39 protein-coding genes and 1 tRNA gene (2 of these 40 running past the window's edge) are annotated in these 57,671 nt (G+C 63.3%); 14 read left to right on the forward strand and 26 right to left on the reverse strand.

Annotated elements, in window-relative coordinates:
• The 5 genes from SMD31_RS21215 to SMD31_RS21235 all read left to right on the forward strand — a co-directional run.
• Window positions 1–1,106: the 3' portion of an OmpA family protein gene (locus tag SMD31_RS21215; protein ID WP_320502942.1), read on the forward strand. It extends 262 nt beyond the left edge of the window; the window shows 1,106 of its 1,368 coding nt (coding positions 263–1,368); its start codon lies off the left edge, out of view; it ends in the stop codon at window positions 1,104–1,106.
• Between the two features lie 66 nt (window positions 1,107–1,172).
• On the forward strand, window positions 1,173–2,477 hold the full coding sequence (locus SMD31_RS21220; RefSeq protein ID WP_320502943.1) for a homoserine dehydrogenase: 1,305 nt from the start codon (window positions 1,173–1,175) through the stop codon (window positions 2,475–2,477).
• 13 nt (window positions 2,478–2,490) lie between these two features.
• Entirely contained in the window at window positions 2,491–3,450 is a 960-nt protein-coding gene (gene glpX / locus SMD31_RS21225; RefSeq protein WP_320502944.1) for a class II fructose-bisphosphatase, read from the forward strand.
• Between the two features lie 138 nt (window positions 3,451–3,588).
• Complete coding sequence (recJ, locus tag SMD31_RS21230) at window positions 3,589–5,370, forward strand: single-stranded-DNA-specific exonuclease RecJ (RefSeq protein ID WP_320502945.1); 1,782 nt, start codon at window positions 3,589–3,591, stop codon at window positions 5,368–5,370.
• A gap of 73 nt (window positions 5,371–5,443) precedes the next feature.
• Window positions 5,444–6,298 carry a hypothetical protein gene (locus SMD31_RS21235; RefSeq protein WP_320502946.1) on the forward strand — a complete coding sequence of 285 codons (855 nt, stop codon included), beginning with the start codon at window positions 5,444–5,446 and terminating at the stop codon, window positions 6,296–6,298.
• A 21-nt stretch (window positions 6,299–6,319) separates the two neighbouring features.
• On the opposite strand, the gene SMD31_RS21240 is transcribed toward SMD31_RS21235, so the two are convergent.
• The 7 genes from SMD31_RS21240 to SMD31_RS21270 form a co-directional block, all read right to left on the reverse strand.
• Window positions 6,320–6,895, reverse strand: coding sequence for a DUF2062 domain-containing protein (locus SMD31_RS21240; protein WP_320502947.1), 576 nt, complete (start codon window positions 6,893–6,895; stop codon window positions 6,320–6,322).
• 10 nt (window positions 6,896–6,905) lie between these two features.
• Complete coding sequence (locus SMD31_RS21245) at window positions 6,906–8,333, reverse strand: glutamine synthetase family protein (protein ID WP_320502948.1); 1,428 nt, start codon at window positions 8,331–8,333, stop codon at window positions 6,906–6,908.
• A 74-nt stretch (window positions 8,334–8,407) separates the two neighbouring features.
• Window positions 8,408–9,013: a DUF2062 domain-containing protein gene (locus SMD31_RS21250; protein WP_320502949.1), complete on the reverse strand. Its 606-nt coding sequence runs from the start codon at window positions 9,011–9,013 to the stop codon at window positions 8,408–8,410.
• An 8-nt stretch (window positions 9,014–9,021) separates the two neighbouring features.
• The gene (locus tag SMD31_RS21255) at window positions 9,022–9,576 is read right to left on the reverse strand and encodes a DUF2062 domain-containing protein (protein WP_320502950.1); all 555 of its coding nucleotides are present in this window, start codon (window positions 9,574–9,576) and stop codon (window positions 9,022–9,024) included.
• 104 nt (window positions 9,577–9,680) lie between these two features.
• Window positions 9,681–10,343: a GntR family transcriptional regulator gene (locus SMD31_RS21260; RefSeq protein WP_320502951.1), complete on the reverse strand. Its 663-nt coding sequence runs from the start codon at window positions 10,341–10,343 to the stop codon at window positions 9,681–9,683.
• A gap of 161 nt (window positions 10,344–10,504) precedes the next feature.
• A complete protein-coding gene (locus tag SMD31_RS21265; protein WP_320502952.1) occupies window positions 10,505–12,076 on the reverse strand; it encodes an adenylate/guanylate cyclase domain-containing protein in 1,572 nt (523 codons plus the stop codon).
• Between the two features lie 251 nt (window positions 12,077–12,327).
• The gene (locus tag SMD31_RS21270) at window positions 12,328–12,801 is read right to left on the reverse strand and encodes a hypothetical protein (protein ID WP_320502953.1); all 474 of its coding nucleotides are present in this window, start codon (window positions 12,799–12,801) and stop codon (window positions 12,328–12,330) included.
• 150 nt (window positions 12,802–12,951) lie between these two features.
• Here SMD31_RS21270 and SMD31_RS21275 point away from each other — a divergent pair, with 150 nt between their 5' ends.
• The 4 genes from SMD31_RS21275 (at window position 12,952) to SMD31_RS21290 (ending at window position 22,097) form a co-directional block, all read left to right on the forward strand.
• Entirely contained in the window at window positions 12,952–13,644 is a 693-nt protein-coding gene (locus SMD31_RS21275) for a hypothetical protein (RefSeq protein WP_320502954.1), read from the forward strand.
• A 12-nt stretch (window positions 13,645–13,656) separates the two neighbouring features.
• Window positions 13,657–14,313, forward strand: coding sequence for a response regulator transcription factor (locus SMD31_RS21280; RefSeq protein ID WP_320502955.1), 657 nt, complete (start codon window positions 13,657–13,659; stop codon window positions 14,311–14,313).
• Window positions 14,310–15,659, forward strand: a complete 1,350-nt coding sequence (locus SMD31_RS21285) for an ATP-binding protein (protein ID WP_320502956.1) — start codon at window positions 14,310–14,312, stop codon at window positions 15,657–15,659. The genes SMD31_RS21280 and SMD31_RS21285 overlap by 4 nt, the downstream gene beginning before the upstream one ends.
• Before the next feature lie 366 nt (window positions 15,660–16,025).
• Window positions 16,026–22,097 carry a calcium-binding protein gene (locus SMD31_RS21290; RefSeq protein WP_320502957.1) on the forward strand — a complete coding sequence of 2,024 codons (6,072 nt, stop codon included), beginning with the start codon at window positions 16,026–16,028 and terminating at the stop codon, window positions 22,095–22,097.
• Window positions 22,098–22,136: 39 nt separating this feature from the next.
• Here the strand turns inward: SMD31_RS21290 and SMD31_RS21295 are convergent, their stop codons facing one another.
• From SMD31_RS21295 to SMD31_RS21315, 5 genes are all read right to left on the reverse strand, one after another.
• The gene (locus tag SMD31_RS21295; protein WP_320502958.1) at window positions 22,137–23,288 is read right to left on the reverse strand and encodes a trans-sulfuration enzyme family protein; all 1,152 of its coding nucleotides are present in this window, start codon (window positions 23,286–23,288) and stop codon (window positions 22,137–22,139) included.
• A 167-nt stretch (window positions 23,289–23,455) separates the two neighbouring features.
• Window positions 23,456–25,957, reverse strand: coding sequence for a methyl-accepting chemotaxis protein (locus tag SMD31_RS21300; protein ID WP_320502959.1), 2,502 nt, complete (start codon window positions 25,955–25,957; stop codon window positions 23,456–23,458).
• A 344-nt stretch (window positions 25,958–26,301) separates the two neighbouring features.
• On the reverse strand, window positions 26,302–28,377 hold the full coding sequence (locus tag SMD31_RS21305; RefSeq protein WP_320502960.1) for a 2Fe-2S iron-sulfur cluster-binding protein: 2,076 nt from the start codon (window positions 28,375–28,377) through the stop codon (window positions 26,302–26,304).
• 43 nt (window positions 28,378–28,420) lie between these two features.
• Entirely contained in the window at window positions 28,421–29,032 is a 612-nt protein-coding gene (locus SMD31_RS21310) for a glutathione S-transferase family protein (protein ID WP_320502961.1), read from the reverse strand.
• Window positions 29,033–29,069: 37 nt separating this feature from the next.
• Window positions 29,070–29,621, reverse strand: a complete 552-nt coding sequence (locus SMD31_RS21315) for a carboxymuconolactone decarboxylase family protein (RefSeq protein WP_320502962.1) — start codon at window positions 29,619–29,621, stop codon at window positions 29,070–29,072.
• Between the two features lie 145 nt (window positions 29,622–29,766).
• On the opposite strand from SMD31_RS21315, the gene SMD31_RS21320 reads away from it, so the two are divergent.
• Window positions 29,767–30,660: a LysR family transcriptional regulator gene (locus SMD31_RS21320; RefSeq protein WP_320502963.1), complete on the forward strand. Its 894-nt coding sequence runs from the start codon at window positions 29,767–29,769 to the stop codon at window positions 30,658–30,660.
• A 234-nt stretch (window positions 30,661–30,894) separates the two neighbouring features.
• Window positions 30,895–35,700 (forward strand): cadherin domain-containing protein, encoded by a 4,806-nt coding sequence (locus SMD31_RS21325; RefSeq protein ID WP_320502964.1) that lies wholly within the window; start codon window positions 30,895–30,897, stop codon window positions 35,698–35,700.
• Window positions 35,701–35,777: 77 nt separating this feature from the next.
• Here the strand turns inward: SMD31_RS21325 and SMD31_RS21330 are convergent.
• Window positions 35,778–35,863: transfer RNA gene (locus tag SMD31_RS21330), tRNA-Leu, on the reverse strand.
• A gap of 531 nt (window positions 35,864–36,394) precedes the next feature.
• On the opposite strand from SMD31_RS21330, the gene SMD31_RS21335 reads away from it, so the two are divergent.
• Window positions 36,395–37,525, forward strand: coding sequence for a DUF2336 domain-containing protein (locus tag SMD31_RS21335; protein ID WP_320502965.1), 1,131 nt, complete (start codon window positions 36,395–36,397; stop codon window positions 37,523–37,525).
• A 144-nt stretch (window positions 37,526–37,669) separates the two neighbouring features.
• Complete coding sequence (locus SMD31_RS21340) at window positions 37,670–39,742, forward strand: transglycosylase domain-containing protein (RefSeq protein WP_320502966.1); 2,073 nt, start codon at window positions 37,670–37,672, stop codon at window positions 39,740–39,742.
• A gap of 9 nt (window positions 39,743–39,751) precedes the next feature.
• Here SMD31_RS21340 and SMD31_RS21345 read toward each other — a convergent pair whose 3' ends face one another.
• From SMD31_RS21345 to SMD31_RS21380, 8 genes are all read right to left on the reverse strand, one after another.
• Window positions 39,752–40,948, reverse strand: coding sequence for a multidrug effflux MFS transporter (locus tag SMD31_RS21345; RefSeq protein ID WP_320502967.1), 1,197 nt, complete (start codon window positions 40,946–40,948; stop codon window positions 39,752–39,754).
• A 138-nt stretch (window positions 40,949–41,086) separates the two neighbouring features.
• Window positions 41,087–42,418 (reverse strand): M16 family metallopeptidase, encoded by a 1,332-nt coding sequence (locus SMD31_RS21350; RefSeq protein WP_320502968.1) that lies wholly within the window; start codon window positions 42,416–42,418, stop codon window positions 41,087–41,089.
• On the reverse strand, window positions 42,415–43,848 hold the full coding sequence (locus tag SMD31_RS21355; RefSeq protein WP_320502969.1) for a M16 family metallopeptidase: 1,434 nt from the start codon (window positions 43,846–43,848) through the stop codon (window positions 42,415–42,417). Before SMD31_RS21355 ends, SMD31_RS21350 begins: the two co-directional genes overlap by 4 nt.
• 19 nt (window positions 43,849–43,867) lie before the next feature.
• A complete protein-coding gene (locus SMD31_RS21360) occupies window positions 43,868–44,464 on the reverse strand; it encodes a DUF3035 domain-containing protein (RefSeq protein WP_320502970.1) in 597 nt (198 codons plus the stop codon).
• 3 nt (window positions 44,465–44,467) lie between these two features.
• The gene (lspA, locus tag SMD31_RS21365) at window positions 44,468–44,986 is read right to left on the reverse strand and encodes a signal peptidase II (protein ID WP_320502971.1); all 519 of its coding nucleotides are present in this window, start codon (window positions 44,984–44,986) and stop codon (window positions 44,468–44,470) included.
• 176 nt (window positions 44,987–45,162) lie between these two features.
• Window positions 45,163–48,036 carry an isoleucine--tRNA ligase gene (gene ileS, locus SMD31_RS21370; RefSeq protein WP_320502972.1) on the reverse strand — a complete coding sequence of 958 codons (2,874 nt, stop codon included), beginning with the start codon at window positions 48,034–48,036 and terminating at the stop codon, window positions 45,163–45,165.
• 30 nt (window positions 48,037–48,066) lie between these two features.
• Window positions 48,067–49,053 (reverse strand): bifunctional riboflavin kinase/FAD synthetase, encoded by a 987-nt coding sequence (locus SMD31_RS21375; RefSeq protein WP_320502973.1) that lies wholly within the window; start codon window positions 49,051–49,053, stop codon window positions 48,067–48,069.
• A 154-nt stretch (window positions 49,054–49,207) separates the two neighbouring features.
• Window positions 49,208–49,654 (reverse strand): MaoC family dehydratase, encoded by a 447-nt coding sequence (locus tag SMD31_RS21380; RefSeq protein ID WP_320502974.1) that lies wholly within the window; start codon window positions 49,652–49,654, stop codon window positions 49,208–49,210.
• Between the two features lie 195 nt (window positions 49,655–49,849).
• On the opposite strand from SMD31_RS21380, the gene SMD31_RS21385 reads away from it, so the two are divergent.
• On the forward strand, window positions 49,850–50,368 hold the full coding sequence (locus tag SMD31_RS21385) for a winged helix-turn-helix transcriptional regulator (RefSeq protein ID WP_320502975.1): 519 nt from the start codon (window positions 49,850–49,852) through the stop codon (window positions 50,366–50,368).
• 123 nt (window positions 50,369–50,491) lie between these two features.
• On the opposite strand, the gene SMD31_RS21390 is transcribed toward SMD31_RS21385, so the two are convergent.
• From SMD31_RS21390 to SMD31_RS21410, 5 genes are all read right to left on the reverse strand, one after another.
• Window positions 50,492–51,901 carry an amidase gene (locus tag SMD31_RS21390; protein ID WP_320502976.1) on the reverse strand — a complete coding sequence of 470 codons (1,410 nt, stop codon included), beginning with the start codon at window positions 51,899–51,901 and terminating at the stop codon, window positions 50,492–50,494.
• 142 nt (window positions 51,902–52,043) lie between these two features.
• Window positions 52,044–53,819, reverse strand: a complete 1,776-nt coding sequence (locus SMD31_RS21395; protein ID WP_320502977.1) for an ABC transporter ATP-binding protein — start codon at window positions 53,817–53,819, stop codon at window positions 52,044–52,046.
• A 154-nt stretch (window positions 53,820–53,973) separates the two neighbouring features.
• Window positions 53,974–54,927 (reverse strand): acetamidase/formamidase family protein, encoded by a 954-nt coding sequence (locus tag SMD31_RS21400; RefSeq protein WP_320502978.1) that lies wholly within the window; start codon window positions 54,925–54,927, stop codon window positions 53,974–53,976.
• A 15-nt stretch (window positions 54,928–54,942) separates the two neighbouring features.
• Window positions 54,943–56,646, reverse strand: a complete 1,704-nt coding sequence (locus SMD31_RS21405) for an ABC transporter substrate-binding protein (protein WP_320502979.1) — start codon at window positions 56,644–56,646, stop codon at window positions 54,943–54,945.
• Between the two features lie 94 nt (window positions 56,647–56,740).
• A protein-coding gene (locus SMD31_RS21410) for an ABC transporter substrate-binding protein (RefSeq protein WP_320502980.1) crosses the window boundary here: on the reverse strand, window positions 56,741–57,671 show its 3' portion. It continues 803 nt past the right edge of the window; 931 of the gene's 1,734 nt are visible here — the last part of the coding sequence; the start codon falls outside the window, past its right edge; the stop codon is at window positions 56,741–56,743.

Raw genomic sequence — 57,671 nt, forward strand, 5'->3', positions numbered from 1 at the left:
AGGCCAGCGGTGAAGCCGCTGCCACGCAAAGCGCCAGTGCCGCCGCCTCTTCCGGTGCTGCTACTGCGGGCGTTCCCGACATCAACAGCGTGCCAAAGAGCGCGCCGGTCCCAGCCGATCTCGATGCCGGCGTGCAGCCTGGCCTCTCCGCCGACCGCACCAATGCCCAATATACCGATGAATCGCTGACGGCCCCCGGTGAAGCCGTGGCACGTCCGGCGGCTCCGGTCGCCGCGACACCGCCGGCACCCACCCCGGCACCGCTGCCGGCCGCCGCCACAGCCCCTGCCGGCACCCCGGCGCCGCAGATCGCCGGTGTCACCCAGCAGCCGCTGACCCCGCCGGTCGTCGGCCAGTATCCGGCCCCGCAGATGACGCAGGTTGGCACTGTGTCGCAAGGTTATGTCGGCACGCCCCAGCCCGGCTCGAAGCCCTTGGGCGGCGGCACCGTCGGCAACGGCTATATCGTTCAGCCTGGCGCCGTGCCGCAGGCCTCCGCCCCCACCGTGGTGGCGACGCCGGTCATGGTCGATTACTCGTCGGTCGCTGCCGGTGGCACCTATGGTTATGCCTCCTACAGCCCCTATCAGCGCAACAACCCGGCGCAGGCCTATTACCGCTCGCCCTATGGCGTGACCCAGCCGGTCGCCTATGGCGGTGCCGCGTTGCAGCCGGGTGGTTTCCAGCCCTATGCGCAGCCGGGCTACCAATCTTACGCGCCGGCCGCCGTGCCGCCGCTCCCCGCCGCCGGTCAGCCGGTCGGCGTGGTGTTCTTCAACAACGGCTCGGCAAAGCTCGGCCGCGATGACCAGCGCGTGGTGAAGCAGATTGCCGAGATGCACCGCTATTACGGTGGTGTCGTGCGCATCGTCGGCCATGCCAGCCAGCGTACCGGCAACATGAACCCCTACGCCCAAGACCAGGTGAATTACGCGGTCTCGATGAAGCGCGCCAACGCCATCGCTCGGGCGCTGACCCGTCGCGGCGTGCCGGCTGGCCTCATCCAGGTGGCGGCCGCCGGTTCGGCCAACCCGGTCGCAGTGGAAACCATGCCGGTGGGCGAGGCGAACAACCGCCGCGTCGAGATCTACCTGTCGGCCTATTAATTCCGGTTCTGAAAAAGTCGATCATGATCAATCTAGCGGGCTCGGCGCTGCCGAGAGGCGGCGCTTGTGGCCGCTGATCGAAAACCTCTTCGTATTGCTATCGCCGGCCTCGGCACGGTCGGGGCCGGCGTCATCGACGTCCTCCAGCAAAACGCCGAGATTCTTGCCAAGCATTGCCCGCGCCCGATCGTCGTCACCGCTGTTTCCGCGCGCGACAAATCAAAGGATCGCGGCCTCAATTTGAGCGGCGTCGATTGGGTCGATGACGCGGCCAAGCTCGCCGAGCATCCGAATGTCGATGTCGTCGTCGAGGTGATCGGCGGGTCCGAGGGCAAGGCCAAGGAACTGGTCGAAAAAGCCATCGCCAATAAAAAACATGTGGTGACCGCCAACAAGGCGCTGCTCGCCCATCACGGCACGGCGCTCGCTTTGGCCGCCGAACGCGCCGGCGTGGGCCTCGCTTACGAAGCGGCCGTGGCCGGCGGCATTCCGGTGATCAAGGCGATGCGCGAAGGCCTTGCCGCCAACCGCATCACCCAGGTCTACGGCATCCTCAACGGCACCTGTAACTATATCCTCACGCAAATGCGCGAGACGGGGCGTGAGTTCGCCGATGTGCTGGCCGAGGCGCAGAAGCTGGGCTATGCCGAGGCGGATCCCAGTTTCGATGTCGACGGCGTCGATGCCGCGCACAAGCTCTCCATCCTCACCTCGGTCGCCTTTGGGGTTGCGGTCAATTTCGCCGGCGTGCGCATTTCCGGCATCCGCAATGTCTCGGCCATGGACATCGCCTATGCCGACGAGCTCGGCTATCGCATCAAGTTGCTGGGGATCGGCCGCCAGACGCCGCATGGCATTGAGCAGCGGGTCCATGCCTGCATGGTGCCGGCCGCCAGCACCATCGCCAAGGTGGACGGGGTCTATAACGCCGTCGTCACCAGCGGCAATTTTGTGGGCGAGAACATCGCCATCGGCCGCGGTGCCGGTCGGGGACCCACTGCCTCGGCCATCGTCGCCGACCTCATGGACATCGCCCGCGGATTTATTTTGCCGGCTTTCTCCGCTCCGGCGGAAAGCCTGGAACCGGCAGCCCAGGCGCCTGTTGGGCTTCACGCCGGATCCTATTATCTGAGGTTGATGGTCGTTGATAAGCCGGGTGTCGTCGCCGACATCGCTGGTGTCATGCGCGACGAAAACGTCTCGCTGGAATCGATGATCCAGCGCGGTCGTTCGCCCAATGACCCGGTGCCGTTGGTCTTTACCACCCATGAAACCACCGAAGCGGCCGTCGGCCGCGTCGTAAAACGGCTTTCTGACATCAAATCGGTGCTGGAACCGGCGCATGTTCTGCCGATCGAGCCACTGAGTTAAGGAGACTAGTCTGATGGATCGCAATTTGGCCCTCGAGGCCGTCCGCGTCACCGAAGCAGCGGCCCTGGCCGCCTCCCGCCTGATGGGACGGGGTGACGAGAAGGCCGCCGACCAGGCCGCGGTCGACGCTATGCGTCGCGCCCTCAACGATCTGGATATCGACGGCACGGTCGTCATCGGCGAGGGCGAACGCGACGAGGCGCCGATGCTCTATATCGGCGAGAAGGTCGGCGCCGGCGGACCGAAGATCGACATCGCCCTCGACCCGCTCGAAGGCACCACGATTACGGCGAAGGGCGGCACCAACGCGCTGGCCGTGATCGCCATGGCGGAAGCCGGCGGGTTCTTGAATGCGCCCGACACCTATATGGAAAAGATCAGCGTCGGCCCCGGCCTCCCCGACAACCTCGTCGATCTCGATGCGTCGCCGGCCGAAAACCTCAAGGCGCTGGCCCAAGCCAAGAAGATGGAAATCAGCGACATCGTCGCCTGCATCCTCGACCGGCCGCGCCATGCCGACCTCATCGCCAAGGTACGCGCCACGGGTGCGCGCATCATGCTGATCTCGGACGGCGACGTGGCGGGCGTCATCGCCACCGCCAAGCCCGGCACCGGCGTCGACATTTACATGGGCCAGGGTGGCGCGCCTGAAGGCGTGCTGGCAGCTGCCGCCTTGCGTTGCATCGGCGGCCAGATGCAGGGCCGGCTCGTCTTCAGGAATGAAGACGAAAAGGCCCGTGCCGCGCGCTGGGGTGTCAAAGACCTCAACCGCAAATACGGCCTGATGGATCTCGCCAAGGGCGACGTGATGTTTGCGGCCACGGGTGTGACGGACGGCCCGATGCTCAAAGGCGTCCGCCGCGGCGGCACCTGGGCCACCACGCAATCCATGATCATGCGCTCCAAATCCGGCACCGTGCGCATCGTCGAGGCCCAGCACAACTGGACCATCAAGAAGCCGCAAGGCCTCTGATGTGTCGGGTGCGATAGCTAGCACCCCTCACCCCGACCCTCTCCCCACTTCGTGGGGCGAGGGAGTTCCGATCGAGCCCGCCCTAAAAGCCCCTCGCCCCTTTGGGGAGAGGGGTTGGGGTGAGGGGTTCTTGAGCCAATGACCACAACCGAAGCCTTCCTCGGCGTCGCGCGCTCGGCCTGCGGGCGGCTCTGGCGGCAACGCCCTTATGACGATCGCTTGGGCCTCGCCATCGCCCAGCGCGAGGGCGTGCCTGAGCTCATTGGCCAGCTGCTGGCCTCGCGCGGCCAGACGATCGACAGTGCCGCCGCCTATCTCACCCCGCGGCTTCGTGACCAGATGCCGGATCCGTCGCTGTTCCGCGACATGGACAAGGCGGCGACGCGCATTGCCGATGCCATCGCCGGCAATGAGCAGATGGCGATCTTCGGCGATTACGACGTCGACGGCGCCACCTCATCCGCCTTGCTGCTGCGTTTCTTCGCGGCGGTGGGCGCCAAGGCGCCAATCCTTTATGTCCCGGACCGCCTCACCGAAGGCTACGGCCCCAACGCGCCGGCGATGCGTAAGCTCAGCGATGCTGGCGCGAAGCTCGTCATCACGGTGGATTGCGGCATCACCGCCTTCGAACCCTTGGCGGCGGCCAAGGATGCCGGCCTCGATGTCGTCGTGGTCGATCATCACGTCGCAGAACCCCGCCTTCCCGTGGCGCATGCCGTGGTCAATCCCAATCGCCTCGATGAGGCGCCGGGCTATGGCCAGCTGGCCGCCGTCGGTGTCGCCTTCCTCGTGGTGGTCGCCACCAACCGCGTGTTGCGCACACGCGGCTATTACACCGACAGCCGCATTGAGCCCGACCTCATGCAATGGCTCGACATCGTGGCCTTAGGGACAGTGGCCGACGTGGTGCCCTTGACCGGCATCAACCGCGCGCTGGTGGCGCAAGGGTTGAAGGTCATGGGCGGGCGCCAGAATATCGGCCTCAATGCCTTGTCGGATGTGGCGCGCATCAATGAACGGCCCAGCGCCTATCATGCGGGTTTCCTGCTGGGGCCGCGCGTCAATGCCGGCGGCCGCGTCGGGCGCTCCGATCTCGGTGCCCGCCTCCTCTCCAGCAACGACGCCGAATTCGCACGCGAAATCGCCGCCGAACTTGATGCCCTCAACACCGAGCGCCGCGACATCGAAACCCGCGTGCTCGATGCCGCCATCATGACGGCCGAAGCTCATGCCGCGGAAAGCCCCTATCTCATCTTCGCCTGCGGCGAAAACTGGCATCCCGGCGTCATCGGCATCGTCGCCGGCAGGCTGAAGGAACGCTACCAGCGCCCCGCTTGCGTGGTGGCGGTCGAGAACGGCATCGGCAAGGGCTCCGGCCGGTCGGTCGGCAATCTGCATCTCGGCAACGCCATCATCGCCGCACGCGAGGCCGGTATCCTCACCAAGGGCGGCGGCCACGCCATGGCGGCGGGCTTCGAGGTCGACCAGGCGCGTCTGCGCGATCTGCAGACCTTCCTGCAGCAGCGCTTCGACACCGACATGAAAGGCGAAGCCCTGATGCCGGTGCTCGATATCGACGCGGCACTCCAGCCCCGGGGTGCTACCACCGATCTCCTCAACATGCTGGAACGCATGGGCCCGTTCGGCGCCGGCAACGCGGAACCACGCTTCGTCTTCCCCAATGTGCGCCTCGCCTTCGCCGATGTGGTGGGCGGCGCGCATCTCCGCCTCCAGCTCGAAGGCGCCGACGGCGCCAGGTTGAAGGCCATCGCCTTCCGCTGCCTCGACACGGAACTAGGTGCACGCCTCACCAGCGCCCGCGGCATGCGCCTCCACCTCGCCGGCCACCTCCGCCGCGACACCTGGCAAGGCCGCGACAACGTCCAACTCATCGTCGAAGACGCGGCGCTGGCAGGGTAGGCGCGGCGGACATCGCGGAAATGGCACACGGTTTGCGTGTACGGCGTCATGTCGCCAAACCGGAGGCCGTTTCATGTACGTGTCCAACTCCAGTGCCTATCATCTCATTTCTGGCCGGAATGGCGCAGTCGGAGCCACGGATAGTGGCTTTGCCGACCATTTGGCGTCAGCATACGCCGCCGCAAACGACCACGGCGTTGCTGATCCCGACCCGGTCAATGCGGCAGCTCTTGTGGCGGCAAGGCAGGCGGTGGCGGAACAGAAGTCCTGGATAGAGGGCAATTTTCGCCGCTCGAGCCGTGACCTCGCGGCGTCATTACCCGATGCCGATCGTGAAAAGCTGCAGATACTCGTGGATGAGGGCAAAATCAGCTGGGCCGAAATCGACGCCGGGTTCGACACCTGGATCAAGCAGGTGACGGCCTACCAGCTTGCGACGGACGGTGCGTCACTCGACAAGATGCCGGCCGATTGGAAGGCGCGGAAAGATGCCTGGGATGTCTACCAGAATTGGGATATGGCCCGGCGCGAAGGTCGAGCGGCAATCTCGGTTCGATACGGCGAAAAAGTTGCCGAACTGATGGCGGCCGATCCGGGCCCGACGGAAGGCACCGATACCGACCCACAGGCGACGGCAAAGCTCCTCGCCCGCCAGGGCGTCCTCGACAGATATCGACAGATCATGGACCAGGAACTCGCCAGCCTCGACGAACGCCTTGGCGCACAGCCACCTCGACCTAACGCTTTGCCTGTCGGTTTCAATCCCTACGAAATGGCGCAGTTCGAAGCGCGCCTCTCACCTGCTGACAAGATCGCTGCGGCCAAACTTGAAGGCATGGACTTCAATCTTTCCGACGCCCTCAAGGATGCCATCGACCACCTCGCCAGCGAGATCGTCGCTAATGTTGCTAGGCTGGCGGGAGACTGATATCGGCCGATTGGTGCGGAGTTACTGTCGGCGTGCCCTTCGCGCCGCCTTCTCCCGCCGATACGCCTCGACGAACTTGAGACTCCCCCAATAGCCCAGGCCGCCCACCAGTGCCGCCCACGGAATGCTGCCCACCAGCATGGTGAGGCCCCAGTCTTCGAGGAGGATCTTGGCGAGCAGTTCGGCGTTTTGCAGCAGGGTGCGGTCACCTTCGTGGAGGTCGCGGGCGAGGAGGGCGAAATCGGCGTAGCCGGAGAGATGGCCCCAATGGCCGAACATCATCTGCCCGGTGACATAGAGCAGGTAATAGATCGGCACGGCGGTGAGCGGGTTCGAGGCCCAGGTCCAGGCCAAGGCGAGGATCAGGCTGAAATGGAGTTTAGGCGCCCGCGCCGTCGCCGCCCACAAGGCGCCGGCAATGAGCGTGTGGAGGCCAATGGTCGGCGTGAAGGCGAGGATGAGGCCCAAAGCCGTGCCGCGGGCGGCGAATTGCGGCGGGTGGTTTGAGCGCAACAGCGGCAGCACCAGCTTGTGACGCAGCAGGCGATAGAGCCCGTTGCGGTTCCGGCTGCTGTGGTTGTGCTTGCGCCGGCTCACAGAGGGCTGCTCACAGATACCAGTCGTATTCCCGCGGGCTGATCGCGTCGTAGAATTTTTCGAGCTCCGCCAGGCGCGCATCGACATAGAGGTCGAGGCATTCCTTCTCGATATACTGGGGCAGGATCTTCGCCTTCGCGAGATGGGCGAGGGCGGGGGCAAATTTGAAGGGAATGCGCGGATCGGCCGGGCGCTTGAAATCGCCGGTCTCGGCGGGCTTGCCCGGATCGATCTCGTTCTCGATCCCGTAGGCGATGCCGGCCAGAATCGCCGCCATGGCGAGATAGGGGTTGGCATCGGCGCCGGCAACGCGGTGCTCGATACGCCGCGCCTTGTTGCCGCCGGCGGGAATCCGGAACGCGACGGTGCGGTTGTTATGGCCCCATTCCGGGCTCATCGGCACGTTGTTGCCGGCCACGTAACGGCGGCTGGCATTGGGGTTGGCGCCGAAGATCGCCATGCTTTCCGCCATCGTCGCCTGTAGCCCGCCGATGGCATGACGCAGCAGGGCCTCGCCCTTCGCCCCCGTCTCACCGAAGAGGTTCTTCCCGGCCTTGTCGATCAGGCTCACATGCACATGCATGCCGCTGCCGGCGGCGTGGAGGAAGGGCTTCGACATGAAGGTGGCGTTGTAGCCGAGCTCGCGCGCCGTCCCCTTGATGCAGCGCTTCAAAAGCACCGCGTTGTCGCAGGCGGCGACCGCGTCCGGCTGGTGCTTCAAATTGATCTCGAATTGTCCGGGCGAATATTCGGTGATCGCGGCCGAGGCCGGAATCCCTTGCGCCTCGGCATGGTGGGCAGCGCGCCGGATGAAGGTCGCATAGGCGTCGAGATCGTCCATGCTATAGGGCTGCTTCGATGTCTCGACCAGGCCCGTCACCGGATTCTTCGGCGGCATCGGCGTGCCACCCGCATCGCGGGCGGGATCGAGCAGATAGAATTCCAGCTCCACCGCCACCATCGGGATGACGCCCAGTTTTTCCAGCCGCGCCAGCGTGCCTTGAAGGGCCGCGCGCGGGCAGTATTTCGACGGGTTGCCGGCGTTGCTTTCGCCCTTGATGAAGGGGTCATGCATCTGGAGGAGGACCTGCGCCGTCGGATGATCGGCCCAGGGCACGGGGGCGAGGCGCCCGGGAATCGGCCGCGCCGTGCCGTCGGGATCGCCCATCGCTTCCGAGCGTCCGCCGGGATCGAGATCGTCGCCGGTCGGGTCGAGGAAGAGGAGGCAGCGCGGCATCTCGACGCCGCTCTCCCAGATCTTGCGCGCTTCGCCCACGGGGAAACGTTTGCCGCGCAGGAAACCGTTCATGTCATGGACGAAAACATCGACTTCCGACGTCTTGGGATAGCGTTTCAAGAAAGCATCGAACTCAGCCGTGCTGGTTGTCGTCGCATTCTTCTTCGCTGCCGCAAGCTTCGTTGCCGGTGTCCTGGCCATGATGGTTAATACCCGCAAGTTGAATCCGGGGCGACCCTAGCCACAGCAAGGTGATGAATCAAGCCAAGCCAGCTTTACGCCAGATCGGGGTGGGTGCGGCGATGGCGCTTCTTCATCCGTTCGGCACGGGCATGGCGATAGGCGCGCACGAATTTGAGGGTATAGCGATAGCTGAGCCAGCCGAGGCCGAACGCCCAAGGGAGCGACCCCACCAGCATGGTGACGCCCCAATCGAGGATCAGCACCCGTGCCAGCGCTTGCATCTGCTGGAGCGCCGAAAGCTCGGCGGTGAAGATGCCGTCCCACATCGCCCGAAAATCGGCAAAGCCGGAGAGGCGGTTCCATTGCCCGAACATGACCTGCCCGGTCAGATAGAAGACGTAATAGCAGGGGATGGCGGTGAAGGCATTGGTGACCCAGGTCCAGGCGATGGCGAGGAGCACGTTGAAATCAAGCCGCGGCGTACGGCGCAGCAGAAACCAGGTGATCAGCACCAACGGCGTCTGGATCCCGACCGAGGGGGTAAAGGCCCAGAACACGCCGACGAAGGAACCCCTGGCCGCATGCTGGGGCGAATGGCGGCTGCGCATCATCGGGATGGCGAGGCGATAGCGCAGCATGCGCGCAAGACGCTGCCACAGGGTCCGGGGGGATTGGAGGCGGGTTTTTACCTCCGGCATTGCAGAAGTCATCGCCCCAATTTGGGCTGCAGCCCGGCCGGGCGCAAGGGCCGGCGATGCCGCAGATAGGCGCTGGCCGTGACATATCCGATACCTGCCATGACCAGCGCCCAGGGAAGCGCGCCCAGCCACAAGGTGAGGCCCCAATCACCAAGGACCCGCGTCAGCCGCTCCAGCCAGGAAATGTCGGCGGCCTGCAGCGATGCAAAGGCCGTGCGAAAACTCTGAAAGTTCATCAGCTCACCGGGGCCATCCTGCAGCAATCGCCCGGTCAGGTAGAAGCCGAAATAGAGCGGCAGGGTCACCAGCGCATTGGTGAGCCAGGTGAAGGCCAGGCCGATCACCAGCGTGAAATCGAGGCGCAGAACATGACGGGCGGTGACCCAGGTGGCGAACACCAGCGGCATGCGCAGGCCGAAGGTCGGCGTGAAGGCCCAGAACAATCCCACGGCCGTGGCGCGCGCCGCCAGTTCCGGATGCCGCCGCCCACGCAGCAGCGGCACCAGGAAAAAAAGGCGCAAGGTCCGGCGCAGCCGGGTGGTGATGTCTCTGTTGCGTCGCATCGCCCCGATCTATGCGGGGCGATGATGACAGGCTGATGTCAGAGGTGAAGCAGGGGCAGGAACGGCAGATCGCCGTCACATGCCGATCATCGCTGCTGCCCGCTTCAGCTGTGCTGCGCCTTGAGGCTGGCGATAAGGTTGGCGGCTGTCGTGCCGATATGCTCGGCCAGGAGCTTGCGCGCAGCTTCGACATCGCGCGCGCGGCAAGCATCGACCAGCGCGCGGTGCTCGCGATAGCCGCGGGCGCGGCCGGCCTGCGACAGCGCCACTTCGAGGCGCAGATAGCGGTCGATATTGTCATGCACGCGGCGCAGCAGCTTCATCGTCACCGGCCGGTCCGCCGGTAGATACATCGTCTCATGCAGCCGCCAATTGAGCTCGCCCCAGCGCTTCAATCCGTCCGGTCCCATGCTGTCGTCAATGAGCTTGTCGAGGGCTGCGAAATCGGCCGAGGTGAGGCGCGGAATGGCGCGGGTGAGGAGCTTGTCCTCCAACACCTCGCGCAGTTCGAACAATTCCTCGACCTCCTCGGCCGAGAGGGGCGAGACCACGGCGCCCTTATGCGCCACGAGGGTCACGAAGCCTTCGGCCGCCAGCTGCGAGAGCGCCTCGCGCAAGGGAATCCGGCTGACGCCGAGCTCCTTGGCCACATGTTCCTGGCGGATCGGTTCGCCCGCCACCAGCCGGCCGCTCAAGATGCGGCTGCGCAGGACCGCGGCCACTTCGTCGGCCATGGTGCGCTTCTGGATGATCGCATCGTCCGCCATGTCTGCTCCTGGCGCCTTGGTCGCACGCTTATCTTCTACTATCGCTTGTGCCTCGGGGACTCGCCGGGACGCAAGGATGATGGCGCGCGTCAGTTATTGGATATTGTATACAATAAAGCGTTCACGCCAGCAATCATTCCCTCATGCCTGCCAGCCCCGGGCTATTTTCGGGTCGGTTCGGTTTGCAGGGCAGCAAGCGCCGATTGCAGGGCGGCGCGCGCCTTGGCGGCATCGGTGATGCGGGTGAGGTCGAGATGGAGGTCGAGCCCGGCCAGTTGTTCATGCACCACCGGCGCATTCCCGGCATCGCGCAGCCCATCGACGACATAGGGCACGACCTCGCGCGGAATGCCCTTCATGGTAATCGGCGCCAGCGGGTGCGCCAGAATGAGATCCTGCGTCAGCGCATAGGTCTCATAGCTCAGCACGATCTGTCCGGCCTCGGCGATGGATTGCAGCCGCGCCGCCAGATTGGCCTCGGCACCGATGATCGTATAGTCCATGCGGTCGCTGCTGCCGAAATTGCCGACATTGCAGAAGCCGGTATTGATCCCCATGCGGACGATGAAAGGTTCTTCCGTCCCCTCCAGGCGCCATTTGGTCTTCAATTCATCGAGGCGCCGCTGCATGTCGATCGCCATCTTGAGGCAGGCGCGCGCATCCTCGGCCGGACCCTTGGTTTCCGGGTCGCCGAAGAACACCAGCACCGCATCGCCGATGAACTTGTCGAGCGTGCCGCCATGGCGCTGGGCGATCGCCGACATCTCGGTCAGGTATTCATTGAGCATGTGGGTGAGGGCCTCGGGCTGCAGCCGCTCGGTGGTTGCCGTGAAATCCTTGATGTCGGAAAAGAAAATGGTCAGGCGCTTTCGCTCGGTATGCACCACCACGTCACGCTGCCCGCTGAAGATGCTCTTGTAGATCTGCGGCGACAGATAGCGCGAGATCTTAAGCGAGACGGAGGCCAGGAAGGCGTTGGCCGATTCGAGATCGCGGTTGATGCCGCGGATGGCACGTGCCTGCTGGCGCTGCAGCAGGATGAAGCCCAACCCCGCGGCGCCGACGAAGATGAAGTAGGCAAGGAGGTATTTGAAGGCGAAGATGCTGCCGGCCAGGGATTGCGTGATGATGATTTCCTGGATGCCGCGCACATCGCCGACTTTCCAATCGGTCTTCGGGCTGTCGGGATGGCTGTTATGGCATTTGACGCAGGCAGCACCCATGACGACCGGCGTCACCAGGCGGAATGAATCGTCTAGGCCGCGCCAGGTGAAATCGGTGGCGTTCGCCGCCGTGTTGGCACGGAGTTTCTGGAGGGCATTGCGTTCGAACTCATCCATCGGGTGCTGGGCGCGGCCCTTGAACGGCAGGTCCGAGACGAAGCGATAGGTGATATTGGCCTGCTTCTCGGCGATGACGCGACCCAGTTCCAGCGACAGTGTGGCGGGAATGGGAATAGCGCCGGGAATCGTTTCGTAATTGTGCGCGACCTGGGTGGTGCCGTCCCCGGCCAGCACACGGCCCACAACATTGCTGGCATAATAGCTGCGGATGCTGCTGATGAGCGAACTCAGATCGGCCGCCTGTCGGTTGAGTGACGTCTGCGAGAGCGCCGTGAGGTCGAGCCACACGGCTAGCGGCAATCCCGCCAGCATCACCAGGACGATAAGCGCCAGCCACCCGGCACGAGTCTTTGCCGCATCCGCTGTCACGGTGCCGGTATCGCGCGTCATTTCCGCCTGCCCCCAAACATCGCATGATGCCGCGCCAGCAACCGGCGCCGCCCCGCATCATATCGGTCGGTGACTATAGGATCGCGCGCGGCGCCCCGCCAGTATCTGTGCAGTTGATCTCCGCCAACGATATATGCCTGTTAAGCCATGGGCCGAAAAAAGGGCCCGGCCATTCGGCCGAGCCCTTTATATCGAATGATGTCGCGACGTCAGCTGTCGCTCATCACCTATCACCCATCACCCATCACCCATCAATTGTCACCGCTGCCCTGATCGGGCGTGCCGTCATCGTCACCGGGCATGACCACCGGCGCGTTGGGATCGGCCGGAGCGTCACCGCTGCCCTGGTCGGGCGTGCCGTCATCGTCGCCGGATTCGCCGGACTCCCCGCCATCGTCGCTGCCGCCGGGGCCGCTGGCATTGCTGCCACCGTGTTCGCCGCCATCGTCGCTGCCGCCGCTGTCGCCGCCTTCGCCGCCGCCGCTATTGCCGCCACCACCTTCGCCGCCGCTATCGCCACCGCCGCTATCGCCGCCTTCACCGCCATCGGCATGGGCGCCGGCGGCGCTGATGTTGCCCGTCAGGCTGCGCTCAAAATTGATCGGTGCTGCGGTCAAGGCCGCAACCAGGGCCAGGGTGGCGGCGCTGCCCATCAGCAGGCGCTGGCCGATTTGGCCGATATCGGCTGGGGTGTTCTCTTGGTCGCGAATGATTTTACGCTTCATGATGCATTCCTCCTCAGTTCTGCGGCCGGATCGGCCGCTGTGACTGGGGCAGATTAGAAAGATGTAGCTGACGCCAGGCTGAGCCAGCGTTTAAGCTTGCCTTAAGGTGAAATCGGGCCTGCTACGATGCCGATCACCAGAAACCCCGTCATGAGATTGTCGACCTTGCCGCCCTATGCCGATATCCGGCCTATCAAGCGACCCGCGCGGCGGCGCCTGGCCCTTGCGACCCTGGCTTGCGCCGCCGGCATTGGCTTGCCGTGGGCGGGTGCGCGCGCCGAATGTGCAGCCGCCGCCGGGCCCAGCGGGGCGGCCGGCACCTCGGCCCTTTATGGCGCGCTGGCCAACACCGTCAGCGCCGAGCCGCTCTCGGTCGATATCGCCGCCAAGGCCATTGGCGGCACCTGCACCTGGGTCTATGAGGTGAAGGTGCTGACGGTGCAGGGCAGCGTCGCCATCCTCGATTTCGACCTGGTCGACCTCGGTCTGCGCGGTGTCGAGGGACCGCGCGAGGATCCCGAAGTGGCACGTCTTGCCAGTCGCATCAGCGAAGGGGACAAGGCATCGGATGACGCGGGCGACGATGCGGGAGATGAAGCGGGCGGGAATGCTCCGGGCGATGATTCCGGCCACGATGCCACCGGCGGCGAGGGTGGCGAAGGCGGTGATTCCGGCGGCGATTCCGGCGGCGATTCTGGTGGCGGCTCAGACGGCGGTGATTCCGGTGGGGGCGGCGAGGGCGGCTCCGGCGGTGGTTCGGGTGGTGGTGGCGAAGGTGGTTCCGGCGGTGGCGGTGGTTCTGGCGGCGGCGGTGAAGGCGGCGAGGGCGGCGGCGATGACTGAGGGGGCTCAAGGATGCGTGTCCTGATCGTCGAGGACGATGCTGAGATCCAGCGCCTGCTGGCGGCAGCGATGTCCACGGCCGGCTATGCCGTCGATCGTGCTGGGGGTGGCGAGGACGGCTTGCATCTGGGCGCCACGGAAAGCTACGACGCCATCATCCTCGATCTCGGCCTGCCGCAAATCGACGGCCTCTCCATTCTTGAACGCTGGCGCAAGGACGGCATCACCACCCCGGTCCTCATCCTGACCGCGCGCGATTCATGGACCGAGAAGGTGCGCGGCCTGCGGGCCGGCGCCGACGATTATGTCGCCAAGCCCTTCCAGATGGAGGAGGTGATCGCCCGCATTGAAGCACTCATTCGCCGCGCCAAGGGTGTGGCCTCCGCCGTGGTCAGTATCGGCCCGCTGACCCTCGACACGGCGCAAAGCATGGTCTTTCGCGACGGCCATCCGGTCACCATGACGCCGCTCGAATACCGGCTCACCGCCTATCTGATGATGCGCCGGGGTGCGGTTATTTCAAAGACCGAGATCACCGAGCACATCTACGACCAGAATTTCGACTGCGACAGCAATGTCGTCGAGGTCTTGATCAACCGCCTGCGCAAGAAACTTGGGGCCGACACGATCGAGACCCGGCGCGGGCAAGGCTATGTGTTGGCCTTATGAGACGCTGGATCGGCAACTTCTTCCCGCATTCCCTGAAGCTGCGCCTGATGGCCGCGGCGGCACTCTGGGTGCTGCCCGTCCTGGCACTCGCGGGCTTCCTGCTTGGCTGGGCCTTCCGCACCCATCTTGAAAGCCAGCTCGACGGCAAGCTCGCCGATTACCAACGCGAACTGCTGGCCGCCGCCAGCATCGACGCTGCCGGCAATCTGGTCCTGGATTACATGCCGGCCGATCCGCGCTTCTCGCGCGTCTTCAGCGGCTGGTACTGGCAGGCGGCAATCGACGGCAAGGTCGTCCGCCAATCGACCTCCGCCGGACCGATGGGCGCCGGCGCCCTCGGCCTGCTCTCGCCCGAGGGCGGCATCACCGAGCTCTACGGCCCGGGCGAGCGGGAGTTGCGCGTCTACCGCCGCGATGTAACCTTGCCAGGGAGCAGCGGGCCGGTCGCCATCGTGGTCGCCGCCCCTTGCGACGAGCTCGAAGCGGACATGGCGCAGTTCGCCACCCATATCGTCGTCATCATGGCGACGCTGGGGCTCACATTCCTCTTCGCCATCTATCTGCAGGTCGGCTTCGGCCTGCGCCCGCTCAGTTACCTGCGGCGCGAGATCGCGGCGATCCGCAACGGCCGTGCCGAGCATCTCAGCTCGACCTTCCCCGACGAAATCGCCCCGGTGGTCGCGGAGGTGAACGCCCTTATCGATCACAACCGCCAACTCATCGACCGCGCCCGCAACGAAGCCGGCAATCTCGCCCACGCGCTGAAGAACCCGTTGTCCGTGCTGTCGCATGAAATAGCGGCACTCGAACCGGAACGGCGCGCCGTTCTCAGCGCCCAGATCGATTCGATCAGCGGCCAGGTTGAACGCATCTTGCACCGTATCCGCACCGCCGGACCCTCGGCCGGCAACACCCGCGTCGAGCTCAGCGAAATCGCCGACGACCTCACCTTCTCATTGGGCACCATCTATCGCGAGCGGCGCCTGGACCTGCGCTTCGAGATTGCACCTGGCGCGGTCTTTGCCGGCGACCGGGGTGATCTGGTCGAAATCCTTGGTAATCTCTGCGACAACGCCTGCAAATGGGCGCGTTCACGCGTCACCGTCCATGCGAGCCCGCAGGGCGGCCGCCTCGCCCTGGCGGTGGAAGATGACGGGCCGGGCATCGCAGCCAAGGAGCGCGAAACCGTGCTGGCCCGCGGCCAACGTCTCGACGAGCGGGTCCCCGGTTCCGGCCTCGGCCTCGACATCGTGCGCGAGATCGTCACCCTTTATCGCGGGCAGCTAAACCTCAGCGACAGCACCCTCGGCGGCCTCCGCGTTGAGCTCGACCTCCCGGCCGCCTGAGGTCTGGTCAGCATTTGCCGAGTGTCGGCAAATATAGTGTGTAGATACACATTATAGACTTGGCGCGCGTAACGCGCTGAAACTACCCCATTTGGCCGCCAAGTACCTTGCTTGGACTGAAAAATATCAATTTTCTCAATTTATTATTGCTGCTTTGACGCTGCGGAAAAAAGTAGCGCAAGGGGCGGCCCACAATCGTTCCTCCCGGTGATGGGTCTCGCATTTAGCTTCTGATTACCAACTTTTTATGATGACAGTTGGTCACTATGTGATAACCCTCACAGCCATTCGCGGCCGCCCCGCAGTACCTCTTTCCGGGAAGCCGCCGCGTCGGCAGGCAGCTGGCATCAAAGAGGATCGACGAAAATGGCGCTCACCGCACAAAACGATTACGACCGCGCCCTCGACGGGATCGCCACGGGCAATGTCCTCACCGGTGTCGGCACGCAAGGCGGTGTCAACGGCCGCGACGCTGGCGTGGGGCTCTCGGTTCAATCCATCGCCATCAACGGCAACGGCGTCGATATTCCAGCGGGCGGCAGCCTCACCTTCGGCGGCAATTACGGCACGCTCACCATTTTTGCCAACGGCAATTACAGCTATCAACGCACCGCCCCGAATGTATGGGCCAATGACATCTCCGGCCTCGAAGAACATTTCACCTACACGGTGAAGGATTCGGCCGGAAATACCCTGCCGGTCTCGTTTGATCTGTTCCTGCAATCCGACATCTCGACCGTCTACAACGTGGCGACGCAGACACATAATGGCACCGGCTTCGACGATTTCATCGATGCCGAGGGCCTGGTGGGCAAGGTCGATGGCGGCGCGGGGCAGGACCGCATTTTCGGCGGCGCCGGATCCAACTACCTCCTCGGTGGGGCCGGCAACGACTACCTCCTCGGTGGCGGCTGGGACGATACGCTCGACGGCGGTGCTGGTGCCGATAAGCTCGACGGTGACGTCGGCAACGATACCGCAAGCTATGCCAGCGCAAAGGCTGCCGTCACTGTCAATCTCGCCGATGCGCTGCAGAACACCGGCGATGCCGCCGGTGACACCTATGTCAGCATCGAGAATCTGGACGGCAGTGCCTTCAACGACGTCCTTACCGGCGACGATAAGAACAACACGATTCGCGGCATGGCCGGCAACGACATCCTGGATGGCGGCGCCGGGAATGACGTGCTGGAAGGTGGTGCGGGCGCCGACGATCTGCGCGGTGGCGATAGCGTTTACGATCTCGCCAGCTATGCCGGTTCCAAGGCGGGTGTCGAGGTCAACCTCGGCACGGGTCTGTTCAAGGGCGGCGATGCCGCCGGCGACAAGGCGACCGGCATCGAAGGGCTGATCGGCAGCGACTTCAACGACAAGCTGACCGGCAGCGCCGACTCCAACTACCTCTACGGCGGCAAGGGTGACGATATCCTGCGTGGCGGCGGCGGCACGCTGGACGTGCTCTATGGCGAGGACGGCAACGACCTGATGATGGCCGGCGCTGACCGTGAGCAATTCATCGGTGGCGAGGGCATCGACACCGTGAGCTATGCCGAATACAGCGGCGATATCGAGATCGACCTCACGGACATCAATGGCCTCAAGAGCACCTCCTGGGCGAAATTCGACACCTTTGCCGAGATCGAATGGATCCAGTTCGGTGCCGGTAACGACGTCCTCGTCGGCGATGGCGGCGACAATGGCGTCAAGGGTGGTGCCGGCAATGACAAGCTCTCCGGCGGCATCAACGATGACAAGCTCTATGGTGAGACCGGCAACGACACGCTCAATGGCGATCAAGGCGATGACGTGCTCGATGGCGGCATCGGCAACGATACGCTCTCCGGCGCTACCGGCAATGATCTGCTCTATGGTGGTGATGGCGACGACAAGCTCTCGGGCGGGGACGACAATGACGCGCTCCATGGCGGGGCCGGCAATGACGAGCTCGGCGGCGGCAATGGTGCCGACAACATCTATGGCGATGCCGGGACCGACAAGATCGATGGCGGCGATGGCGACGACACGGTCAATTTCGCGGACTCGACGGCCGCTGTCACGATCGACCTCGTCAACGGCGCTCTTAATGCCGGCGATGCCAAGGGTGATACCTACCTCAATATCGAGCGCTATGTGCTCAGCCGCTTCAATGACAAATTCTACGGCGCCGGCGGCAACGATATCGCCTCGGCGGGCGACGGCAATGATATCATCGACGGCCGCGACGGTGACGACACGCTGGATGGCGGCAATGGCACGGACCAGGTCCTGGGTGGCATCGGCAATGACAGCCTCTATGGCAATAGCGGCAACGATACGCTCGATGGTGGTGCCGGCAACGACACGCTGGAAGGCGGCGATGGCGACGACAAGCTGACGGGTGGCGAGGGCGACGACGCGTTCGGGGGCGGCGACGGTCGAGATACGATCGACGGTGGTGCCGGCAATGATTCGCTTGATGGCGGCCGCGGTGATGACAAGCTGTCCGGCGGTGACGGCGAAGATAGCCTGTTCGGTGGTGAAGACAACGATACGCTGGATGGTGGTGCCGGCAACGACAGGCTGAACGGATTCTACGGCAATGACGTAATCAATGGTGGCGACGGCGATGACAATGCTGCTGGGAACGCAGGCGATGACACCATAAACGGTGATGCCGGCAGCGACTCCTTGTCGGGCGAAAGCGGCAATGATCGGCTGAGCGGCGGGATCGGCGAGGATTACCTCTCTGGCGGCGACGGCAATGACATCATCAATGGCGGCGCCGATAGCGATCACCTCTATGGCGAGGCCAACAACGATCAGTTGAATGGCGGCGCCGGTGACGATTTCATTTATGGCGAGGCCGACAACGACACGCTGCAAGGCGATCTCGGCAATGACGTGCTGGTTGGCGGCAACGGCAACGATAAGCTCGATGGCGGCGACGCCAATGATCAGCTCTATGGCGGACCGGGTGATGACGTGCTTGTTGGCGGTGCCGGTGCCGACCTCCTCTCTGCCGATGCGGAGGGCACCGACACGCTGACCGGCGGCGCCGGCGCGGATACCTTCTCCATCAACACCACGATCTTTGGCGAAGTCGCAACGATCACCGATTACAAGGCCGGCGAGGATTTCATCCTCCTGCCGAATGTCCCCAATGGGCCGGGCGATTTCGCGCAGGATCTCTATGATGCCGGCATTCGCGGCTACACCAGCGGCAACACCCTGACCATGACCTGGGGCATGGGCACCAGTTCGCTCACGGTCAAGAATTGGGCCGGCGCGCAGGTCGACAGTGTCGATTCACTGGCCTGGGCGCTGCAGCATCAGCTCGTCAACACGGGCGCCAATGCCGATTACGACCGCGTGGCAGACGGCGTCGCCGCCGGCAACGTCATCACGGGTGTCGGCACGCAAAGCGGTGCGCAGGGCCGCGATATCGGCACGGGCCTTGCCGTCACCAAGATCGCCTTCGGTGCTACCAGCATCGACGTGCCGGCGGTCGGCAATATCGCGATCGATGGCCAACATGGCACGCTCACCATCTATGCCAATGGCAGCTACAGCTACCTGCGCACCGACCCGGCCGATAGCGGTGAGGAGGATCAGTTCACCTATACGCTGAAGAACAGCGCCGGCACCCTTACCACGGCGACGCTCGATATCGCAATCCTGCCGGAAGTCCGTCTCGGTCAAACGACAACAGATTATACAACCTTCACGGCGACCGCCTTCGACGACTATGTCAACGCCGGCAACGCGCCCGGCAAGGTCGATGGGGGCGCCGGGCAGGACACCATCGTCGGCGGCAATGGCAGCAACCATCTGCTGGGCGGTGCCGGCAATGATCGATTGTTCGGCGATGCCGGCAACGATGTGCTGGATGGCGGGGCAGGTGCTGACTACCTCGATGGCGGCGCCAATATCGACAAAGCGAGCTATCTGTCGGCGAAGGCCGGCGTCACCATCGACCTCGGTAATACAGCCGCCAATACGGGCGACGCCGCTGGCGATGTCTATGTCAGTATCGAGGCGTTTGAAGGGTCGACCTTCAACGATGTTGTGCGGGGTACGGCCGGTACGGATCAGGTATTGGGCAATGCCGGCAACGACACGCTGATCGGCAATGGTGGCTTCGACTATCTCTATGGCGATGCCGGCAATGACATCCTGCAGGGCGGTACCGATAACGACCGCCTGACCGGTGGTGCCGGTGCCGACCAGCTGTTCGGTGGCGATGAAACGCGCGACGAAGCCGAATACACAACGTCGAATGCCGGCGTCACCGTCAATCTCGAAACCAATGTGAATGCCGGCGGCGATGCCGCCGGCGACAAGCTCTTCGGCATCGAATCCCTGATCGGCTCGGCCTTTGGCGACAAGTTGACCGGCAACGCGGTCGAGAACTGGCTCGATGGCGGCGGCGGCAACGACGTGCTCGATGGTGGCGGTGGCAACGATACCCTCATAGGCGGCGCTGGTGACGATCTCCTCATGGCCGGGGCCGATGTTGATGCCCTCTATGGCGGCATTGGCGAAGATACGGTGAGCTATGCCGGTTACACCGGCAACATCATCATCGAACTGTCCGCCCCGATCAAGAATACCGGCTGGGCGATCGGTGACACCATCGGCACGGATGTCGAATGGATCCAGACGGGCAGCGGCAGCGACATGCTGACCGGCAGCGTCAACAATGATGGTTTCAAGGGTGGCGCTGGCATCGACTTTATCGATGGCGCCGGCGGCGACGATCGCCTGTATGGCGAGGACGGGAATGACCGCATCTCCGGTGCTGGCGGCAACGACCTCCTCGTCGGCGGCAATGGCGACGACCTCTTGGAGGGCGGCAGCAGCAACGACTTTCTTTATGGCGATGCCGGCAATGACGAGCTCAAGGGTGGCACCGGCGACGACTGGATCTTCGGCGGTGCCGGCAACGACACGCTGACCGGCGAAGCCGGCGGCGATCTTATCTCCGGCGGTGCCGGCGCCGATGCGATCGACGGCGGTGCCGATTTCGATGAGGTTACATTCGACACGGCCACGGCGGCCGTCACCATCGACCTCAAGAACAATGCGCTCAACACCGGCGACGCCAAGGGCGATACCTATCAGAACGTCGAGTCCTTTTACCTCAGCAAGTTCGCCGACAAATTCTACGGCACCGACCTTGCCGACGCCGTCATAGGCGATGATGGCAACGACATCATCGATGGACGTGGTGGCGATGACGATATTGGCGGCGGCGCCGGTGCCGACCAGCTGACAGGTGGCGACGGCAATGACGAGATCTTCGGCGATGCCGGCAATGACAAGATCGATGGCGGCGCCGGAAACGACATGATCGATGGCGGCGAGGGCGACGATCTGATCGATGGCGGCGCCGGCGAGAACAGGCTCTATGGCAGTTTAGGCAACGACAAGATCACCGGCGGCCTCGACTTCAACTACATCTATGGCGAGTTCGGCAACGACATCCTCACCGGCGGCGGGGGTAACGATTACCTCAATGGTGGTAACGATAACGACCAGATCTTCGGTGGTGGCGGCAACGACACAATCGAGGGTGGCGCCGGCAACGACATCGTCCAGGGTGGCCTCAGCGTTGACACAATCTATGGCGGGTCCGGCACCGATACGCTGTCCGGCAATGAGGGCAACGACACGCTGTGGGGCGATGCCGGCGATGACAAGCTGGATGGCGGTGCCGGCAACGACATCATCCATGGTGGCGATGGCAATGACGTCATCATCGGTGGTGCCGCCAACGAAACTGTCTCCAACGAGCTGCTGGGCGATGAAGGCAACGACACGATCACGGGTGCCGGCGGCAACGATTACATGGTCGGCGGCGACGGCAACGACATGTTGACCGGCAATGCCGGCAATGACGATCTTTATGGCAATGCCGGCATTGACGTGCTGAATGGCGGTGACGGCGACGACGATCTCTATGGCGGTGGCGGCAACGATACGCTCAGCGGCGGGGCCGGCAATGACGTGCTCCAGGGCGAAGGCGGCGGCAACAAGATGGATGGCGGTACCGGCGATGACTATCTCTTCGGCGGCGATGGCAATGACGTCATCATCGGCGGCACCGGCAACGACCTGCTTTATGGCGGCGAAAGCGGAATCGACACGCTGACCGGCGGTGCCGGTGCCGACGATATCTATATCGGCACCAACGACACCGGCACGGTCACGGTCACCGATTTCAAGTTCGGCGAGGACAGCATCGCCTTCTACGATGTGGTGGACGGTGCCGCCGGCGATGACCTCCAGGATTTGATGGAGGCGGGTTTCCACGCCAGTTCCAATGGCACGACCTTGACCATCACCTGGCATGACGGCGAGTCGCAGGCGATCTTCAAGGGGTGGACCGGCGGCCAGGTCGATGGCATCGACTCACTGGGCGCGGCCCTTGGCGATTTTCTCATTGTGCATCCCGCCTGAAGCGGGGTGCGCGCACCCTGCAGGGGCTGGTTCTGCCTATCATCCCAAGGCATTGCCGCCTTTGAGGGCCTGGTCGAGATCGTCATAGAGATCGCCGGCATCCTCAAGCCCCACCGACAGGCGCAAGAGATCGCCGGGAACCGGGCTCCCCGGCCCCTCGATACTGGCGCGGTGTTCGATCAGGCTCTCGGTGCCACCCAGTGATGTCGCGCGCTGCCACAAGCCGACGCGCGCCGCCGTCGCCTTGGCGGCCTCGGTCCCTGCCTTGACGCGCACCGACAGCATGCCGCCGAAGCCGCCCTGCATCTGCGCCTTGGCGATCTCATGGCCAGGAAAGCCGGGCAGGCCCGGATAAAGCACGTCCGATATCGCCGGATGCTGCGCCAGGCGCTGCGCCAGTGTCAGCGCCGTCGCCGCCTGCTGCCGCACCCGGGGAAAGAGCGAGCGCATGCCGCGCAGCAGCAGCCAGGCGTCGACCGATCCCGGGATGGCGCCCAGTTGATAGCGCACCTGGATGATACGCTCCCATGCTGCGTCCTTTTCCTTCGTCACCAAGGCACCGGCGCAAAGGTCGGAATGACCGTTGAGATATTTGGTCGCCGAATGCATGACGATATCGGCACCCAGCTTCAGCGGTTGCGTAAAGACCGGCGTCGCCACGGTGGAATCGACCGCAAGGCGCGCACCGGCTGCGTGGGCAATCCTCGCGGCAGCGGCAATGTCAGTCACCGACCACAGCGGATTGCCCGGCGTCTCGATCCAGACCAGCTGCGTTTTCCCCGGCCGCATTGCCTGGCGCAGTGCCGCAAGATCGCGCATATCCACCAGGGTTACCTCGATGCCCCATTCCGTGGCATAGGTCAAAAGCCAGTTGCGGAGCGACCAATACATCAACTGCGGTGCGACGACATGGTCGCCTGGCTTCAACGCCATGAAGACCGATGTGGCCGCCGCCATGCCGGAGGCGAGGAGCGCCGCTGCCGCCCCACCTTCAAGTTTGGCAAGCAGGGCTTCCGCCTGTTCGAAGGCCGGGTTCTGGTCGCGGATATAGGCGCGCTCCGTGCCATAATCCGGCGTGCGCAGGAAGGTGCTCGACATATGAATGGGCGGGTTGATGGCCTGCGTCGATGCATCGACCCATCCCAACCCTTGCGCCGTCAAGCTCTCCGGCCGCCAGTCCCGCTCCTGCATCGTCCCGCTCCTTCACATGAAATGCGGGCGCAAGAGTGCGGAGTCATCGGCTTGTCCGCAAGTCCTCAAGAGGCCTTAGGCAACGGATACCGGTCATGCGCCTTTCTCAACCGCCTGGGTGCAGGCATCCTGGCGCATAAGCGCATCTTTGCGGGGAATGCCGCGGTTCAGGTTGCTTTCAGCGCCCCTTTCCGGCGCAGGCGCTCCAGCAGGGCCGGCAAGGTGGTACGCGATGCTGCGGCGCGCTCGAAGGTGCCGCGCAACATCGTGCCGGTGCTGGCGATCACCTGCACTTCCAGTGGCGCATCGACGTCCTGGATTTCCAGGCGCACATGTGGCGGCTTGCCCATATCCTCCTTCAGCTCGAAGGCGGCACCGCCGCGCGAGATATTGAGGATCGATGCCTCGATCCACTTGTCGCCCACCATGGCCCGGCCCGGGATCGGGTGTTGCAGCCGGTCATCGGCGCCGCGGTCGACTTCGGTCGTCACCGTGCGGATCGAGTGCACCACGGCGTTCTGCAGCGCATGCACCACCTGCTGGATACGGCCGGAAAGATCGCTCACCTCAAGCGCCCGCTTCTGCGCGTCCTCGGCCTTATCGGAGACTTCCTTCATCTGCTCGGTGACGGTGCCGGTCGAGGTCGCTGTTTCTGCGATATTGCGCGAGATCTCGGCGGTGGCCGCCGCCTGTTCCTCGATTGCCGTGGCGATGCTGGCGGCAAAGCCGTCGACTTGGCGGATCTGATCGCCGATGCCGCGCACCGCTTCGGCCGCGGAATCGGTTGCCTGCAGAACGCGCGCCACGGTGCGGCCGATCTCCTCCGTGCTGCGCGAGGTCTGTGCCGCCAGGTTCTTCACCTCATTCGCCACGACGGCAAAGCCCTTGCCGGCTTCACCAGCCCGCGCCGCCTCGATGGTAGCGTTCAATGCCAGCAGGTTGGTCTGGTTGGCAACGTCCTGGATGATGCTCGCAAATTGCGAAATCTGTTGCACGACGGTGGTCAGTTCGCCGATCGCGGCGGTGGCCTTCTCCGTCGTCTCGACGGCGGTGCGGCTCACGGCGGTGGTTTGCGTCACTTGGCCGCTGATCTCGCGGATCGAGGCGGAGAGTTCCTCGGCCGAAGCGGCGACCAGCTGCGCATTCCCCAGCGCCTGCTGCGAGGCCCCGGACACCGAATGCGACCGGTCTGTGACCGCCAGCGCCGCATCACGCAACACGCCGGCGCCCTGCGTCATCTCACCCACCAGATCGGCCACCGAACGCACGGCGGTACCGGTCTCGCTTTCCACCTTGTTGGCCATGTCGCTCATGGCGACTGTGCGATCGCGATTGGCTCGGACCGAGAATTCCTCGCGCTCCAGATCGGCGAAATGAACCTTGAGGGTAAAGGTCTTGACCGCCTTCGCCATCATGCCGATCTCGTCCTTGCGGTCGATACCGGGAATGACGTCGACCTTCTGCCCGGACGCCGCGCGATCGGTGCTGCGCGCAATCTGTCCGATCACCCGCGCCACATGCCCGACGGCGAGGATGGCCAGGATAAGAGCGAAGACCGCGACCACGATCGGCACCATCGACAGCTTGAAGATCAGCTCAACCAGGTCGGTGCCGCTGACAAGGGCCTTGCCGGCATCGTCGCGCTCGGTGTCGATATAGGTGGTGGTGAGCAGCGACAGCTTGTCGAGGTCGCCGGTGATCTTCTCTGCCGTCGCATCAAAATCACCCATGATCTTGTTGCCGCCAGCCGGACCCTCGGCGATGAAGGCCTGTGCCATGGTGACGCCCATATCGTAATAGGGGCCGCTTGCCGCCAGCACATCGTCGAGCGCCTGGACGATTTCCGTCTGGTTCAGATCGGTGGCGATCTCCTTGGCGCGGGCGACGTCCTTGCCCAGTGCCTCCTTGAAGGCTGCCGCTGTATCAAAGCCGTCGTTGAGCCCATCCTTGCCCTGCGTCGCCGAAATGTCCGTCAGCCATTGCTGGATCTGCACCACATCGAAGCGGATGTCCTTCGTCGCCGCGAGCAGCGGAATGGCCTTGTCGACCAGATGCTGGCTCTCCGCTTTCGCACTCTGCATGGCATCGTCGATGCGGCTCAGCGCCCACAGGCCGCTGCCGATCATCAGCCCCACAGCCACAGCCAGCAGTGCTAGGGCCGAGAACACCTCGATGCGGAAATTCTGCATCTTCTGCCGCAGGCGATGCCACTTGCCGTCCTTGACGACCTGGCCGTCCTCGACGGTCAGGCCCTTGGCCGTACCTGCCTGGAACTGGGCATAGATTTTGCCGGCCGCCGCCACTTCCTCGCGCGTGGGCTTGGTGCGGATGGACAGGTAGCCGCTGATCTTGTCACCGTCATAGATCGGCGAGACATTGGCCCGCACCCAATAGAAATCACCAAGCTTGGTGCGGTTCTTCACCAATCCGGTCCAGCTGTCACCGCGCTTGCAGGCGCGCCACAGATCGGCAAAGGCGCCCTTGGGCATATGCGGATGGCGCACGATGTTATGCGGCTGGCCCATCAACTCGGCTTCCTCGAAGCCGCTGATATCGATGAAGGCCTGGTTGACGAAAGTGATCCGCCCACCCGCATCGGTTTTCGACACGATCGGACGATCGGCATCCAGCAGGATCTCGCGATCGGTGATGGGCTCATTCAAACGCATGTCACTCTCCTCGTCGGCAGGACCTCGTGTAGGACCCGCTCGAACTTTTCAACAATGAGTTCAATGTGCAGAGAAGTGGCGAAAAAACTGTTAAAAGCTTGCCGCCGCGGAACGCGGAAGATGGTGCCACCGATACGCGCGCCCCTCCATCGGGGAACGATATGCGTTCCTAGCGAATGCAGGTTCGCCACCTGGTTTTCGTCTCAATTGACGGCTGATCAAGGTTGCGATTCCTACACGCGCCGATGGAGGGCGCGGCGAGAGGACCGGTCCTGCTCCAAGACCTTTTCGGAGAAAAAGGCGGGTGGGATCACTCCCCCCGCCCGTCCCCTTTGGCATCGAGGTTAGAGGTCGAGGAGCAGCCGCGTCGTCCCTTCCGCCGGCACCGCGCAGCAGACGAGCGCCTCGTCCTTGGTGATCTCCGCGCTGGGTGCGGTGTGATAGGTGACCGCCCCTTCGATGATCTTGGTACGGCAGCTGCCGCAAGTGCCCGATCGGCAGCTGAAGGGCGGCGTGAGGCCGCGCGATTCAGCGAGTTCCAGCAGCGTGCCGCTGGCCGGTGTCCAGCGCGCTTCCTTGGCCGAGGTTGCAAAAGCCACCGGCACGGCTTCCGTCGACGGCGCGCCGAGCACGATGGCAGGCGTGCCGACATCGGCGACGCGCGTCAGCGATGCGGGGCCGAAGGCTTCGGCATGGATGCGCGTGTTCGAAATGTTGAGATCGCGCAGCCCGTCATAGACCGCCTGCATGAACGGCCCCGGGCCGCACAGATAGAAATCATAGTCACCGAAGGGCAGGGTGGCGCTCAGCAGCGCCATGTCGATGCGCCCGGCCACGTCGTAATCCTCCTCGGCGCGCGCATCGCCGGGTTCGCTCAGCACCCGCACCAAGCGGACCAGGCCCTGGCCTTGTGCCAGCAACGCGGCAATCTCGCCGTCGAAGGCACGGTCTTCCTTATTGCGGGCGGCGTAGAACAGCCAGGTGGGGCGAATGCGGCGCTTGCGCCAGCCTTCAAAGACGATGTGGCGCAGCATGGCGAGCATCGGCGTGATGCCAATGCCGGCCGCCATCAACACGGCGGGACGGCGCTCCAAGGCATCAATCGTAAAATTTCCGGCGGGCGCCCGTACCTCCAGCGTGTCGCCGGCCTGCAGCCCATGAAGATGCGTCGACACCTTCCCCAGCCGCTTGACACTGATGCGATAGACACCGTCCGAGGGGGCGGCCGACAGGGTGTAGGTGCGGATGACCGGCTGCTCCGAGTCCGGCAGGGTGACGCGGATCGGCAGATGCTGCCCCGCCTCATGCGCGATGAGGCCGAAGCCATCCAACGGCTCCAGATAGAACGACCGCACGCTGGAACTTTCCGCCTTGATCTCGGCGATGCGGAACGGCCGCCATTGCTTGGCCAGTTCCTGCGCCTTCAGCCGGGCCGCCATCTCGGCCCAATCGCCGGTCATCAGCGAATTGGGCGAGGCGCCTTGGGCCTCATCGGCCCACCGCAACGGCAGACCCGCCGGGCGATAGATGATGCGGGTGGGCGTGAAACGCCAGAAACGCTCGGCACCCTGGAAGGCCGCAATCTCCGGTCCAGCCAGCACCACTTCCGGGACACCGGCAATCTGCAACATGTCGCCGGTCGCAAAATCGACGAAGACCAAGCCGGCCCGCGGATTGACGCTGAAATTCCCCAGCGTGTTGAAAAACAAATTGCCGGCGAAATCCGGCACGGTGAGCACGCCGGTATCGCTCAAATGCACGAAGCCGGGCTTGCCGCCGCGATGCGACACATCCACCTGCCGCCCGCCCTCCGCCAATTCGACATAGGAGGCGACGAAGAACGTGTCGGCCTGTGTGATCATCTCCTTGGCGCGTGCGTTGAGGCCGTCCAGGTGCTGCACCGTCTCGACCGGCTGGAAACGATCCGCGGGGCGCGTGAACTCGAACCGGCGCAACTGGATATATTGCGGGCAATTGCCATAGCTCTGCCCGACCTTGACGGTGAAATGGGCTTCGTCCTGGCGCCGGATGGTGCCGTTCATCCGGTTGCGCCGCCGCGTGTGCAATTCGATGCCGAGCAAGCCGACGGCAGCGCCGTCTTCAAAGCCGGCATCCGCCGGATCGCCCGGATCCCGCGCCAGATTGACGGCGAGACTCTTCGGATCCGGCGATTGCATGAAGCCCGGTGCATTCGCCCGCAACGTTGCCCAGACATCGCCCTGGGCATCGACCGACCCCAGGACGATGAAAGGCAGTTGCGCAAAGAAGTCGCGATGCTGGTCCGGCATATAGTCGCGGATGACCCGCCGACCCACATCCGCCATGCGTTCGGCAACACCGGCGCTGCGCTGCAGGGCGACCTCGCCGTCATGCCAAGGCGAGACCGATGGTGATGCAGTGAGGATCTGGGTGGTGGTCATCTGCCGACTTCCTTCAACTGGAGTAAGATTGACGTCGTCCTGCTCAGGCCGCGAGGCCGACGGGCGTTTTCTGGAAGCCGACGAAGCCGGGCAGGGCTTCGATCCGCTGCAGCCAGGCGCGCACATTGGCATAGGCCGAGAGATCGACATTTCCTTCCGGTGCGCTGGCGATGTAGCTGTAGAGCGCCACATCGGCGATGGTCGGATGGGCAGCGGCGATGAAGTTCTGCTGTTCCAGCGCGGTGTCGATCTGCTTCAACACATTGTGGGCGCGGGTCAGCACTTCCTCGGGGCGGAAGTTGGCCTTGAAGACGGTGATGAGGCGCGCCGCCGCCGGGCCATAGGCGATCTCGCCGGCAGCCACCGACAGCCATTTCTGCACCTTGGCAGCGGCCAGCGGCTCTTCCGGCAGCCAGTCGCTGCGCTTCAGTTTCTTGGCGAGATAGACCAGGATGGCAACGGAATCGGTGACGATCGTGCCGTCGTCATCCAGCACCGGCACCTGGCCAAAGGGGTTAATCTTCAGGAACTCCGGCGCCTTATGCGCACCCTTGGCAAGATCGACCAGCACCATGTCGTGCTGGACGCCCAGCAGCGACAGGAACAGGTGAGCGCGGTGGGAATGGCCGGACAGGGGATGATGATAGAGCTTCATGATAGGAGTCTCCTTGAATGAAGGGGGAAGGGGAAAATCAGGCGGCGTTGCGCAAGGTGACGCGCGGGAAGTCGATATCGGTCTTGAAGACTTCGTTCACGTAATTGGTCCAGGTGTTGAGGGCCACGTGCTGCACGATCTCCAGCAACTGGCCGTCGTCGTAACCGGCAGCCTTCACCGCGGCGATGTCGGCTTCACTGACCTGGCCGCGCGCCCGGGTCACAAGTGCCGCGAATTGGACGGCGGCATCGGCCTTCAAATCATTCGAGCGGCCGCTGCGGTTGGCGGTGATTTCCGCATCATCGAGCTTGGCAAGGTTCTTGCCCGTATAGGTGTGGGCCGAAAGACAGTACGCGCAACCATTGATCTCGGCGACGGCCAGCGCAATGCGCTCGCGGGTCTGCGGCGGCAGAGCGCCATGACCGAGGGCATCGGCAAGGCCGAGGTGACCCTTGAGGGCCGCCGGGCTGTTGCTGATCAGCTTGAAGATGTTCGGCACCATGCCGAACTTCTTCTTGATGGTCTCCAGCAGGGGCCGGGCGGCTTCCGGGGCGTCTTCGATGGTGGCGGGGGTCGGGATGCGTGACATGGGGCTCTCCTGTTTTTCCGATGTGGCGGGGGAGGGGTTCCGGCGCCTCATCTGTCTCAAAGCTATGTCCTCCCGAAAAATTGCGGTAGAATGTGATTTCGGGAGTTATCCTCTCAGATTTTGAGAGGATATAGAGGAGCAAGGCATGGACCGGTTGGAAGCGATGGCGCTCCTCGTCACGGTGACGGAGACCGGCAGTCTGTCGGCCGCCGCCCGGCGATTGGGGGCACCGCTCGCCACGGTCAGCCGCAAGGTGGCCGACCTCGAAGCGCATCTCAACGCGCGCCTCCTTACCCGCACCAACCGTCAGGTGCAGCTCACCGAAGCCGGCCGCGCCTATCTCGCGGCTGCCAAGGAGATCCTGGGCCGCGTCGAGGAGGCCGAGCGCATGGCCTCCGGCGAATATGTGACGCCCAAGGGCGAACTCACGGTGACGGCGCCGCTCGTCTTCGGGCGGCTGCACATCCTCCCCGTTGTCACCGATTTCCTGCAGGTCTTCCCCGACATCACCTTGCGCCTGGTGCTGGGCGACCGCCTATCGAACCTCATTGAGGATCACATCGACGCCGCCTTGCGCATCGGCAATCTGCCGGACAGCAATCTGGTGGCAACGCGCCTCGGCTCGACGCGGCGCTCAGCCTATGCCAGCCCTGACTATCTCAAGCGCCGTGGGCTCCCGACGACGCTTGAAGAACTCATCCACCACGATTGCGTCAGCTTCGAGAACATCGTGCCGTCGAAATTCTGGATCTTCCACGACGGCAAGCAAGACATCTCCACCCCCGTCCGCACGCGCCTCAGCGTCACCACGGCCGAAGCCGCGATCGACGCCGCCGTCGCCGGCACAGGGATAACGCGCGTGCTCTCCTATCAAGCAGCGAAGGCCGTGGCCGCGGGCACGCTGGTCCCAGTCCTCGAAGCATTCGAACCACCCGCCTGGCCCATCCACTTCGTCCACGTCGCCCAAGGCGCCTTGCCCTTAAAGATGCGCGCCTTCCTCGATTTCGCGACGCCGAGAATCCGCGCCAAGTTGGCGTGAGCCGGCACTTCTTCGGCCTCGGCGGCGACGTAAAATCTCAATCAAATGCCTGGGCTTTTTCAGCCACAGCTACGTGCACAAAATACATCTTTGGAATGACAGAGCGGGGAAATTACGCGTTGAAGTAGAAATGGCGCTTGCCCGGGTTAGGAAAGAACAGACATAGTTTTAAGAAACCATGCCTAGCTCACGACAGACCTTCGCACTCAGCAGTCATCAAACGGGGAGACACCAATGACGAATCTCGCGCCGATTTCTCTGGTCGATAATGACGTGACCGCGAACAGTGTCGCGGAAAATGCATCGTCAGGCACAGTCGTCGGCGTGACCGCGCTCGCAAGCGATCCGGACATCGGGGACGCCCTGACTTACGTTCTGAGCGACGATGCCGGCGGTCGCTTCCAGATCGACGCATCGACAGGTGTTGTCACGGTCGCAAACGGTGCATTGCTGGATTACGAGGCGGCGACGAGCCACAGCATAACCGTTGTCGCAACTGACTCCGGTGGCCTCACCACAAGCGATACCTTCAGTATCTCGCTCACCAATATCAACGAAGCGCCAGCGACCATCACGGACGATAACGCTTCAGTGAATGCCGTGTCGGAGAACGCCGGCAATGGCACGGTCGTCGGTGTGACCGCTCTGGCAAGCGATCCGGATGCGGGGGACACGGTGGTTTATTCGCTGAGCGACGACGCTGGCGGGCGCTTTCAAATCGACCCCTTGACCGGCGTGGTAACAGTCGCAAATGGCTCGGCGCTGGACTTCGAGGCCGCAGCGAGCCACAGCGTCACGGTCGTCGCCACGGATGCAGGCGGATTGACGAAGAGCGAGACATTCAACATCACCATAACTGACGTCAATGAGGCGCCGGCATCGCTGATCGATAGTCAGTCGGCAACGAACAGCGTTGACGAAAATGCGGCAACCGGGACGACCGTCGGCATAACCGCTCTGGCAAGCGATCCGGACACCGGTGATACACTGACCTATTTTCTGAGCGATGACGCGGGCGGCCGCTTCCAGATTGATGCTACGACCGGCGCCGTGACGGTCGCCAACGGAACGCTGCTCGATCACGAATCTGCCGCAAGTCACAGCATTACGATCGTGGCGACGGATTCAGGCGGACTAACAAAGAGCGAGACATTTAGTATCGCCGTAACCAATGTCAATGAAACGCCCCTCTCGCTGGTCGATGCCAACGCCGCGCCGAATAGTGTCTCGGAAAATGCGGCGAGTGGCACCGTGGTGGGCATCACGGCTTTGGCGAGCGATCCGGATATCAGCGACACGCTGACCTACAGTTTGAGCGACAATGCCGGTGGGCGCTTCCAAATCAATGCGACGACGGGTGTCGTAACGGTCGCCAACGGCGCGCTGCTCAACTACGAGGCGGCCGGCAGCCACAGCATCACGGTCATCGCGACGGATTCAGGCGGCCTCACCCACAGCGAGACCTTCAATATTGCCGTCACTGACGTTAATGAGGCGCCTGCGTCATTGAGCGACAGCAATCCAGCGGCAAACAGCGTTGCCGAAAACTCGGTGACGGGGACGGTTGTCGGCATCACCGCGCTGGCAAGCGATCCAGATGCCGGTGACAGCGTCACCTACAGCCTCAGCAACAGCGCCGGCGGCCGCTTCCAGATCGACGCGAATACCGGCGTGGTCACCGTCGCGAATGGCGCTTTGCTGAACTATGAAGCCGCCACCAGCTACAACATTACGATCGTCGCGACAGATACGGGCGGGCTGACCAGGAGTCAGACCGTGGCGGTCGGCGTTACCAACGTCAATGAAGCGCCGGTATCCATCATTGATGCCCATAGCAGTCTGAACCATGTAGAGGAATACGCTGAAACTGGAACTATTGTAGGCGTGACGGCGCTGGCGAGCGACCCTGATGCGGGAGATACGCTGAGCTACAGCCTGAGTGACGATGCGGGTGGGCGGTTCCAGATCGATTCCGTCACCGGTGTCGTTACCGTTGCTGACGGCACATTGTTAGACTATCGCGTCAATACGACCCACAGCATAACGGTCGTAGCGACAGATGCTGGCGGATTGAGTAAGAGCCAGTCATTCACAATTGATTTGTTGCCGATGAACAACAAGGTGACGGTGGCGAACGGCGTCCTGAACCCGACAGCGGTAACAAATTCTGCGCAGGGTCTTACTTCGACTATCGTTACTCTGACTACCGAAAATCAGTTGGTAGTGTGGTCGACGCCAACTTCGCTTCTTAAGGGACGTTTTCTCAATCCTGTTGGGCAACCGGAGGGGGGCGAGTTCGACCTGGGATCATCTCCAGGCAATGCCGTCGCTGTGGCAGCTCTATCAGATGGACAGTTTGTCATCGCGCGACAGAGTGGTAGTGGCCTTTCCGTCCAGCGTTACGATGCAGCTGGCGGCGCTCTCGGGACGCCCTGGACACAAACAAATGGCAATCCGCCGTCGATTACTACGCTCGCAGATGGCAGCTATGTCGTGACATGGCATGCAACTGGAATAGATTTGAATGGATATGGAGTTGCGGGTCAGCGCTTTGCTGCAAATGGATCGACAATCGGATCCATTTTTCAGATCAATACGGTCACGAGCGATCATCAATTCCAACCGGATATCGCAGCTCTTTCAGGCGGCGGTTTCGCCATTGCCTGGACTGACAATTCAACAGGGCAAAATGAGATCCGAGGGCGGATTTACAGCGCGTCTGGGTTACCCTTGAGCGGCGCTGATTTTCTGGTCAATTCAGGGCGGAGCGATTCACAAACCTTCCCGTCAGTCGCCGGCCTAATTGATGGTGGTCTGATCGTCGTCTGGGTGTCGGACAATGGACAAGATGGCGATCAAAGGGGCGTCTATGCTCGACGTTACAATTCAGCGGGCGTGGCGGTTGGCGGTGAATTCCTTGTCAATTCGATAACTGCCGGCAGCCAAGATCAATCGCAGGTCGTTGCGCTGACCGATGGGGGGTTTGTCGTTACTTGGCGCAGCGAAAATGCCATCATGGCACGGCGCTATAGTTCCGGTGGCGCGGCTATTGGCGCCGAGTTCGAAGTCACTTCATTTGGTTCTAACCCAACTATTACCGCACTTGCCAATGGCGGGTTCTCGATCAGCTACAAAGGGTCTCTTGATGTTCTCGTCCGGCAGTATGGACCGGTGACGACTGACTACAGCGGCAGGAGCGGATTGGTCGGCGGCGCCGGTGACGATGTGCTTGAAGGAAAAGCCGGCAACGACATCCTAATTGGCGGCCTTGGAAACGATACGTTGAAGGGTGGGCCAGGCTACGATGTCGCCATCTTCTCGGGGCGAGCAATTGATTACAGCATATCCAATCTCGGAAATGGCCATATCCGTGTTACCGATCTTCGAACACTCAACAATGAAGGTTCGGACATTCTGACAAGCATCGATGAAATTCGCTACCTTGGAGATCTGCCGGTGCTTTCGGCGGGAAGCGCGAACATAGTCACCAGCTCTCTAGCGGGTAGCTCATCCTCGATCACGACGCTATCTGACGGACGCCAGTTGGTGGTATGGGGGGCTTACAATTCTCAGCTGCGGGGGCGCTTTCTAAACGCGGCCGGGCAAGGACTTGGTTCCGAATTTGGCCTCGGCGGGGTAGCAAAATTGCCGGTGACCGTCGCGGCGTTGCCGGATGGCGGGTTTCTTATCGTGCGGGAAACTGGGGGAGCTATCTCTGTTCAGAGATATGATTCCGCTGGCCTGACGAGCGGTTCTGCATGGTCCCGTTTGAATGGTAACTTGCCATCGATTGCCGTCCTTTCTGATGGAAGTTACGTTGCCACTTGGCACGCGACTGGGATTGATGTGAGTGGCTATGCGATCGGCGGTCAGCGCTTTGCCGCCGATGGCGCGCCGATTGGCGATATGTTTCGAATAAATACAGCCTCGATCGACCATCAATTTCAGTCGCATGTCGTAGCCTTGGCGAATGGCGGCTTTATGGTGGTGTGGACTGATGTATCTGCGGGGCAGACCGATGTGCGAGGGCAACCCTTCGACACATTGGGAAAGCAACTGGGTGGTGGCGATTTTATAATCAACTCGGGTCGAACGGACGCCCAGGAACGTTCATCGATTGCGGCTCTCTCCGATGGTGGCTTCATTGCGGTGTGGGAATCGAGCCCCGGACAAGACGGCGATGGGGTCGGAGTTTATGGTCGGCGTTTTACCTCGCAAGGGGTGGCTGTTGGATCGGAGTTCATGGTCAATACCGTGGCTTCGAACAGTCAATCTAGACCGCAGGTCGCCGGCCTCGCTGATGGTGGTTATGTGGTGGTGTGGAACAGTGGCACAGGTTCTTCATCTGGGCAGAGGTACGATGCCACTGGTGCTAAGTTAGGTGCTGAATTTCAAATCGCGGCAATCGCTGATGATCCATTCGTAACGGCACTGCCCGGCGGTGGTTTTACAGTGACCTATCGAAGCAGCAGTGTCGAAATCTCATCCATCACGTACAGTGACGGCCAGACTCTCGCCGGCGACGACGCGGGCAATAACCTTGTGGGCTCGGCGGCTAATCAATATCTCTCCGGCGCCGGCGGCAACGACACGCTCGACGGTGCCGGCGGCAACGACATCCTCATCGGCGGTGCTGGCAACGACACGCTGATCGGCGGCGCGGGGGCGGATGAGTTCCGCTTCGGGCGTGGCGGCGAGGCCGATACGATCGATGCCCACGATACCGATGGTGGTGCCGACAAGCTGGCCATTCTTACCGGCGTCAGCGCCGACCAGCTGTGGTTTACGCAATCGGGCAACGATCTCATCGTCTCGATGATCGGCACCAATGACAGGGCGACGATCCAGGGCTGGTATTCCAGCGCCGACAACAAGCTCGATCGGATCCAGTTGGCCGACGGGCGATATGCCAGCGCCAGCGATGTCGAACAGCTTCGGTCGGCGATGGCGGCGTTCAGCCCGCCGCCCCTGGGTCAGCTCAATCTGGATCCGACCACCAAGCAGAGCCTGCAACCGACTCTCGCCGCTGCCTGGCACTGACACGTGCGGACCAACGCCCGGCCTGCGGCACTAGCCGCGGGCCGGCGCCGCGCGAATCGAGCAAAAAATGAGAAAGATGGTGCCCCTGGCCGGACTCGAACCAGCACTCCTTTTGGGAACCTGATTTTGAGTCAGGCGCGTCTACCAATTTCGCCACAGAGGCATCTGTGAAGGCCGGACCCACGGGGTGGGCGGCGCGGGCGGCATATTAGCCAAAGACGTCGGCTTGGCAAGCACTCGCCTTGCGGTGATGCGCTGGGCGTTGGGGGCGCCGGGCGGGGGGAACCTCTGGACTGGCAAGGCATTTGCTTCAGTCCGGGAGAGGCAACGGCGCCCCATTTTGGCACGCCGAGATCACGGTTTGGCCACAGCGCTTTTACGCTAAATTAACTACTTTTTTCACTGTATTTGAGGCAACAAATCCTCACACTATATTGCTGAATTTGCGTGATTTATCCGTGATAACCGGGTTTTTCACGCGATCGCTGCTGGACGTCGCTATGAGGCAAAAACTATTGTTTGAGCGGGTGCAGCGCCGTCTGCCGCGAGTCTCCATCTGGGGAGCGAGGCAGTCACGCGGGGCACCTTCCGGTCACAGCCGGAAGAAATTGTAAACACCGGACGGCGACGCATTTCGCCGTGAGATTGGAAGGGACGAAGTGTGGCAAGGTTGACCCAAGCCGATGTAACTCGCTTGAGCGCAGACCCGACTCCGGCCCGGCGCGCCGCCACCATGCTGGCGGTCGCCAATGTCTATCAGGCGGGGGAACTGTCCGCCGAGGAGCGGGAGATCGCCAATGCGATCATCAACGCCGTCCTGCCCGATGCCGAGCTGGAATACCGCCGGCGCCTCGCTGAAACCCTGAAAAACACCCCCGGCCTCGAGCGGTCGATCGCCCGGCGCCTCGCCGAGGATGTCATGGACGTGGCCCGGCCGATTCTGGCCGAGAGCCTCGCCTTGACCGATGAGGACCTGGTGGCGGTGATCGAGCATCGCGGCCTGGACCACGCCCGCGTCGTGGCGACGCGGCCGCAATTGTCGGCCGCCGTCTCGACCGCCCTCATCAAGACCGATGACGAGACCGTCGTGCTGCGTGTGGCCGCCAATGAGAACGCGGCCATTCCCACACCTGCCTATCACCGTCTGCTCGACCGCTTCGCCGACAACGCCAATGTGACCGATGCCGTGGCCCAGCGCCGGGCGTTGCCCGTGGCGGTCGCCGAGCGCATGACCACCATCGTCACGGGCCGCATCCTCGAGCGCCTCATTGACAAATATAACCTCGAGCCGGCGCGGGTTTCCGCGCTCATCGAGCATGGGCGCGAGAACATCCTCCTGACCTCCTTCGCGCCGGGCCAGCGCGCCGAGGAAATGCGGGCGCTCATCGACGCGCTGCATGAAAACGGCTTGCTCAGCTCGACCCTTGTTTTGCGTGCCTTCTGCCTCGGCAATTTCGCCTTCGTGCTGCCGGCTCTCGCTTTGCGGGCCGGTGTCCAGGTCAGCAATGTGCGGGCCCTCTTGGGCGACGAAGGCGGCCGCGGCCCCACGCAACTCTTCGAGCGCTGCAAGCTCGACGAAGCGCATCGCGAGCTGTTCCTGCAGCTCACCTTGCTCGGCCGCCACGAGCGCGTGCGCCGCTTCGGCTTCGCGCCGGAAGGCTGGCGCAACAATGTGCGCCCGGTCCTCGATGACGTCATTGGCGATGCCAATCCGGAACAGGCCTTCGAACAGCGCATCACCGAGGCGCTGCTCAAGGTCTCGGGCCGCGATCATCACGACAATGGCGAAGCAGGTGGCGGCATCGGCCGCCGCGCCTTGGGCTGATCGCCCAGCCGGCCTTCCAACGTCGGACGTTCCCTCACCGGAAAATGATCGCGGATCTGCCGTGATCATGCCGCAATTCGTCGCCATATGAGCGCCAAGAGGTAAGGGTCGCGGGGGTGCGCCGCGATCTGGTAAAAGGCGCTCATGACCAACGCTGATTCGCGCAAAACGCAGGAAAACCAAGGTAAACCGGCCCGCCGATGGCGCCGCCGGTTGGCCCTGTTTACGCTGAAATGGGGCGTTGTCGGCGCCATCTGGGCGGGCTTCGTCGGCCTTATCTTCATCGCCTGGTGCGCCTACGACCTGCCCGATGTCTCCAAGCTCAACGAGATCAAGCGCCGCGCCTCGGTGAGCCTGGTGGCGAGCGACGGCAGCCTCATCGCTTCTTACGGCGATCTCTATGGCAGCGCCGTGGCCTTGAAGGACCTGCCGGCCTATCTGCCCCAGGCGGTCATCGCCACCGAGGACCGCCGCTTCTACAGCCATTTCGGCCTCGACGTGAAAGGGCTGTTGCGCGCCTTCTATGTCAACTTCACCAGCGGGCGGCTGGTGCAGGGCGGCAGCTCCATCACGCAGCAGCTGGCCAAGAACATCTTCTTGACGCCCGAGCGCTCGATCCACCGCAAGGGCCAGGAAGTGCTGCTGGCCTTGTGGCTGGAGCAGAACTTCACCAAGGACCAGATCCTCGAGCTCTATTTGAACCGCGTCTACTTCGGCGCCGGCACCTATGGCGTCGATGCCGCGTCACGGAAATATTTCGGCCATCCGGCGACCGAGGCGAGCCTCTTTGAATCGGCCATGCTGGCCGGCATGCTGAAGGCGCCCTCGCGCTACAACCCCTTGAACGACAAGACGCTGGCGCGCGACCGCGCGACACTCGTTCTCCAGAACATGGTGGCGACCGAGTTCATCACGGCTGATGTGGCCGATGCCGCCGCCACCATGACGGCACCCTCGGTGAGTGGCGAGGCGCGCGGCCAGATCGGCCAGTTCTATGCCGATTGGGTGCTCGACCAGGTCTCGTCCTTCGTCGGCTTCTCCGACCAGGACCTGGTCGTCGAGACGACGCTGGATCCGCACCAGCAGCGCATCGCCGAAATCGACCTTGCCAAGACCATCGCCGAGATGGGCCCGAAGCAGAACGCCAGCCAGGCGGCCCTCGTCGCCATGACGCCGGAAGGTGCCGTGAAGGCCATGGTGGGCGGCGTCTCCTACCGCGAGAGCCAGTTCAACCGGGCGACACAAGCCCTGCGCCAGCCGGGTTCCGCCTTCAAGACCTTCGTCTTTCTGGCGGCCTTCGAAGCAGGCTTTGGCCCGGGGAGCCGCTTCAACGACGTGCCGATCCGCATCGGCAAATGGCAGCCCGGCAATTACAACGACAAGTTCTATGGCGAGGTGAATTTACGCGAAGCCTTCGCGCGCTCGCTCAATTCCGTGGCGGTGCAGCTCTCCGAACAAATCGGGCGCAAGAACGTGATTGCGGCGGCACAGCGCTTAGGGATAACCACGCCGATCGGCAACGATGCCTCGATCGCCCTCGGCACCTCGGAAACCACGCTCCTTGAGATGACGACGGCCTATGCAGTCTTCGCCAATCAGGGGCTGGGTGTCTGGCCCTATGCCATCAACCGCATCTCGACCCGTGACGGCACCGTGCTCTATGAACGCGGTGGCTCGGGCCCGGGGCGTGTCGCCAGCGGCAATGCCGTGGCCAACATGCTCGACGTCATGGCGGCGGTGGTCGATTGGGGGACAGGCAAGAAGGCCAAACTTGCGGGCTGGCCGGTCTACGGCAAGACCGGCACCAGCCAGAACTTCCGCGATGCCTGGTTCGTCGGCTTGACGGCCGATCTCGTGACCGGCGTCTGGGTCGGCAACGACAATGGCGCCCCCATGGATAAGGTGACCGGCGGCTCGCTGCCCGTCGTCATCTGGCATGATTTCATGAGCACCGCCCTGGAAGGCCAGACGCCCCGCGACGTGCCGCGCGGCGGCGGCGCGTTGGTCGCCAGTGCCGGCGCACCCACCGACCTGGTGCCGGAGATTGCCCAACCGGCAACGCCGCCCAAGGAAGAAGAATCCGGCATCGGCGCGCTCCTCAACACCATCCTGGGCAACGACACCGACAAGGCCGCGGGGACAAAGACCGCACCGGCCGCGCCACAGAAAGAAAAGAAGCCCTTCTACCAGCAGCGCGAAGATCAGGGCCGCGACTGACCTGGGGGATTAGCTTTTCAAGGCTGGGCGGATGACCCAGCAATGGCAGGCCATCTGCGCCACCGCCATCGCTGCGATCATCAGGGTCATCGGCAGCGGCGAAGGCGAACCGATGACGCCGAGAATGGCACCCACACCGGCCGCAACGCCCATCTGCACAAAGCCGAGTAGCGCCGAAGCTGCCCCCGCCGAGCGCGGGAAGGGGCCGATGGCACCGGCTTGCGCCGCCGGCATCGTCATGCCGACCCCGATCATGTAGGGGAGCAATGGCGCCAGCACCGTCCAGACCGAGGCGGTGGCGACGAGATTGACCGCGACCAGGGCGATAGCGCTGAGCAACGCGATCAACGACCCCAGGCCCACCAATTGGGGCGGCGCCATGCGCTTCGACAATTTGCCGCCGCTGGTCGCCCCGATGATATAGCCGATGACGAAGACGCCGAAGCAGAAGCCGAAATATTTCGGCGGCACCCCCAGCACATTGATGAAGACGAAGCTGGAGCCGGAGATGAAGCAGAAGATGCCGCTATAACCGAAGGTCGCCGCCAGCACATAGCCGAAATATTCCCGGTGCCGGACGAGCGATCCATAGATGCGGAACCAGGACAGCGGGTTGGCCGCCGTCATGTCCCGCGTCTGGTTGGTCTCGCGCAAAATCCAGAAGACCGCGACGAGGCCCCCGGCGCCGTAAATGGTCAGCGCCACGAAGGTTGCGCGCCAGCCGAAGGCATCGGTAAGGAAACCGCCGACGATGGGGGCGATGGCCGGCGCCAGCGCCACGGCGGCACTCAAATAGGAAAAGACCCGCGCCGCCCCTTGCGCGCCGACCAGGTCGCGCACCATGGCGCGCGAAATGACCGGCCCGGCACAGGCGCCCAGCGCCTGGACGAAGCGGCAGGCGACCAGCGCCCCGATGCTCTGCGACACGGCACAGCCAAGGCTTGCCAGCGTGAAGATGACAATGCCGCCGGCCAATACGGGCCGCCGGCCGAAGCGATCGGAGAGCGGTCCATAGACCAGAATGGCCGCAGCAAAGCCGATGAGATAAGCCGATAGCGTCGCCTGCGCGCCCGCCTCGTCGACGCCGAAATACCGCGCGATGAGCGGCAGCGCCGGCAGATAGAAATCCGTCGATAACGGCCCCAGCGCCACCAGGGCGGTGAGGGTGAACAGCGTCGTGCGGGTGATGGGGGTGGGTGCGGTCAAGTCTATCTCATATCATCTCGTCATCCCCGGGCTTGACCCGGGGATCCAGTCGATCAACCGCACCAGTGGATCCGCGGGTCCCCGCCGACGCATGTCGGCATGCGCCGACAGGGCCCGGGGATGACGGAAAAATATCCCTCACTGCACCGGCACAGCGCCTTCAAGCCCTTCCGGCTTGCCAGCGACCACGACGGTGAGCGCCTTGTCATTGAGCAGGGTCTTTGCCATGCGCTTCACGTCATCAAGCGTCACGGCTTCGATTTCGGTGCGCCGGCGCTCGATGTAATCGATGCCCAGGCCCTCCATCTGGATGCCCAGCAGCGTTTCAGCGGCCTTCGATGTGGTGGTGAGGTTGCGCGGGTAATAGCCCAGCAGATAGGTCCTTGCGTCGTCGAGCTCCGCCTGGGTCGGCCCCTTTTCCGCCATCCGCTGCCATTCGGCCCGCAACAGGTCCAGCGTCTCCTTCACCTTGGCATTGGGCGTCTCATAGCGCCCGCTTAAGAATCCCACATGATCCAGCGTCACCAGATCGGTGTTGACGCCGTAGGAAAGACCGCGCTTCTCGCGGATCTCGGTCATCAGGCGCGACGAGAATCCGCCGCCGCCCAGCACATAATTCATCAGATAGACGGCAAAGAAATCCTTGTCGGCGCGCTTGATGCCGGGCTGGGCGAAGATCACCGTCGCCTGCGGCACGTTGCGCGTCAGCACGGAGAGCGATCCCGCATCCGCGACTTTGGCTTCCGGCACATTGTCGGCAACGCCCTTCTCGGGCAGGCCGGCAAAGGCGCGGTCGACCAATTTCCCCAGATCTTCGGCATTGATGTCACCGGCGGCTGCCACGAAAAGATGGTCGCGCGTCAGGCGGTCCTTCATGAACTGCCTGAGGTCGTCGGGGGTCAGTGCCGACATGCTTTCCTTGGTGCCGTAATTCGAGCGGGCATAAGGGTGATCGCCCAGCAGCTTCTTCTCCAGGGCCCGGTAGGCGGCGGCATTGGGGTCGCGCTGCTCGCCGTCGATGGCGATGAGGAACTGCCGGCGCATGCGCTCGACCGGCTCGGCGTCGAAGCGCGGCTTGGTCAGCGCCAGAGCGAGGAGATCGACCGCGGCGTCCTTGTTGGCCGTCAGCGTGCGCAAGGAGCCGCTGAAACTGTCGGCACTGGCATCGAAGCCGTAATCGAGGCCGAGATCGGCAATCTTGCGCTGGAAGGTCGCCGAATCGATGTCGCCGGCGCCTTCGTCCATGAGGCCGGAGGCCAGCATGGCGACACCTTCCTTGCCCTTGGGGTCCATGGCAGTGCCGCCATCCCAGCCGAAGGAGAGTGAGATGACCGGCACGGTATGATCCTCGACCAGCCAGACCTCGATACCGGCCGGCGAGACGATTTTCTGGATCTCGGTGGCAGCCGCCAGACGCGGCAGCAGGCTGAGAACGGCGACGGCCAACGCCGTCCGGAGAAAATGCATCATTGCGCGGTATCCGAAGGGGGCGTTTCACTGGCAGGAGCGCCGTCGGCAGGGGCGGCGTCGTCACCGGACGCCTCCGGCAGCAAGGTGGACGTGACGCTGTTCTCGGGCGTCAGCACCGTCTTGGCTGCCGTCATGACATCCTCGACCGTGACGGCGTTGATACGGTCCGGCCAGGCCTGGATGTCGGCCATGCTTTCGCCGCCGGCCAGCGATTCCGCCACCAGCAAGGCCGGGCCGTTGAGGCTGTCGCGCGCCTTGGCCGCTTCCAGCAGCAAGCGGTTCTTGGCCGCCGCCAGCTCATCAGCCGTGATGCCGTCTTTCAGCAGCTTGGCGATTTCCGCATCGATCGCGGCCTCCGCCTTGCCAAGATCGGCCGGGTCGCGGGGGGACGCATAGAAGGTGAAGCTGCCATAGTCGCGGGCATCGCCGCTGAAGCTCGCCCCGGCGCCCAATGCCACATGTTGATCGATGACCAGCGCGCGATAGAGCCGCCCGACGGCACCGCCGCCCATCACTTCCGACAGCACGCTCAGCGCATAGGCGGTATTGTCGCCCTTGGTGAGGCCGGCCGTGCGATAGCTCTCGGTCATGTAGCGCCGCCAGACACTGGGATGCTCGACCTCGGGACTGCTGAGCGACAGGCGCCGCGCCGCTTCCGCCGGCGGCTCCATCAACCGATCGCGCGCCGGGATCTGACGCGCGGCGAGCTTCCCGAAATTCTTCTCGGCGAGCTTCTTCACCTCGGCTGGCGTCACATCACCGGCCACGATCAGGATCGCGTTGTTGGGCGCATACCAGCGCTTATAGAAGTCGACCGCGTCCTTGGTGGTATAGGTCTCCATCTCATGGCGCCAGCCGATGATCGGCAGGCCATAGGGGTGGTTCTGGAAGATGGCGGCGTTCATGGCTTCCGAAAGCCGGCTGCCCGGATCGCTCTCGACCGTCTGCCCGCGTTCGTTGAGGATGACGTCGCGCTCGGGCAGCACCACCTTGTCGTCGAGCTGCAGATTGACCATGCGGTCGGCCTCGGCCGCCATGAATTGCGGCAGGTGCTCGGCGGCGAATTCCTGGTGATAGGCCGTCATGTCCTGGTTGGTGAAGGCATTGTCTGTGCCGCCCACGCGGTCCACATCCTGGCTGAACTGCCCGGCCTTCAATTTCTTGGTCGCCTTGAACATCAGGTGTTCAAGGAAATGGGCGACACCGTTCTTGCCCTTCAGCCCGTCGGCGGCACCGACCTTATAGACCACGACCTGGAACACCACGGGGGCGAGGTGCTTGGGCAGCACCACAACCTCCATCCCGTTCTTCAGCGTAAAGGTCTCAGCCTCGAACAGATCGGCCTGCGCAGTGGCGATGAACAGGGGCGAAAAACTAAGGCCGGCGCATATCGCAGCCGGCCCCAGCAGAACTTTCTTCCAATTCGGCATCAATTTTCCAAGTCGGGTCCTAGAACAGACCTTCGAGGAGGCCCTTCTTTTTGCGCTCAATGATGGGTACGTCGCCGGTGGTGGGCGCGTTGCCGAGTGCGGCATTTTCCTGCAGGCGCTTCTGCTCCTCGTCCGGATTGACGACGGTGCCATAGGGTTCCGGCTTGCGCCAGAAGACGATGCTGTCGATCAGCTGTTTCGAATCCGCTTCGTCCTCATTGGTCTCGGCATCGACGACCTGGCGGATATTCGGATCGACACCCGTGATCCCGGCCGATTGCAGCAACGAGGCCTCGCCGGCCGACTGGGCCGAGGACGCCTCGCCGACGCCGATTTCCGGCAGCTTCGACGGCGTGCCACCGGCGCCCGGATAGCCAAAGACCACCTGCTGCGCCTGGTCGCGCGCGGTGCCTTCCTGCGGCCGGGGCGAACCCGGTGCGGGTGGGCGCAGGTTGTAATCCGGCGGCATGGACAAGGGTGCGTTGGAGACGACCTGGAACTCGTCCGGCGAGCGCTTGGTCAGGCCCAGCGCTTCCTTGGTGCTGTTGGAACAGCCGCCGGCCAGCGCCGGCAATGCCAGCAGGCCAAGGGCGGTGAGGATGTGTTTCGCGCGCATGGTCTAGGGAGCCTCCGATCCGGCGCTATTTTTACCCTTATCCGACGATTGAAACAAGGCGTCGAACAAGAGGAGAACGACACCCACCGTAATGGCGGAATCAGCGAGGTTGAAGGCCGGCCAATGCCAGTCGCCCACAAAGAAATCGATGAAATCGAACACCGCCCCGAATCGCAGGCGGTCGATCACATTCCCCAGCGCCCCGCCGATGATGAGGCCGACCGCATAGCCGGGCAGGCGTGCGTTAAGCCGCATCAGCCAGATGACCAGGCCGATGCTCACCACAATTGCGAGGCCCGAGAGCAGCCACGGCCCGGTATCGCGCAGCATGCTGAACGAGACGCCGGTATTCCAGGCCATCACCAGATTGATGCCCGTTTGGCCCAGCGGAATCACCGGAATGACCCGCGGCGGGTTCATGATTTCGACCATGACCAGCCATTTGGTGAACTGGTCGGCGACGATGATGAGCCCGGCCAGGATGATGGCGTGGCGAAAGAGGGCTGCGGACGCGATGCGCATGGCTCAGGCTCCCTTCCGATCGCGAACCTGGCCGAACCGCCCCCTCTCCCCAACCCTCCCCCACGTAGGGGGGAGGGAGTCCGGGCGAGTTTGTGTTCGGCATCGCGATTGGGCTGGCTGGTATTCCCTCCCCCCCACGTGGGGGAGGGTTAGGGAGAGGGGGCGCTTCCTGGTCATCACGCCGCCCCGACCTTGCCAGAATCAACCGCATCGGCACAGCGGTGGCAGAGGGTCGGGTGGGCCTTGTGCTCACCCACTTCCGGCAGGACCTGCCAGCAGCGATCGCATTTTTCACCGCTTGCCAACTCGACCACCACGGCCACCCCCGCCACATCGTTCTGCGTGAAGGCACCTGCTGGCGCCGGTTCGCTCAGAAGCGCGATATGGGAAGTGATGGCGATCTCGGCAAGGTCGAGACCTTTAAGTTGCGCCTGGCGCTCTGCCGACAGATAGACCTTCGGCTTGGCCTGCAGGCTGGCGCCGATCTTCTTCTCGGCACGGGCAAGCTCCAGGGCGCCGGTGACGACACGCCGGATATCGCGCACCTTGTCCCACTTCTCAGCCAGGGCCGCATCGGCCCAGTTCGTTGGCAGGGTGGGCATCACGCGCAAATGCACGCTGTCCTCACCCTCTTTCCAGGGCCGTGCGCGCCAGGCTTCCTCGGCCGTGAAGCAGAGGATCGGGGCAAGCCAGGCGGTAAGGCAGGAGAACACTTCATAAAGCACCGTGCGTGTCGCACGGCGGCGCACCGAATCCGGCCGGTCGCAATAGAGCGCGTCCTTGCGGATGTCGAAGTAAAACGCCGACAAATCGACCGCGCAGAAGTTATGCAGCTCGATGAAGAGGTCGTGGAACTCGTAGCCGTCGATGCCGGCGCGCACGACCTTATCGAGTTCGCTCAAGCGATGCAGCGCCCAGCGATCGAGCTCCGGCATCTCCGCCGGGCTGATCCGCTCAGCCTCGCTCCACCCGTCCAGCGCACCCAGGATATAGCGGAAGGTGTTGCGCAGACGCCGATAGGCTTCGGCCGAATGCTTCAGGATCTCGTTGCCGATGCGCTGGTCGTCGGCATAGTCGGTCGAGACCACCCACAGCCTGAGGATGTCGGCGCCGTATTGCTCCATCACCTTCTGCGGCGCGATGACGTTGCCCAAGGACTTCGACATCTTGCGGCCCTGCTCGTCGAGCGTGAAGCCATGGGTGAGGACGCCCTTATAAGGCGCCTTGCCCCGTGTACCGACGCTTTCCAGCAGCGAGGAGTGGAACCAACCGCGATGCTGGTCCGAGCCTTCGAGATAAAGGTCGGCGGGGCTCGTCATGTCCCAGCTCGGATCGGCGCGCGTCGCTTCTTCCAGCACGAAGGCATGGGTCGAGCCGGAATCGAACCAGACATCGACGATGTCCTTGATCTGCTCATAGTCATCCGGATTGTAGTCGTTGCCCAAGAAACGCGAGGCATCGCTCGAATACCAGGCATCGGCACCTTCCTTCATGAAGGCCTCGACGATGCGGTCGACGACCTTCTGGTCGCGCAAGGGTTCCTGCGTCTTCTTGTTGACGAAGACGGCGATGGGAACGCCCCAGGCGCGCTGGCGGCTGATGCACCAATCCGGCCGGTTCTCGATCATCGAATAAAGCCGCGTCTTGCCGGCGGCCGGCACGAAGCGCGTCTTGTCGATCTCAGCGAGCGCCGTCTTCCGCAGATCGTTCTTCTCCATCGAGATGAACCATTGCGGCGTGTTCCGGAAGATGATCGGCGCCTTCGACCGCCAGGAATGCGGATAGGAATGCGTGATCTTGCCGCTGGCCACCAGCATGCCGCGCTCGGTCAAGGCGGCGATCACCGAATCGTCGGCATCGCCCTTCTTGCCGTATTGGTTCATCACCCGCTTGCCGGCAAAGAGCGGCACATGGTCGTAATAGGCACCGTCGGCACCGACCGTCTGCGGCACCTCGATGCCATTGGCAAGGCCCAGTTCGTAATCGTCGGCGCCATGGCCGGGCGCGATATGCACGAAGCCGGTACCGGCTTCGGTCGAGACGAAATCGCCGGCGTAAGGCCGCACCTCGAAATCATAGCCGGAACCATGGAACGGGTGGCGCGTGACGCTGCCGGCCAATGCCGCGCCCTGGCCCGACCAGAATTCGGTCGACCCGGTGATCGCGGCCTTCTCCTCGAACGCCGCTTTCAAATCCTTGGCGACGACCAGCTTGTCGCCGGCCTTCACATGGGCGCCTTCACCCACCGCCGTCACTTCCAGGCCGACATAATCGATGTCTTTCCCAAAGGCGATGGCGCGGTTCCCCGGAATGGTCCAGGGCGTCGTTGTCCAGATGACGATGGCCGCCCCTTTGAGACCCTCCGGCCCTTTTTGGATCGGAAACTTCACCCAGATCGTGTTGCTGACATGGTCGTGGTATTCGACTTCGGCCTCGGCCAGCGCCGTCTTCTCAACGACCGACCACATCACCGGCTTCGAGCCGCGGAAGAGGCAGCCATTCATCAGGAACTTGCCGATCTCGCGCGCGATCTGCGCCTCGGCGGGATAGGCCATGGTGGTGTAGGGATGGTCCCAATCGCCGGCAACGCCGAGGCGCTTGAATTCCTCGCGCTGCACGTCGATCCATTTGGCGGCGAAGTCGCGGCACTGGCGGCGGAACTCGTTGATCTCCACCTCGTCCTTGTTCTTGCCGGCCTTCCGATACTGCTCCTCGATCATCCATTCGATGGGCAAGCCATGGCAGTCCCAACCGGGGACGTAATGCGCATCCTTCCCCAGCATCTGCTGCGAACGGTTGATCACGTCCTTCAGAATCTTGTTGAGTGCGTGGCCGATATGGATGTTGCCATTGGCGTAAGGCGGGCCGTCATGGAGGACGAATTTTTCCTTGCCCTTCGACGCCTTCCTCAGCTTGCCGTAAAGGTCTTCCTTCACCCAGGCATCGAGGATCGCCGGCTCCTTCTTCGGCAGGTCGCCGCGCATGGGGAAATCCGTCTTCGGCAGGAAGACGGTGGCCTTGTAATCCGGCGTGGGTTTGTCGGCGCTCATGGTCTTATCAGTTCCAGTCGTCAAAAATCGTCAATCGAGTTTGCCGCTGCCCGGATGTCCACCGGGCTGCGGGCCGTGATAGTCGGCCAAGATCTTGCGGGCGGAATCGCTGTCGGCAGCGATCTGCGCCTTCAAGGCATCGAGCCCGTTGAACTTCATCTCAGGCCGGATGAAATCGATGAGCGCCACGCGCAAATGCTTGCCGTAAAGGTCGCCCGAAAAGTCGAAGAGATGCGCCTCAAGCTGCACGCGGGTGCCACCGACCGTCGGTCGGCGTCCCAGATTGGCGACACCCTTGATCCAGCCGCCACGCTCGTCATCGCCATCGATCGCCATCACGGCATAGACGCCGAGCTTGGGCTCCATGTACTCGCCGATGGCGATATTGGCCGTGGGGAATCCGAGCTGCCGCCCGCGCGCATCGCCATGCTCGACGCGGCCCTCGATCTCCCAAGGTCGGCCAAGTGTGGCGGCAGCGCTCTTGGGGTCGCCCGCCTGCAATTGCTCGCGGATGAGGGTCGATGAATAGGCCGGGCCATCGCCACGCTTGGCCGCCGCCACCGAGGTGACGCCGAAACCATGGCGCCCGCCGAATTCGGTGAGGAGCGCCGCATTGCCCGCACGGCCCTTGCCGAAGCAGAAATCATAGCCCACGACCACATGGGCGATGTGGAGGCCAGCGACCAGGATTTCGCTCACGAAATTCTCGGCACTGCGCGCCATCATGGCGCCGTCAAAGGCGAGTTCGAAGACGAAATCGACACCCAGCGCCTGCAGATGCCGCGTCTTGATGCGGAATGGCGTCAGGCGGAAGGGCGGATCCTGCGGCCGGATGAAGGAGCGCGGATGCGGCTCGAAGGTGAGGATCGCGAGCGGCGCCTTTTTCGACCGCGCGATCTCCGCCGCCTGGCGAATGACCGCCTGGTGCCCCAGATGCACCCCGTCGAAATTCCCCAGCGCGACCACGGCACCTCGGGCCTCGAAGGGCACGTCCTCAAGATGTCGGATCAGGCGCATGAAACGCCCCTCACCCCAACCCTCTCCCCGCTGACGCGGGGCGAGGGAGTCGATCGAGATGCCGTCACCAGCAAAGTCCCCTCGCCCCACATTGTGGGGAGAGGGTTAGGGTGAGGGGTTCTTGGTCGGGTCTCGGCCATCACTGCGTTCAAACTCATTTCGGGCGCTTGGGCACCAGCAGCATGGCCTCGCCCTCCAGCACCACTGTCTCGCCGACCGTGGCGATGGTCGAAAACGTGGCGCGACCTTTTTCCTTGTCGACCTGTGTTGCCGTGCAGCGCGCTACCACCGTGTCGCCAATGCGGACCGGCGCCTTGAACTTCAGGCTCTGCGACAGATAGATGCAGCCCGGCCCCGGCAGTTTGGTGCCGAGCACCGCCGAGATGAAACCGGCGGTGAGCATCCCATGGGCGATGCGGCCCTTGAACATGGTGGGCTTGGCGAAGTCCTCATCGAGATGGACCGGGTTGGTGTCGCCCGAGAGGCCCGCGAACAGCACGATATCGGTCTCCGTCACCGTCTTGGAAAAAACGGCCGACATGCCCGTATCAAGTTCATCGGCATATTTGCCGCGCAACTCATCCGCGTAGGCGACGCTCATTATCCACCTGTTCCAGGAGATCGGGCGGCCGCTGCCAGACATAGCATCGCACCGCACAAAGTGCGCGGCACTATAGCGACCGCCTCCCCCTGCCTCAAGAACAGGCGGCGCAAGATTATGAGCCTGCTTTCGGGCGACCAGTTGCGCTTCCGTCAATCTGATCCTAGATTGCAAGCAGTTTCATCTGAGGCTTCAATGACCCCCGACACGACCCGCTCCGGCTGCCCCATCAACCTGACGCTCGAGGCGCTGGGCGACCGCTGGTCGCTCATCGTCATCCGCGACATGATGTTCGGCAACCGCCGCCATTTCCGTGAATTCCTGACGCAGTCGGAGGAAGGCATCGCCTCCAACATCCTCGCCGACCGCCTGAAGCGCCTCACCGAGGGCGGCTTCCTCACCCGCGCCGACGATCCCAGCCACAAGCAGAAGGCGATCTACAGCCTCACCGAAAAGGCGATCCAGCTGGTGCCGCTTCTGGCCGCCATGGGTGCCTGGGGCCGCCGCCACACGCCGGTCACCAAGACCCTCTCCGTTCGTGCCGAGATCCTCGAAAAGGGCGGACCGACGCTGTGGTCCCAATTCATGGACGAATTGCGCGAGATACATCTCGGCCAACCCCGCCCCAAGACCGGCCCCAAGGCCAGCGACCAGATGCGCGACGCTTATCTGGCGGCGGTGAAAGAAGAGGGTGGAGAGACGTCACAGCCGTAAAGGCCCCTCACCCCGACCCTCTCCCCACTGCGTGGGGCGAGGGAGTTGCTAGCGAGCCTCTGCCATAAGCCCCTCGCCCCGCTTGCGGGGAGAGGGGTTGGGGTGAGGGGCGCCGCAGGCGTCTCACCCCTTCGGGTCGATCGGCACCGCGTCCTTCAGGCCCAGAATGTCTTCGAACAGTGCCGCATGCGACAGCAGTTCCGCTTCGCCACGGGGGCGGCCGACGATCATCAGGCCCATCGGCCGGCCATCGGGTGAGAAGCCGCAAGGCAGCGACAGCGTTGGGCAGGAGGTCATGGTGATGAGGGCCGCGAGCTTCAGCCATTCGACATAATTGTCGAGCGCCTCGCCATTGATCTCGCGCGGCCAGCGCTCCTTGATGTCGCGCGGCAGAATGGGTGCCGCCGGCAGGACCAGCAGGTCATAGTCCTTGAAGAACGCCACCATGTCGGCATAAAGCCGCGAGCGCCTGAGATGCGCCTTGCCGATTTCTTCCGCCGACAGACCCAGGCCCTTCTCGGCGTTCCAGATGACTTCGGCTTTGAGTTTGTCGCGATGCTTGTTGAGGAGCGGCCGCATGGTCGTCGCGTAATCGACCGCCCGCAGCGTCTGGAAGGCATTGCCGACGCCGCTGAAATCCGGCGAGGCTTCCTCGAACGCGATCCCGGCGGCAGCGAGCTTCTCAATGGCCGCACGGCAAATCGACTTCACACCGGCCTCGATCGGCAGCGCCGCCGGATCGAGATAATAGGCAACGCGCCCCGGCTTCAGCTTCTTCTGCGTGGTGGTGAGGAAGGGTTCACTGGGTGCCGGGAACGAAACCGGGATGTCGACATGCCAGCCGGCCATCGCATCCAGGAACAGCGCCGTGTCGGCGACATTGCGCGCCATCGGCCCGTCGACCGCCAGCGTGTCGAAGCGCAACTCGCCAGGACCCGAAGGCACACGGCCGGGCGACGGACGCAAGCCGACGACCGAGCAGAACGCGGCCGGTGTCCGCAACGACCCGCCAAGATCCGATCCCGTCGCCAGCCACACTTCGCCGGCCGCCAAGGCCACGGCCGATCCGCCCGACGAGCCGCCGGCATTCAGCTTCACGTTCCAGGGGTTATAGGTCTCGCCATGCACCTCGTTGAAGGTGTTGCCACCGGCGCCGAATTCCGGGCTGTTGGTCATGCCGAGCACGATGGCGCCATTGCTCTCCAACCGCTCCACCATGATGTCGGATTTCTCCGGCACATTGTCGGCGAAGATCGGCGAGCCATAGGTCGTGCGCACGCCAGCCACGTCGTTGAGTTCCTTGACGCCGATGGGCAGGCCCGCCAGCATCCCGCGCTGCGCGACCGGCTTCGCCATCAGCCGCCTGGCATGATCCCGCGCCCGGTCGGCGCACAGCGTCACCACCGCATTGACCTTGGGGTTCACCGCCTCGATCCGCGCCAGCGCGTCATCGATGAGATCGAGCGGCGTCACCGCCCCGGATTTCAACAGCTCGACCGCCTTGATCGCAGAAAGGCGCCAGTATTCGGTCATGTCTCGTCTCTCCGTTATTCACTCATTGTCATGCCCGGACTTGATCCGGGCATCCACTCTCTCAACTGCACCAGTGGATCCCCGGGTCCCGCCGACGCATGTCGGCATGCGCCGACAGGGCCCGGGGATGACGACCTTAGTATTACGCCGCGACCAGATGTCCGCCGCCGAGATCGCGGAAGGTGACATAGTCGGGCGTGTAATCCACCGGTCGGAAGGGGCTCGGCACCTCGCCCTCGATGCGCTTCCTGTCGCGCTGCCATTCCTCCGAATGCCGGCGGGCAGGATCCGGGATCGGCACGGCCGACAGCAGCTTCTTGGTATAGGCATGCTGCGGGTTGCCCAGCACCGCCCGGGTCGGCCCCATTTCGACGATTTGGCCGAGCTGCATGACCGCCACCCGGTGGCTGATGCGCTCCACCACCGCCATGTCATGCGAGATGAAGAGATAGGCGACACCCAGTTCGTCCTGCAATTCCGTCATCAACTCCAGGATCTGCGCCTGGATCGAGACGTCGAGCGCCGAGACGCATTCATCGGCGACGATGGCCTTGGGATTGAGGGCTAATGCCCGGGCGATGCAGATGCGCTGGCGTTGGCCACCCGAAAATTCATGGGGAAAACGCGCCATCTGCTCCGGCGTCAGGCCGACGCGGCGGAAGAGTTCCGCGGCCTTCTCGCGGCGTGAGGCGGTCGTACCGATATTGTGGATGACCAGCGGCTCCATCACCAGATCGCCCACATTCATGCGCGGATCGAGCGAGGCCAGCGGATCCTGGAAGATCATCTGCACGCGGCGGCGGATGGCCTTGAGTTCCGCGGTCGATTTCTTCCCCTCGGCCTCACCCTCGATATGGATGGCGCCGGAGGACGGCACCAGATGCATCAGCGCCTTCCCCGTCGTCGACTTGCCGCAGCCGGATTCACCGACCAATGCCAAGGTCTCGCCGGGCTTCAGATCGAAGCTCACCTTCTCGACCGCATGCACGCGCTGCTGCACGCGCTGCAGCAGCCCGCCCTTCACGTCGAAGCGGACGATCAGATCCTTCACCTCGATGATCGGTTTGGCGCTGGCGACATCCGGTGCCTTTGGCGCCGCTGCCCCCTGATTGAAGCTCGGCACGGCAGCGAGCAGCGCCTTGGTATAAGGATGTGTCTGGTGGGCAAAGATCGCGGCCGTTTCGCCGCGCTCCACCGCTTCGCCCTTCTTCATCACGACGACGCGGTCGGCGAGCTCGGCCACAACACCCATGTCATGGGTGATCATGATGATGGCCGTGCCTGTCTCGCGCTGCAGGGTCGCCATCAATTCCAGGATCTGCGCCTGGATGGTGACATCAAGTGCCGTCGTCGGTTCGTCGGCGATGAGGATCTTCGGCTTCGCCGCCATCGCCATCGCGATCATCACGCGCTGGCGCATGCCGCCGGAAAGCTCATGCGGATATTGTTTCAGGCGCCGCTGCGGCTCCGACATGCGCACGGCCTCGAGCGCTTCCAACGCCCGCTTCTGCGCGTCTTTCTGTGAAAGGCCCAGATGCCGGACCAAACCTTCCGTCAATTGCGTGCCGATCGAAATGACCGGGTTGAGGCTTGTCATCGGCTCCTGGAAGATCATGCTGATCTCGTTGCCGCGTAAGGCGGACATCGCCGCCTCGTCGAGCTTGAAGAGATCGCGCCCCAGGAACTGCGCCGACCCACCGGCAATGCGCCCGCCGGGCTTGGGCAGCAATCCCATCAGCGACAAGGCTGTCACGGATTTGCCCGATCCGGATTCACCGGCAATGCACAACGTCTCACCCGCGCGCAAATCGAAGCTCAACTTGTCGATCACGCGAATGGCACCTTGCGGCCCCGCGAACTCGACCGACAGATCGCGCACGTCGAGGAGAATGTCGCCGATGGGTTTGGAAGGAGTCATTTCAACTTGGTTCATTTCTATTGCAACAACCCCTCACCCCAACCCCTCTCCCCGCAAGCGGGGCGAGGGACTTAGAGGAAGGGCTCGGTCGGAACTCCCTCGCCCCGCGAGAGCGGGGAGAGGGTCGGGGTGAGGGGTGAAACTCGGTCCATCCTCACTCCAACACCACGCGTGGGAAGTAGAACGACACCACCCAGTTCGGCATGTCGACAATCTCGCTGATCCTCAGATCGCCACAGACCGAGCACAGCATATAGGCCTCGACCGGTGCGATACCGTGGCGCGTTGTCAGCAGCTCGACCATGCCGGCCACCGCTGCCTTGGCGCCTTCCATCAGATCGGTGCCGATGCCGGTGGTGACGTCATAGCCCTTGGCATCGAGATGCTTGGTGACCGGTCCTGCCGTGCGGAAGCGCGGGAATTTCAGATTGGCGCCCTTCACCAGATCGAGCTTCACGGTGACGTCCATCGGGCTTTCGATCGCCGTGCCGCAGACCTCGCCATCGCCCTGCGCCGCATGGGTGTCGCCCAGCGAGAACAGCCCGCCCGCGACCTCAACCGGCAGATAGAGTTCGGTGCCCATCGCCATGTCGCGGATATCCATGTTGCCGCCGACGCGGCGCGGCGGGACCACCGAATGGAGGCCGGCTTCGGCGGGGGCGAGGCCGATCGTGCCGGCAAAGGGTTTCAGCGGCACATTGGCGAGGCCCTTGAACGCCGCCGGGGCCAGCGTGTTGGCGTCGTACTTCCAGATATGGAGCGCCGGTTCCTTGAACTGGTCGGCGAGCAGGCCGAAGCCCGGGATGTTCGCCGTCCAGCCCCAGCCGGAGGGGCGATAGGCCATGAGCGTCACCTTGATCGCATCGCCCGGCTCAGCGCCGTCGATATAGACCGGGCCGGTCGTCGGGTTCACTTTCCCGAAATCGAGCTTGCCCATATCGGCGACGGTCCAGTCCGGCGTGATCTGCCCGCCCGATGAATCGATCGTCTCCAGATCGATCACCGCACCCGGCGCCACCGTCAACACGGGTTTCAGGCTGTTATCCCAGCCGTGATGATGGTGATGACGATGGATGGTGTGATTGGCGTGGCTGTGCGAACCGCTCATGGCCTTACCTCTTGCTTACTGCTTTACCCAGACCGTGTCATAGGGGAAGGGCTGCGTGATGATATCGGTGAAGTAGGAAGGATCGCCGTCGATCTTCGCCGACTTCAACGCATAACGCCGCGCATTGACCAGCGGGACCCAAGGCGCGTCCTTCATGATATCGGCATAGATGCCCTTCCAGGCGTCGAGGCGCTCCTGTGCTTTCGCCGGGTCGGTGATGGCGTCCGCCTCGGCCGCGCGCTTGTCGATATCCTTGTTGCAATAGAACGACCAGTTATAACCGCCCTCGATGGCACCGGCGCAGCCCAGGATCGCCGTGTAGAAGTTGGAGGGGTCCGGGAAATCGGCATACCATTCGGTGAGGCTCATCGGTGCACCGTCCGGCTTCGAGCTCACCCCTACCGACGTGGCGAGATCGAGACCTTTCAGTTCCACCTTGATGCCGATGGCGGCGAGATCCTGCTGGATCGCCTGGCCCATGCGCGGCCACGGATCGGCGTTCTGGAAGTAGAGCTGGGTGGTGAAGCCTTCGCCGACCCCGGCCGCCTTCAGCAATTCCTTGGCCTTCTCCAGATCATGCGGATAGCCCTGATAGGCCTTGTCGTAACCCCCCATGGCCGGCGGCAGCACCTGGTTGGTGGGTGTCGCGCGGTCGTTGAGGATCTTGGCCAGGCGATCCTTGTCGATCGCCATGTTGACGGCCTGGCGCACCTCGACCTTGTCGAAGGGCTTCAGATTGACGTTCATGGCCAGATAATTGGTGTTGAGCTGGTCGGCCGTGATGAAGCGATCCTTCAAAGCCGGATCCTTGCTGACTTCCAGGAACTTCGCCGGCGGGAAGATGTCGCCGGTGATGTCGGCTTCGTTGTTCTGCACCTTCAAGACCTGCACCACCGGCTCGATGCCGAACTGGATGGTGATCTTGTCGGCGAAACCTTCCGCCTTGTTGAAATTATCCTTGAAGCGGTTGAGCACGATGCGCTGGCCGGGCGTGTATTCGGCCAATGAATAGGCGCCGGTGCCGACGATGTGATGCGTGAAATCGGCGCCGTATTTCTCGACTTCCTCTTTCGGCACGACCATGCCGAAATTGAGCCCGAACACGGCCAGCATCGTGGCGTTGGGGGCGCTGAGCTCGAACTTCACGGTCTTGTCGTCCGGCGTGGTGATGCCGGCGATGTCCTTGGCCTTGCCATCGGCAAAATCCTGATAGCCCTTGATGCCGGCGAAATAGCCGGCGCCCGGGCTCTGCGTCTTCGGGTCCGCGACGCGCTCGATCGAATACTTCACATCGGCCGATGTCATCGTGCGGCCGTTGTGGAACTTCACCCCGTCATGCAGCTTGAAGGTGTAGGTGAGGCCATCAGGTGAAATTTCAAAGCTCTCGGCGAGATCGGGTACCAGCTCCGTGGTGCCGGGCTTGTAATCCATCAAGCCGTCGAACACGGCGCGGATCGGCGACCAGCTCTGGAAGGTATAGCCGATGGCAGGATCCATTGAATCAAGATCGTCCTTGAACAGCACCGTGTATTCGCCGCCTTGGCGGGGCGTCGATGCGGCAGGGGCCGCAGCCTCAGACGTCGCGGGAGCAGCAGTGCTCGCTGCCTCGGAGGTCGCTGCCGGCGCTGCCTGGCTCGCAGCCTCTTCCTTCTTCTCCTCGCCACAGGCACCCAGTGCCAGCAGACCGACGAGAGAAACAGTGCTTAAAAGTCGATTCATGATGATGGTCCTTAAGAGATAAGCGCGGGACGCGAATGAGAAATCGGGGGCGGGGCGGCGTCCCTTCCGCCCCGCCCATATCTACGCGTCCGGCCTATTTCCCGTCGGTCGCGTAGACTTCGTCGTAATTGACCGGGATGTGGATCGGGTCGGCGAAGATGCCGTTGGGACCCGCCACGCGCTTGGAATGGATGCCGACCGCCTTCTCGTTGAAGATCGGCGCCCAGGGCGCATCGGTCATCAGATCGGTGAAGATCTTGCCCCAGGCCGCGGCACGCTCATTGGCCTTGGCTGGATCCGTCATCGCATTGGCTTCCGCCGCGCGCTTATCCAGATCCTTGTTGCAATACCACGACCAGTTCCAGCCGCCCTCGACCGCGCCGCCGCAGCCCAGGATGGCGGTGTAGAAGTTGGAAGGATCGGGGAAGTCCGCGATCCAGGCCATGCCGCCCGACCAGATCATCGGCGCCCCGTCCTTCTTGCCGCCGGCGGCAATGACGGTGCCCATATCGAGCGATTTCAGATTCACCTTGATGCCGATATTGCTGAGATCCTGCTGGATCGCCTGGGCGATACGCGGCTGCGGATCGGTGTTCATGACATAGAGGTCGGTTTCGACGCCGCCCTCCAGGCCCGCTTCCTTCATCTTCGCCTTGGCGCCCTCGACATCGAAGGCATAGCCCTTATAGGCCTTGTCGTAACCCGGCATCGCGGGGGGCAGCGGCTGGTTGGCCGGCACCGCGCGGTTGTTGATCAACTGCACGATGCGGTCCTTGTTGATCGCCATGTTGACGGCCTGCCGGACCTCGACCTTGTCGAAGGGCGGGATGTTGACGTTCATGGCGATGTAACCGGTCTGCAGCTGGTCATCCATCGTGACCAGATCCTTCATCGCCGGATCATTCATCACCTCGGTGAATTTCGCGGGCGGCACGTTGTCGCCGGCGATGTCGATCTCACCCTTCTGCAAACGCAGCAGCGCCACCACCGGCTCCTGGCCGATCTCGAACGTAATTTTATCGAGG

The sequence above is a fragment of the Dongia rigui genome (assembly GCF_034044635.1).
Classification (GTDB): domain Bacteria; phylum Pseudomonadota; class Alphaproteobacteria; order Dongiales; family Dongiaceae; genus Dongia; species Dongia rigui.

Bases quoted from the DNA above. Each gene is read 5' to 3' on its own strand.
- glpX (WP_320502944.1), top strand. From the start codon at position 2,491: ATGGATCGCAATTTGGCCCTCGAGGCCGTCCGCGTCACCGAAGCAGCG.
- recJ (WP_320502945.1), top strand. From the start codon at position 3,589: ATGACCACAACCGAAGCCTTCCTCGGCGTCGCGCGCTCGGCCTGCGGG.
- SMD31_RS21235 (WP_320502946.1), top strand. From the start codon at position 5,444: ATGTACGTGTCCAACTCCAGTGCCTATCATCTCATTTCTGGCCGGAAT.
- SMD31_RS21245 (WP_320502948.1), bottom strand. From the start codon at position 8,333: ATGGCCAGGACACCGGCAACGAAGCTTGCGGCAGCGAAGAAGAATGCG.
- SMD31_RS21250 (WP_320502949.1), bottom strand. From the start codon at position 9,013: ATGCCGGAGGTAAAAACCCGCCTCCAATCCCCCCGGACCCTGTGGCAG.
- SMD31_RS21255 (WP_320502950.1), bottom strand. From the start codon at position 9,576: ATGCGACGCAACAGAGACATCACCACCCGGCTGCGCCGGACCTTGCGC.
- SMD31_RS21260 (WP_320502951.1), bottom strand. From the start codon at position 10,343: ATGGCGGACGATGCGATCATCCAGAAGCGCACCATGGCCGACGAAGTG.
- SMD31_RS21265 (WP_320502952.1), bottom strand. From the start codon at position 12,076: ATGACGCGCGATACCGGCACCGTGACAGCGGATGCGGCAAAGACTCGT.
- SMD31_RS21270 (WP_320502953.1), bottom strand. From the start codon at position 12,801: ATGAAGCGTAAAATCATTCGCGACCAAGAGAACACCCCAGCCGATATC.
- SMD31_RS21275 (WP_320502954.1), top strand. From the start codon at position 12,952: ATGAGATTGTCGACCTTGCCGCCCTATGCCGATATCCGGCCTATCAAG.
- SMD31_RS21280 (WP_320502955.1), top strand. From the start codon at position 13,657: ATGCGTGTCCTGATCGTCGAGGACGATGCTGAGATCCAGCGCCTGCTG.
- SMD31_RS21285 (WP_320502956.1), top strand. From the start codon at position 14,310: ATGAGACGCTGGATCGGCAACTTCTTCCCGCATTCCCTGAAGCTGCGC.
- SMD31_RS21290 (WP_320502957.1), top strand. From the start codon at position 16,026: ATGGCGCTCACCGCACAAAACGATTACGACCGCGCCCTCGACGGGATC.
- SMD31_RS21295 (WP_320502958.1), bottom strand. From the start codon at position 23,288: ATGCAGGAGCGGGACTGGCGGCCGGAGAGCTTGACGGCGCAAGGGTTG.
- SMD31_RS21300 (WP_320502959.1), bottom strand. From the start codon at position 25,957: ATGCGTTTGAATGAGCCCATCACCGATCGCGAGATCCTGCTGGATGCC.
- SMD31_RS21305 (WP_320502960.1), bottom strand. From the start codon at position 28,377: ATGACCACCACCCAGATCCTCACTGCATCACCATCGGTCTCGCCTTGG.
- SMD31_RS21310 (WP_320502961.1), bottom strand. From the start codon at position 29,032: ATGAAGCTCTATCATCATCCCCTGTCCGGCCATTCCCACCGCGCTCAC.
- SMD31_RS21315 (WP_320502962.1), bottom strand. From the start codon at position 29,621: ATGTCACGCATCCCGACCCCCGCCACCATCGAAGACGCCCCGGAAGCC.
- SMD31_RS21320 (WP_320502963.1), top strand. From the start codon at position 29,767: ATGGACCGGTTGGAAGCGATGGCGCTCCTCGTCACGGTGACGGAGACC.
- SMD31_RS21325 (WP_320502964.1), top strand. From the start codon at position 30,895: ATGACGAATCTCGCGCCGATTTCTCTGGTCGATAATGACGTGACCGCG.
- SMD31_RS21340 (WP_320502966.1), top strand. From the start codon at position 37,670: ATGACCAACGCTGATTCGCGCAAAACGCAGGAAAACCAAGGTAAACCG.
- SMD31_RS21350 (WP_320502968.1), bottom strand. From the start codon at position 42,418: ATGATGCATTTTCTCCGGACGGCGTTGGCCGTCGCCGTTCTCAGCCTG.
- SMD31_RS21355 (WP_320502969.1), bottom strand. From the start codon at position 43,848: ATGCCGAATTGGAAGAAAGTTCTGCTGGGGCCGGCTGCGATATGCGCC.
- SMD31_RS21360 (WP_320502970.1), bottom strand. From the start codon at position 44,464: ATGCGCGCGAAACACATCCTCACCGCCCTTGGCCTGCTGGCATTGCCG.
- lspA (WP_320502971.1), bottom strand. From the start codon at position 44,986: ATGCGCATCGCGTCCGCAGCCCTCTTTCGCCACGCCATCATCCTGGCC.
- ileS (WP_320502972.1), bottom strand. From the start codon at position 48,036: ATGAGCGCCGACAAACCCACGCCGGATTACAAGGCCACCGTCTTCCTG.
- SMD31_RS21375 (WP_320502973.1), bottom strand. From the start codon at position 49,053: ATGCGCCTGATCCGACATCTTGAGGACGTGCCCTTCGAGGCCCGAGGT.
- SMD31_RS21380 (WP_320502974.1), bottom strand. From the start codon at position 49,654: ATGAGCGTCGCCTACGCGGATGAGTTGCGCGGCAAATATGCCGATGAA.
- SMD31_RS21385 (WP_320502975.1), top strand. From the start codon at position 49,850: ATGACCCCCGACACGACCCGCTCCGGCTGCCCCATCAACCTGACGCTC.
- SMD31_RS21390 (WP_320502976.1), bottom strand. From the start codon at position 51,901: ATGACCGAATACTGGCGCCTTTCTGCGATCAAGGCGGTCGAGCTGTTG.
- SMD31_RS21395 (WP_320502977.1), bottom strand. From the start codon at position 53,819: ATGACTCCTTCCAAACCCATCGGCGACATTCTCCTCGACGTGCGCGAT.
- SMD31_RS21400 (WP_320502978.1), bottom strand. From the start codon at position 54,927: ATGAGCGGTTCGCACAGCCACGCCAATCACACCATCCATCGTCATCAC.
- SMD31_RS21405 (WP_320502979.1), bottom strand. From the start codon at position 56,646: ATGAATCGACTTTTAAGCACTGTTTCTCTCGTCGGTCTGCTGGCACTG.